The organism is Desmospora activa DSM 45169 (assembly GCF_003046315.1).
Taxonomy (GTDB): domain Bacteria; phylum Bacillota; class Bacilli; order Thermoactinomycetales; family DSM-45169; genus Desmospora; species Desmospora activa.
Genome location: NZ_PZZP01000001.1, coordinates 1842939 through 1900303, shown reverse-complemented (window position 1 = coordinate 1900303; position 57365 = coordinate 1842939). Strand labels below are relative to the sequence as shown.

Genomic DNA, 57365 nt, shown 5'->3' with positions numbered 1-57365 from the left:
AGGACTTGCGATCATTGGTTTCCGTAGCATGACGAATGGAAACGCCATAGTTTGCGGTTTTTCCACTGTACCAGTCACGGACTAGGGCGGTCAGGAAGAAATCATACCAACCGGCATCGGTTACGGTTTGGTTGGCGATGGCATCTCTCACCTGAGGTTGGTTGTTCCAAGTTGCCCCGGTTTCAGACCAATCCGTAATGATCGGGTGCAGATTTTCCCGTTGTGACACGGATGAAGCATTGGTCTGGTAGACGCTCAGTTTGGCTGAGGTGATGGTTGCATTGCTGAGGATCGGTTGTAGCTCAAACTTCAGTAAGGCACGGCTTCTCCCGTGGTCAGGATTGTTGCCAACAGTGAAATAGGTAAGGGTACCAAAGTTACGAGTGGGTTCCTTCTCCCCGACAAAGGTGTCCTTTGTTTTGTCGGAACCTTGTACGATCAGGGAGGGGTCCACCGTCACCGGATAGGAACGGTCTGGATCTTTGAGCCACTTTTCATCCAACTCCAAGTCGAGATAGGTTTGACCCTTCTCTTCCCGGAGGGTAAATTGAACATCTCCAGAGTAAAGCAGGTTTTTATCCACCATAAAGGGGCGGGAGATAGAGAAAAGGGCTTCTCCTTTCTCATTGACAAAGTCAATGGAACCGTCTTTCTGTTTTTTTGCTTCAACACTGTCGGTTTCAAAAGCCATCGTCAATTTAGACTGTCCGTGGTATTTGTCGAGAACCCATTCTTCTTTAACCCCGGTGTTATCGGTATAGTAGACGAGATGGGTATCAGGATAGACGTTGTTGTAAGCAATTTGATTCTCCTTTTTCTCTGCTTTTACCGCTTCGCCGTCGACCAGTGAAAACTGAACTGCGGCATGGTCCAGTTGAAAGCGCAGGAGGGGATCCGCTCCACTATTGGCGGCAAAGCCAGCACGGTAGCTGTTGGCTTTGTTTTCATAGATGAGACCTTCATCCATCGCGTCATTGGAGGTGACGGATTGGATTTCGTTGTCAATCTCTTGCCATTTTCCATCTTCCTTAAAATGAATTGGTTCCAGGTACTCTTCCAAAACATATGTATTATCGCCCTTGATGTAGGTTTTGGAATTTTCCGTTCGCATTCCGGCAATCTCATGCTTTTGGTTTTTTCGTTCCTCTGCGGCTTTACTTGCAGCATATGCCTTGGAATAATCCGGAAGCAGGGTAGCTCCGGCCAGTGCGATGATGACGATAATCGAAATCCAAGACAGTCGTTTCATCACAGTATTAGACAAGTATCTGTTCTCCTCTCGATTTTTTTGTGACTGATGGATGAGACTGGGTAAGATTGATTGAGATTGGTTTTTATTTTCCTTTTATCACCTCTAAATCCAACATTGTTATTTTTAATTCCAGCATCAAGAAATGAAAAATTCACCTCACATTAAGGCAAAGATTTATTTTCGACGGATTCCGACGTTTTCCTCCTACAAAAGAAATATTTTTTACTCATATTTAATCATTCTTGTAATTCTTTATGGTTACTGCTTCAACCAAAGAGGCTTCAACCAATGGCTACCCGTTGGCCCGCTAATTGGGTTTGAAGATGACGAAATGCTTCTCACAGAATGAAAAAGAGACGCGAAAACGAAGATCGCGCCTCTAACTTGCTTTGTTTAGTAATTTTTATTTAATCACCCGCACCATCTGAATCTTGGGATCTTCCGGTCCTTGAACCGGAAGGCCGGCTTCCATGTGTTCACGGATGTAATCGATGTTGTCTCGGGTGATCCGTTCACCGGGAAGTAACACCGGGATTCCGGGGGGATAGATCATGATGAATTCAGCGATAATACGTCCTTCGGACTGTGTAAAAGGAACGGCAACCGTATCGGCGTAAAACGCATCCCGGGGGGAGAGCGCCAGTTGCGGAATCTCCGGGGTCCGGACAGGGCCGCCGTTTTTTCGCGCAGGGTCGTAAAATTGTTGCGACAGCGCCGTTAGTCCCTGCAGCAAGATATTGATGCTGGATTCATCATCTCCAGGTGTGATCAAGCAGAGGATGTTGGTAAGATCGCTCAATTCCACTTCGATGTTGTGGTGGTGTCGCAACCATTTTTCCGCATCGTAGCCGGTGATTCCTAAGCCGTGAAGATGGATGATCAGTTTGGTTTCATCCATATCATAAGTGGCTTTTTCACCTAAAATTTCCCGTCCGACACAGTGGAAACCGGGGATTTGATTGATGCGGCGGCGGGCGTTTTTGGCTAAGGCTAGCGTCGCTTCCAGCCGTTCATGTCCATGGATGGCCAGATAGCGCCTGGCGGCGTCCAATGAAGCCAGCAACAAATAAGAAGTGGAGGTGGTCGTCAACATACTGATGATTGACTGCACCCGCCGGGGATTGACTCGTCCTTCTTTCAAATTGAGGACGGAGCTCTGGGTGAGCGATCCGCCCAATTTATGCATACTGGTGGCGGCCATGTCGGCTCCGGCCTGCATCGCAGAAAGAGGAAGCCCCTCATGAAAATGCGTATGCACTCCATGGGCTTCATCCACCAACACGGGGATACCGTGAGCATGGACGGTATCGACGATCTCCTTGATATGGGCCGCTACACCGTAGTAGGTGGGATTGATCAACAGGACCGCTTTGGCTTCAGGGTGGAGAGCGAGCGCTCGTTCCACCTCTGGTCGTGTGACACCGTGGGCGATCCCCAGCCTTTCATCCATTTCCGGATGGACGAAAACAGGATGCCCTCCCGCCAGGATGATGGCGGATAATACCGATTTATGAACATTACGGGGAACGATAATTTTATCCCCGGGATGGCAGACAGACAAAACCATAGTCATGATGGCGCCACTGGTTCCCTGCACAGAGAAAAAAGTGTGGTCAGCCCCGAAAGCTTGTGCCGCCAGTTCCTGTGCTTCACGGATCACTCCGTCAGGGTGGTGAAGATCATCCAACGGTTCAATATTGATCAAATCGATGGACAGAGCCCGTTCACCGATAAAGCGGCGAAATTCAGGATCCATCCCTTTTCCTTTTTTATGTCCCGGAATATGAAAAGGAGTGGGATTCTTTTGAGCATGTCGTTGTAAGTGGGTAAATAAAGGAGTTTCAAACTGATTGTACGTCAACGGCGGTCTACCTTTCTCATCAAAAATCCATCCTGACAAGTATAGCAGAGTCGCAAGGGCTGGAAAAGGGGAGATGGTGAGACAAGGCTCGTTTTCCATTAAGGGAACCGGTGGGAAACGTGGATGGAGTCGGGTGATGAATACACTGCATCGATCCAGTCTTTGTCAACTCAAAGCCCAGGAGTTATTATTACAGGAACAGCGATTTTCAGTGTTTGGACAGGATTCAAAACGGGCCACGTTCTAATCGATCAGATGGTAAGAACCCGATAAGCGGAGGACGATAAAAATGGTTTGTCGTATCATTTCCCTACTGGTTCCTGCTTTACTGGTGGGATGCACGTTTGAAACGAACCTAACATCGGATCAAGTTGCAGAAAAAGAGCAAAAACCGGCTTCACCACCTGTTGTCCGAATTGTAAATGATGAAATTCGCAAAGCCCCATTGAAGACCGATGTTCAATGTTGGAATGAGCCGTGTACAGAAAATGGCATGTGGCATGATCCCGAAAAAGCCCCTCTTATTGAAACGCGGCCTGGAAGTGATATTCGGATCTCCTTTTCCGATCCGGCTCCCTATGATATCATCTTTCTCCAGTCTGGACCGGAAAAGATGCGTATCCGAACGGCTACTGAAGCAAAGATTTTGGAATTGGCTGGACCAGAGGAAGAAGGGACATACTTTATTCAAATCCATGCAACGTGGAATAATCAGGGGAACAGCGGGCAGGTGGTGTACATGTTTCGACTGAGGGTGGAACAATAACGAGAGTAGCGAGCCTTTATCTTAAACCTTCCTGTCGCTAATATATGGATCGGTGATCTTTTTCGAGTTCGGGCGGGGAAAGGTTGCATAATCGGCGATGCGTTTTTCAATTTATTGCTATAGTATCTGTACGGAGGGGGAGGAAGCCCTTCTTTTTCTTTAGAATTCGTTGTTATAGGACAATTGTGGACATTATAAAATTGTTATTATACAATAGTGAAAAAACCGCAAAAATACCCTTCCAATCAGGAAGGGTCGATTGATCCCGCTTTAAGTGGAAAGTGGGAACGATCCGATCATGTTTTCTTATAATCGGAGCCGGCTGCACCCGCTCACGGCTGCGCCAGTCGATACAGTGGAGCAACTTGGGAAAAGGTGGTTTCCAACTTTTTTCAGCACGTCAGGCTTATGGAGTAGGGATTCATTGTGCTGGTGGAGTGATCCACACAGAAATTCCGCTTTTTTTACGCGTTGCAACCGCTCCAGGACCCGCTGCAACCCTTCCTGTCCCAATTCCTGCAGAGAGTCTGTCTCCGGTCGGGTGTGGTCTTGGGAGATGACAAAATGGCGCGGAAGGGTGGGCAAGACTTCATCCAGCTGCTCCAGCAAATCCCGTGCAAACTCCGGTTTGCGCGGATATTCATAGATGAGGGCAAACATGGCGAAGCACTCCTGCTCCCGCAGTCCAACCTGAAAGTGGGGAAGGGATTTGTATCCACGTTTTTGTGAAGACCATGCTACCCATGTTTCAGCGGGAGGATGAACACTGCGCCGGGCATGTTTGGCCACATGAACATACATGGTTTCCCCGGTCAAATCGGATAAAAACGGAGCCATCTCTTCACCCAACGCCTCCAAGTTGGGCCGAATTCGTTCTTTTAAGGCTTCCATCCGAGGCTCTAAACCGGGAATGGAAAATACATTAAAATCTGATTGTGTAAAACCATGAAAGGCCACGGAAACACCGCCTTTAATAGAAGCTGATCCTTATCTATGTTATCACAACACTCTCTCATTCAAACCTATTTTGGGCATGAAGAAGCAGAGAGAAAGGGAAGATATCCGTGACCACTTTTAGGGAGATTGCGTATCATAAATAGAAATAATATTCGTTCAATACGGGCCGAGGTTTAATTCTTGTTTAAGGGGTCAAAGATGGAGCCAGATGATCCATGGAATCCATCGTTTGACCCAATCGGTCCTCTCTCGTCCGGACGAGTGGGGGGCATATCTTCTCCCATAGGAAGGGGTGCTGCAACCATGGAAGATGTGATCAAAGCATTCCGTTGCCGGGAGCCGGAAAAGCGGATCCCTGTCCTGCGTCTGGAACTGGATTATGAGTTGGCCCTGTTGTATGAAGCGTTGCTTGAAAACAACACACATCGGGTGGATCAATGTAAGGCCCGTTTGCAGGAATTGCGCCAAGAAATGCTTCAGTTGGAAGCACTTTAAGACGAGGATGAAATTGCCTCTGATTGAATGTGGATGAAAAGAAGGAGATTCCCTACTGTTGTCGAAATAAATTGAGTGTATCTCCGCGATGCGGGATACGCTTTTTTATCATGTGCGACAGGAGGGAGTAACATGGAGTGGAGAATGACAAAGGAACCGGTGGAGAGGCTGGCAACGGATGGGATTGTCGTCGTTCATACACAGGGTGAGGAAGCGCTCAAAGGCTGCACCCGGATGTTGGATGAAGCACTGGATCATCGGCTGTCGCAACTGGTGAGCGAAGGGGAGATTACCGGTAGATATCGGGAAATCCGCTTAGTACATAACTGGGGCAAGATTCCGGCCAAACGACTTTTGATCGTCGGCTTGGGAAAAGAAAGCGATCTCGATTTGGACCGCTGGCGCAACGGAATGGCTCTCGCGGCTAAGACGGCGCGAAAGGCGGGTATCAAACAATTAGCGATCGGTTGTTCCTCTGCCCGGCTGAAAGAACGGTTCAACTCCGCCGATTGGGTACAAGCGCTGGTGGAAGGGATTGAACTGGGCACTTATCGTTATGATGGCTATAAAACGAAAGAGCAGACGGAGAAACAGGAACTGGAAACAGTCTGGTTAGCGTTGGAGGGAGTGAGTGATTCTGCGCTAAAAGCAGGGTTGGAACGGGGGATCGCCTTTGCCGCCGCTACCAAGACCGCCCGTGATCTGGTCAATGAGCCCGCCAACAAATTGACCCCTTCGACTTTGGCAGAACGTTCGCGGGAATTAGCGGATCAATACGGGTTAGAAGCGGATATTTTAACGGAAGAGCGTCTGGTTGAACTAGGGATGGATGCGTTGTTGTCCGTCGGTCGTGCCGGGGAACCGGCACAGATGATCGTTCTCACCCATCGTGGAGCGCCGGAGAGTCAGGAGATGCTGGGGTTGGTCGGTAAAGGCATTACCTTTGACTCCGGTGGGATCCAGGTGAAACCGGGACGGGGAATGGAAGAGATGAAAGGGGATATGGCCGGTGCTGCCGCCGTTTTTGGCGCGATGGAAGCGATTGGCCGTTTAAAACCCCATTGCAATGTGATGGCGGTGATTCCCGCCTGTGAAAATATGATCAACGGTGACGGTTACCGCCCTGGCGACGTTATCGGCTCCTTTAGCGGTAAAACGATTGAGATTAATCATACCGATGCCGAGGGTCGATTGGTATTGGCGGATGGCATCAGTTATGCCCGTCGATTGGGAGCGACATCGTTAGTAAATGTGGCCACCTTAACCGGAGCCGTTATTATTGCGCTCGGTCACACTACCACCGGTCTGATGACCAATCATGACGACTGGGCCGCCCAGGTGAAAGAAGCTGCTCTCTTGACCGGGGAAAAGGTATGGGAGTTGCCCTTATTTCCGGAATACGATGAATATCTGAAAAGTAATGTCGCTGATCTTAAAAATGTGAACGGCTCTGTCGCCGGTGTGATCCAGGGTGGCATGTTTCTTAAACATTTTGCAGAGGAGACGCCTTGGGTTCACTTGGATATCGCCGGCACCGCTGATACAAAAAAGGATGATGGGATCCACAACAAAGGTGCCACCGGCGTTGCCGTTAGAACCTTGACCCAATTGGCCGTTGGGTTTGGTAAATAATCAGGAGGCGCCCATCATGGGTGCCGTTTTTATAAAAAGGAGGAAAAATTGGATGAAATGGGTTCGTATTCCGTCGGGAAATGGCATCCGATGGGGTTATCGATTAGAGGATGGGCGCATCCAACTGGTTGTGGGGGAGCCGTGGGGGTCGTTTACAGCTGAAGAGGAGCCTGTGGCAGCTCCAACGGCTCTGCCTGCTCCTGTCCATCCGCGTAAACTGATCGCTATCGGGCGCAATTATGCTAAGCATGCTGCGGAAAAAGGGAATGAAGTGCCGACGGAACCGCTCTTTTTTCTGGTTTCCCCTACGGCGATTATTGCAGACGGGGAGACGATCCGCCTGCCGAACCGAGAAGATCGCATTGAGCATGAGGCGGAGTTGGCGGTGGTGATTGGAACCCCGGGCAAGAATATTCCTGAGGAACAAGCGTGGGATCATATTTGGGGCTATACCTGTGCCTTAGATATCACCAACCGCGTCCAACAAAAAAAGGATGGTCAATTTACCCGTTCCAAATCCCATGATACCTTTAAACCGGTGGGTCCCTGGATTGAAACGGACTGGGACCCCACCGACCGCACCCTTCGACTGTGGGTGAATAACGAACTGAAACAAGAGGGATCGACGGCGGAGATGGTCCATTCGATCCCGCGATTGATCGCCGCCTTGTCAGCGGTCTTTCCGCTGGAATCCGGCGATGTAATCTTGACCGGCACCCCTGCCGGAGTTGGACCGTTGGCCGCTGGTGATCAGGTAGAGATGGAGATTGAAGGCCTGGGTCGGTTGTCTCATCCTGTGGTTGGCTGAACATGATTGCGAAAAAGCTGACTCCCACTGCGGTGAGACAGGGGTGGGAGATACTCCGCCAATGGCGTCCGGCCTTGACGACGGCTGAGTGGTGGGGAGTGGAGGATTCCTTTGAGCGGGCGATTGGCGCTGTGTTGGTGCAACGGACGACATGGCGACAAGCGTTTCAAGCTTTGACTGCATTGCGAAAAGCAGGGTGGACGCAACCGGCAACCTTGGCCGCTCTGGATGAAGCGGTACTGCGCCAACAAATTCGACCTGCCGGTTTTTATCACGCCAAAGCGGCGACTCTTATTCGCTTGGCTCAGTGGTGGACAGAAGCGGGCGGGAAGGAGTTTTTTCACACAATGTCTACTCTCCATTTGCGGCAAGAGTTGCTCTCGATTCGTGGTATCGGGGCGGAAACCGCCGACCTGATTCTTTCCGATGCCCTCGCACGGTCTACTTTTGTCGTCGATGCATACAGCCGGCGCATTTGGTCGCGTTGGCTGGGGATTACTGAGCTGGAGGATGATTTTGTTAGGCGAACGGTTATCACCACATTGGAACAGAGATCGAATCTTTCGCGATTGCATGCGTTATTGGTGGAGTTGGGGAAAGATCACTGTCGTAAAGGAAAGCCCCGTTGTGTGGGATGCCCACTTCAGCAAAGTTGTGTATACTACAGAGGCAGACCACAGGAGGGGTAAAGGTGGAAGTGATCATTGAACCAAACACCCATCAACGGCTGATGGAATGCCGTCCGACAACGGATGCGGCTTTGCGGCTGGCAGCACTGCATGAAGGTTGTGGCTGTGGGGCGACGTTGTTATATGAAATGAACTGGGATCTACCACAGCCTGATGATCTCCGGCAGGAGGTAGGTAGCATTACGGTGGTGGTCGACCGTGAGAGTGCACTTTATTTTGATTCAACCTTACAGGTGGAACATCTGCCGGATGCAAATGGTTTCTCGCTAAAAAGTGCAAACCAAATCTATCTCTCCAACACGGCTCTTTAGAAAGGGATGGCACATGGGACAGACGAAAGTATTGGCACATCGCGGCTACTCTGCCAAAGCCCCTGAGAATACCATGGCTGCGTTTCGCTTGGCCGCTGAAGCGGGTGCCGACGGTTTGGAACTGGATGTTCACCTGAGCAAAGACGGCGAAGTGGTGGTCATCCATGATGAGACGGTCAAGCGGACAACAGGGAAAAAAGGAAAGGTGACAAACCTTACCTTAGAGGAAATCCGCCGCCTGGATGCGGGTTCTTGGCTTCATGATCATTTTGCCGGTGAGCCGATTCCAACCCTGGATGAAGTATTGTCCTTAACGGCAGACAAAGGTTTATGGATCAATATTGAACTTAAAAACAATAAGATTCGGTATCCGGGATTGGAACAGGCAGTTTTGGAGCGGGTGGATCGTTATGGCATGGCGGAACGGACGATCATTTCATCTTTTAACCATTATAGTTTGCGTACCATACACGAGTTGCGCCCGGAGATGGATACAGCCATCCTCTATATGGCCGATCTGTTTGAACCGTGGCAGTATGCCCGCCATGTCGGGGTTTCTTCCCTGCACCCTTACTGGCCGACAGTACGGGAAGAGACGGTGTACGGATGCCAACAAGCGGGTTTGCCAGTGCGACCATTTACCGTCAATCGTCAGCAAGAGATGCGGCGTCTGCTCCAGCTATCGGTGGAAGCGATTATTACCGACCATGTGACCGTTCTGTTGGAGGAACGAAGGGCAACGGTGCCCGATGGAGCCGCTTGCGAGTAGACTAGCCCGATGGTATGATGAAGAAGGTTGAAGCGCCCGCCCTGAGTGAGGCGCTTCTTCGTTTAGAGGAGGGGAAAGAATGAAAATCGGTTGTCACATCAGTGTAGCCAAAGGGTTCCAAAATGCATCTCGACGTGCGGAAGAGTTGGGAGCGGCATCGTTTCAGGTTTTTACCAAAAATCCCCGTGGTTTACGACCCAAAAAAATCGATTATCAGGATGCAGAGCGAGGGGTGGCCTTTTGTCGGGAAAAAAATATCACCTTAGTGGTGCATACACCTTATATTACAAATTTATCGACGCCAAAGGCGGATTTGCATGAAGTGACGATCCGTTCCATCAAAGAAGATTTGCACATTGCGGAAACCTACGGAGCGGTGGGAGCGGTGGTTCATTGCGGCAAACATGTGGGTGAAGGGGTAGAGTATGGCACCCGCCGTATGGTGGAAACCTTGAACGAAATTTTATCGGAATATCAAGGGTCCACTCGCTTATTGTTGGAAAATACAGCCGGTCAAGGTAGCGAATTAGGACTTGCAATCGAAGATTTGGTACGTGTGCGGGAAGCAACAGACTATCCGGAAAAAATCGGCTTTTGTTTTGACACCTGCCATGCTTTTGCCGCTGGCGTGTGGAATGAGGATAGTTTTGACGACCTCGTGCAAACCATGGAGGAAACCGGCTACCTGGAGCAGTTGGTAGCGATCCATTTCAATGACAGCAAAGCCCCCTATGACTCCCGCAAAGATCGGCATGAAAAAATCGGTCAAGGAGAGATCGGCGCTTCCGCTTTATCGCTGTTTTTACGTTGTGACCGGTTTGAAGGGCTTCCCGTTATTCTAGAAACCCCCGTCGAGAACGAGACGGAATATGCCGAAGAAATCACTTATCTGCATCAGTTAAAGGATGCGGAAACGACTGCGTAGAAGGGAGGATGGGAATGGAAGCGATCCACACCTTTTTGCGTCAAACTCCCTGGGCTGGATATCTGGTCATTCTGGTGCTAACGGCAATCGTATATAAAGTAGCGTTTGCGCGCAAACTTCCGATTTTAAAAGCGGCGGTCGTCTACTTGGTATTGGCGCTGGGCTGTGTCTTATTTTGGGTGATGTTTATGTTGGGTTTCCCCATCTTGGAGATCTTATTGGTCACAGTTCTGCTGATTGCAGTTGCCCGTATCCGAATGGCGACGGGAAACAGGAATGCGGAGGATGCAAAAGGAAAAAAATGAACGAATTCGGTTTTGCTCGCTGACGAGAAAGGAATCGGTTACTCTTTAGGTCCGCTCTTGTCATCGAAACTCAGCCTTCTTTTCTAATCAAGAGAGAATGGGAAGGGGAGAGGGATATGACATTAAAAGAGGCGTTGTTTAACTGGCTTCAGATTAAAGTAGTATGGGATGCCCGTCCACAGGATCGATCTGCAGAGGAAACCGCCCATTTTTTTCGCAAGATCCTAGAAGTAGATCACGGTGTAGAAGCGATCGAGGTGCAATTGCAGAAACAGGCGTATCATGTTCATTATCGACAATCCGGGAGTGAGCATGAAGTCCGATTTGAGCGGGATCATGTCAAACAATTGTTGACCAGTATTGAAACGGAGCCTAAGTACAACCAGAATTTTTCCTCCGATTCACAAGAGGACTAAAGATTACTCTTCTTTTGATTGGTGCGGCTGATTGGAGCGGAGTCGTTCTGTAATCCGGCGGTGACAGTCGGGACATAGAAAAAGTCGATGCGGATGTTTTCGCAGCTTTTTTTGTTGCTGAGGATGAGGGGTAAAGGATTGGTCGCATAAAATGCATGTTGTGTTCATGGCAACACCTTCTTTCTTTTTGCTGACACTGTGATGATATCATAAAAAGAAAGAAATGGTCGGACGGCCAAAGGGCGAACCCTTCGACCTCCGAACCGTTTTAAAAAGGTTATCGAGGGGGTAACTTCGTTTACCGTGCCGGTTTGGGATGACGGGTCTGATTTTGTCGCTCTTGATCTACACGTGAGGGGCGCTCCTCTTTGCGTGGAACTTGTTTGGTCGGTTGTGGAACAATGCGACCGGCAATATCGGCCAACTCCTCCGCCAAGCCTGCGATGGGTCGCCCTTTACGTGCATCGTCAGCCAACTCCCGCAGTCGCTGGACAAGATCAGGATCGGCGGTAACCAAGGCGTTGCTTCCATACGGATCTGCTTTAAGCGCTTCGGCAACAGAATATTTTACCGTTCCCGCCCTGCCCCGATCTAGCGTGGGGTCTAAATCAAGGCCGACGATGGTAAATCCACCGGCAGATACGGCAGCCGCATTTTGAACTTGCGGCATGCGGGTGGCGATTTGCACCAACCGATTCGCCACGGCTTGGGGTGTTTTTTTGCGGGTTGGATCTGGTGCGGTTTGGCGTACGCGCTCCACATGGCGTCCTTCATCTCTAGGAGGCGCTGATTCATTGGCAGGCGGCTTGTTGGCAGGCTGGCAGCCAAAAAGGAGGCCAACCGCGCAAATGAGGGTGAACACACGAAAAATCATGGCCTTCCTTCCTTTCCCGATTAGTTGCTCCTAGTGTTGCCTGTCACCGCCAAAACATGTACGCTGTCTCAAGATGTCCACTTAATAATGAAATGGAGGGAAAAATCTTGTTACAAGTGGAAACCTATCCCCTGGGGCCTGTTATAACCAATGCTTATCTCGTCTTTGATGAACCGACTAAAAAAGGCATCGTTATCGATCCGGGGAGCGAGCCGGAGGCGTTGTTGAAGCGAATAAAAGAAATGGAGTTAGAAGTAGAAGCGATTTTATTGACCCATGCTCATTTCGACCATATCGGTGGTTTGGAGAAGGTGCGAGCACAAACGAAAGCGCCGGTATATATCCACCAGGAAGAGAGTGAGTGGTTAGCGGATCCACAGCGAAACGGCTCCAGTTTGTTTCCGGGTGTTGCAACTGTGGTTTGTAATCCTGCTGAACATATCCTACAAGGGGGAGAGATTCTGCAACTGTTAGGAGAACAATTTGAGGTGATTCACACACCCGGCCATTCTCCCGGCAGTATCTCGTTTGTGTTGGAGGGAATGATTTTTAGCGGGGATGTTCTCTTCGCCGGTTCCATCGGCCGTACGGATTTACCAGGTGGCGATTATTCAACCTTGATGATGTCGATACATGACGTGTTGATGGAATTACCGGAGGAAACCGTTGTATATTCCGGCCACGGTCCCGTAACCACCATTGGACGTGAACAGGAGAGTAATCCTTTTGTGAATGGAATGATGGGGTGAAACTCTCCCGCTTTGGCTAATGTTGAGAAGTGGGAGATTCTTATCGACGGAATCAAGGAGTTTTTTTGCGGATGTAACGATCTCTTCCTGCTACCTTGGCTCCCATGTCTAACAATCCAACTCATCCATTTTTTGAAGGTGAAATCTTTGTAGCAAACATGTGATACCCGATCCTCTTCTCTTGAAAAAGATGCTGTAAAGAGTCGGCATCTTTTTTATGAAAAAGGGTTGACTCTCTCCTCAGATTCGGTATAATAATCTTTGTCGCCACAAATAATAAATAAAAAATAGGGGGCATTAGCTCAGCTGGGAGAGCGCTACACTGGCAGTGTAGAGGTCAGCGGTTCGAGCCCGCTATGCTCCACCACCAAAAACCTTCGAGATATCGGGGGTTTTTCTACTTTAACCACCTCCGTATTCAGTTTGAAAAGACGGGTTTGACCACATTTTGACCACATTGGTTTTATTCATTGGATTTTCTCTGGTCTTTTCCCTTCATCGCGTCTCCGAATTTTTTGGCCGCTTCAGCTTGAAGGTTGGGTATGACATGGCTGTAAATATCCAATGTGATACTGGTTCTACTGTGTCCTAACCGTTCGCTGACGATTTTCGGATGTTCGCCCAACTGTAACATAATGCTTGCATGGGTGTGACGTAAATCGTGGAAACGAATCTTGGGAACTTCAGCTTGTTGAATCATACGGTGAAAATGCCGTTGCAGGTTTCGGGGGTGAATTGGTTTCCCCTCGAGTGTACAGACCAAAAGATCATGATCTTCGTAAGCAGTGCCGAGCAGAAGCTTATGTCTGTTTTGCGTTGCTTTATACTTTTTTAAGGTGGCAACGATCTCATCCGTTAAGGCGATGACGCGTTTTGAACCTTTGGTCTTTGGTTCTTGAAAAATAAGTCCTTTGCTTGTTCGGCATAATGTTTGAATAACACTGAGTCTGTTATTATCCAGATCGCAATCTTTCCACCGGAGTCCCAGGATTTCTCCTTGCCTCATGCCGGTGTGGATCGCCAAGAGGTAGGAAATGAAAAAACGTTCGTCATTTTCTGCGACGTATCGGAGAAACTGATTCGCTTCCTCGATCGTCCAGGTAGTTTTTTCTTTCCCGGTTATTTTCGGTGGCGTCACCAACTCCGCAGGATTCTTAGATATCATTTGCCACTTAACAGCTTGACCCAATGAGTTACGGAGTATGGAGTGCATATACCGGACATACTCAGCAGACAAGTCGGCTGCTAGCTTATTGGAATAAAATTTCTGAATGTGAACAGGGGTCAAGTTGGTTAACTTGATGTTACCCAGTTCAGGGATAATGTGTTTACCGATCACGATTTGATGGGTATCCAATGTCCCGGGGCGTAAAGATGGCTTGGCGGAAGACTCAAGCCACTCGTGAAGAAACTCCTTTAAAGTGGCTTGAGTTGGTTCAAAGTATTCTCCCCGGTTGATTTGATTGATAAGTTCATTGCATGCCCGTTCTGCATCCTTCTTGGTCTTAAACCCACCCTTAGTCTTTTGTTTTCGCTTACTTTGGGCATCCTTCCCTATGTCCAGGGTAAAGGACCAAGTCTTTCCCCGCTTTCGGAAATATCCTTTCACTCAGCCATCCTCCGCTTCAGTTTTCGGATTTCAAAATCGTGCTCACCCATATCCCGAACCAATACTCGGATGTCCTCTTGTATGTCTGCTTGTCCTTTTTTAAGTTCGGAAATGTCTCCCTTTATTTGAGCAATATCCCCCTCGATCCGATCCAAACGTTCATTGATTCCCTTAATGCCGGCTCCCTGTTCGTCTAATCGACCCAGGATCGCTTGCAGTATGTCTTTAAACCACAAAGTAAGCAACCTGCGTTTCACCCAGTATTTCTACGTCCATGGAAATATCGCTCCCTTTACTGGCGGGTGGTTCCGACACTGGTATCAGGATCGATGGACGGATTGGAACAAACTTGGTAGCAGTGTGATCAACGTGCTAGACTTCGGAGCCAAAGGGGACGGCACGCGGGCGGATGAATCCCCCTACCTGCAAAAAGCCCTGGATCAAGGTGGGAAAGAAGTATACATCCCCGGCGGAACTTACCGGATTCAGAGAACCCTGCGGGTGAAGTCCGGGACTAGGATTAAGATGGATGCAAACACCACAATTCTACGGAACGACGATATTGATTGCATCTTCCTTTTAGATCCGGGGTCAAATGTGTCCGGTTATAACGGGATCAGTGATGTTTTTATCGAGGGTGGTAACCTAAATCTGAACAAGTACGTTTTCCCGAATCGATGTACTGGGATTGCTTTTTCTCACAGCCGCAGGGTGACTATTGAGAAAATAAAGATGGTGGATTGTCCGATTGGTAGTCACTTCATCAAGATTCACGGCTCACATCATGTCAGGGTCAGGGATTGTTATTTGGAAAACTCGGAAGATGAAGCTATTCAAATAGCATCGTCGGAAAATCAGGGTCAGTTTCCGTGGTATGGAAGCTATGACCAGACAGTATGCCACGATGTGGCTATAGAGGGATGTCGTTTTGATACAGTGGGTAGTGCGGTTAGAAGCGTTCGACCCACCAATAATATCGTTCATTATTCGACCAGGTTGTTGAATTGTCACATTTACGGTGTCAGGGCTGCCGCTATCCATTTTGATCAGTCAGAAAGATGTATTATAGAAAACAACTACATCGCTCAATGCTTTGCCGGCATTGTCATGGTGGACAGTGCCTTTAATTCTGTCGTATCAAACAACATCATCCGGGTTACCGATGGCGGTACAAACGGTTATGGGATATATGTGAAATCGGACAATGGCACAGCATCCACCATGGTTATTTCCGGGAATAACCTGTCCAATATGGCTGATACCGGTATCAGGATTGAGAATGCATATCGAATCACTCTCATCGGAAACTCTATCCGCACTTGTGGGTTGCATGGAATTGGTCTCTACAATACAGAAGATTCGACGGTCGCAAACAATACGGTCACATTCTGTACACAGCATGGGATCTACTTGGCTACTGCCAGCGAAAACACGATTAGTGGAAATTTGAGCAAAGACAATCAACGTACGGGTGCCAGCGCCGGACATGCCAACATTCGGGTTGTTATTAATTCGCATAACAACAATATCCAGGGGAATACGGTCCGAGCGGGTACGTACACGGACTATGGGATCAGTGTGACAAACACCTGTGTTGGGAACATGATTACCAATAATGATTGCTATAACGGTGGTAAAGTCGCCAATTTTCAGAACAACGGCCTTGGTACAATCACCACCGCCGGCAACCGGACGTAAAGAGAGCGCCATGGCGCTTTTTTTGTTGTCCCTCCATCACAGAGATGGGCAAAGGAGGTGCAAGCATGGATGCCCAGTGCTCTGGTCTTTCTGTACACAAAAGTTAATGACCAAGCTGCCCAGCTATCCCGTGAGTGGGAGGAAGAAAAGAAGGTAACTGCCCAACTGTGGCAAGCTCTCGCAAAGGCACAGAGTAATAACGAAAAACAGGCCGCAGCCCTCCATGATCTTGTCGAGGGGATGCAAGAAATCAGGAGGGTGCAAGAGGAGCAAAGGATGAGCATTCTTGAAATCCGTCAGTGGATGAAAGGCAAAAAAGAGGGGTGATACCGATGATGCCGCGTTGGTTCCCATGGCTGGCGTTCTCTGTCATGCTCATCGGAGTGTTGGGGCTGGCCTATAACCCAGGGAGGGAAGAAAATGAATCAGTTGAAAATGGTAGTAAGAGCGTTTCTGAACATGAAAAAGCCTCATCAGATGGCAGTCGTGGGGATGATTCTCCTCGCGATCCGGCAAGGGCTGGCACTGGTAGGAATAACGATCCCCGACGAGACAGCCGCAGCAATAACGACGTTCGCCGGGACCGTGTTGACCTTGTTAGCCACTTGGACGACATTCCGCAACAGCGGCGCCGATCCGAAAATGCCGGAGGAAGTGGAGGAAGTGGTAGGGACAATCCGCCGGCAGGAGATCGAGGCAATTATTCGGGCGAACCTGGAAAACAGGGACCGGGTGTGACCCCTTCCCCTACAAAACCAAGGGATACAAAGCCAAGGGAGCAAGAGAACAAACCTCCCGCTGCCGAGGATAGCCCTCAAAAAGAAAAGGAACCATCAAGGCGGCCTGTCTATGCGATCTCCGCAGATGTAGGGCCGCTTTCTGTTGGGATTTTGGAAACACCTCGTCCTATTGTGGGTGTGGAATTACTGAAACAAGAGAGAGGGGATGATAGCAATGATTAAAGTTGTCGTCGATCCGGGGCATGGGGGAAAAGATCCGGGAGCAAGCGGTAATGGCATCATTGAAAAAACATGGTGCCTGGATATAGCGAAACGCGTGGGCAAATATCTTACTCAAGGGTGGAATTGTATCGTAGAGTACACACGAACCGGTGATTCGTTAATTGAAGTCACTGAACGCGGACGGATCGCGGAACGTAAGGGGGCTAAGGCATTTCTGAGTTTTCACAACAATGCCTTTTCCAACACAAGCGCCAACGGATTCGAGACGTTCCGGTTTTCGAATGGAAAAAGCCATGACATTGCTTTGCAAAATGCCGTCCATGCTTCCGTTATGAGATTCCTTCGTGGCTATGGTATTACGGATCGTGGTAAGAAAGCGGCAAATCTGGGTGTTTTACGGACGAGCAACAACATCCCGTCCATTCTGATTGAATATCTGTTTCTCACTAATGCACGAGAGGCTAGTTTGCTCAAACAAGAATCATTTAAGGACGGTCTAGCGAGAGCCACAGCGGAAGGGGTTGCGTCTTTCCTGAAGCTGCCCAAAAAAGCGGACTCCTTTCCGAAGTGGACAAAGGAAGAATTAGACCGGTTGAACAGCGCTCCCAACGGTGCGCGGTTCACTCGAACCTTGAAACGAGTGATTCCGCAAATGGAGGGCAACGACATTTTGGCCGTCCAACTCTTTCTGGGAGTTACCCCAGTGACACGCAACGGGCGGCAAGTAGGTATCTTCGGACCCAAAACGGAAGAAACACTGAAGAAATGGCAGCAGAAAAACGGCATCAAGGTGACCGGTGAGGTTGGGATCGTAAACTGGCGGCGGATGTTTGGGGAGAAGAAGGAGGAACCGAAGCCCGCTCCCGATGATTCGAAACCGGGGGCGAAACCGTATATTCGTGTTACGATTAACGGAAAACCGCAACACGCCTTTGAGCGGAAAGACAGTGCGGTTAGGTGGTTTACTGATATGGTGAAAGCCGGGGATACGGTAAATATTCAACGATAGACACAGCGAAGCCGGGAAGGGAGTAATCCCACCCGGCTTTGTTATTTCAATCTTGTTGTTATGTGAAAGCTAGATTAGTCCACATCAATGTGCCGGTCCCCAGCATTGGTTAAATCATACAAACAAACGAATTAGATTCGCTAATGCACAAATTGATCCCGAAATTATCAAGAGCAGTGAACGTTTTTTATCGACTTTCAAATCTATTATTCCTAAAATGCAAAACATCAGTCCAAAAAGAATAACTGCAATGTCAACCCAAAGCATACTGTCAGTTACTATAGAAATAGAGGTTAATACAATAGTTGGAATTAGCCATATTATCTGGATTAATGATTTCACTTTCTCTATACTCCATTCGATTTTCCCCAAATTAACCGCCTCCTTAAAAGGCAAAGGTATGTTTTACGATATTCAATCTTCAGGCTTCATGAAAATCTATTTCGTGGCCAGTCTTATTATACATTACAATTATGCAAGTTTACTTGAAAAAATAGGCGCCAGCGCATGGCGCCCTTTTTTCCCATTATACAAATTTATTTTAGATTAACCGTTCTATACGTTGTTTTAGTTCTGATGTAACCTGTGTAGTTCGATTTTTTATAGTAACTAGCGACATACTTAGCAGTAAGTTTTTTGCCACATATCTTTTGATAAACTTTTGTCTTTACATACTGAGTACGAGGGAGAATATCGTCTAAAACAGACATTAATACTGATATTGCAAAGCCTCCTATTCCCCCACCAAAAAGCGCCCCTAAACTGACTAGAGCTACCTTTAAGAGCATTTTTTGAACTTTAGTACTTCCTTTCAGAGTCGTCACGTATTTATAGCTGCATTTTGCCATACCATTTGGGTCAATATATTTCACTGGGTTATTGTTTGCATATGCATACTTATTCAAACTCAGTGGCTCATCCTCAAACCCCTCAAACAAATCCCTTGTTAAAAACCGCCCTGTATCCGGGTTATAATATCGGCTCTGGAGATAATACAGCCCCGTTACCTCATCATACCGATACCCTGCATACCGATAAGGATTCTCCACTGTGCCCGTTTCCTTCAGCAGTTTCCCAAAGGCATCATACTCATACGTCGCCACTTCCGCTCCCGTGGAGTTGGTTATGGCAGTTACATCGCCACGGTTGTTGGTTTGGTAATAGTATGTCTTCCCGCCTCGGGTCATACTGACCAGTTCATTGTTGGCTCCATAGGTGTAGCTGGCGACGATTTGGTTATTCTGGTTGGTCTCATAGGTGACGTTGTTGTTCTCATCGTAATGGAACGTTATAGTTGTGGAACCCGTGGTCATGGTCTTGCGCATGCCGTCAGCCTGGTAAGTGTAGGAGGCAAGGGTTTTGTCGCCTTCCTTAACGGTGGTAAGACGGTTTTCCGCATCGTAAACATAGGTTCGTTTACCGTCACTGGTCAAGTTACCATTTTTGTCATAGGAGTAGGCTTGGCCATCCACTTTAGTCAACTGGTCGGCATCGTCGTAGGTATAGTTCGTAGTCGTGGTGTTGCTGCCCTTAGTTACCTTCTTAGTCAAACGGTTACCGGTAGCATCATAGGTATATTCCGTAACCGTTCCATCTGGGCGGGTTTCCTTGGTTAGCTGCTCCAGCTCGTCATACACATATGTCGTTGTACCCTTAGAATCCTTTAACCGGGTGATATTCCCCTTGTTGTCGTAGGTGTAGGTATAGGATTCTTTCTGCTCTCCGTTTTTGTCGAATACAACTTGCTCTACCAAGTCACCGTCACCGTTGTAGTAGAAGAGGCTAATAGTACCGTCTTCATTTTTGCGGCTGGCAACTTGATTATTCTCGTTGTAGGTATAGATCGCTCGGTTTTTATTGCTTTCCTTGACATGGGTCAATTGGTTATTGCCATTATACCCAAAGCCTTGGGTAACGGTCATACTACCAGCAGTCAATTTTTGTTCAGTGACGTTACCATTTTTGTCGTAGGTATAATCGGTTTGGTTGTTGTTCGGTTCCTTTACCGTCTTCAGTTTATCGTCATCATCATAGGTGAAGGTGGAGGATTGGCTCTTAGATTCATCCGTCTCTTTTGTGATGTTGCTGTTAGAGTCGTATTCAAAGGAATACTTCTTCTCTCCGTTGTAGGAGATAGCCGTTTGTCGATCGACAGCGTCATAATCGTATTCGACCGTGTTGCCATTGGGTTGGGTCATCTTCGTTAGGTTGCCGTTGATGTCGTAAGCAAAGAGAACAGACTCTCCTAGAGCATCAATGATTTTACGTACCTGATCCTGTTCGTTGTATTCATAGGTGGTCTCTTTGCCGCGAGCATTTGTTACCTTGGTTTTGTTGCCGTTGCCGTCGTAGGTGTAGCTGGTTTCATTCCTTTTGGTATCGGTTACCTTGGTAAGGCGATCAGCCCCGTCATAGGCGAAGGTGGTGGTGTCAGATCCCTTTTTCTCGCTGGTCTGGTTCCCTACGGTATCATATCCCGACTCGGTGACGCGCCCTTCCGGATCGGTGGTTTTCGTCTGATAGTTTTTGTTGCTGTCATATCCGTACTTTGTAGTAATTGATCCGGGGATCACCTTGGCAGTGTCAAACCAGGCCCTTCCGGATTGTTCGCTGAATTGGTAATGGACTCGGATGCGGTCAAAGGATTTTGTTGTTTTAATCTCACGGGCGAGATGTTGCCAGTCGTGGGATTTGGACTTATCAAAATGGTAGGTGAAGGTCTCCTGCTCCGTCGATCCCAGGTAGGTTCTGACAATGTAGCCGTAGATACCACCATTAGGATTAGGTTTCTCCACCTTGGAAAAGCCGGAGATGGTAAAGACGGCTCCCGCATTTCCTTTAACGGGAATGTCCTGGTAGATCGATTTGTATTTCCCGGCTTCTCCGACCAATCGAACAGATCGTTGACCCGTGTGGGCATCGGTGGTAACCAGAGTGTCCGAGGGACCGGTCAAGGGGGACATAAACCATCCATCGGGAATAGTGGCATTCTGGGCGTTGGGCCGTTCCATGCCGGAGTTCTCCAGGAGGTTATGCCCACCGAGGAAACCTTCCTCCAACTGAAGGCCATCGAAGCGGTAAGTGCCAGCAGTTTGACCGTTGTTGTGGAAAGTGTAGGCCCGAACCCGAAGCTTGGTGGTCTCTTTCGGAAACGCTCCCGCTTCTGCCACCGCATGCAAGCGGATGGGTCCCTGGGTGCCGCTGATTTCGTTGGACTTGATCCGACCGGTGATTTGGTTTTGGTCATTATAGCCTGTAATCTGGATTCCAGCTTTCCCCTGGGCGTTTGCCACCTGAACGATCCCACTGGCAAAGTAGGTTTGCTCAGAATCATAGGGGATGGTATAGTTGCTTCCGCTTCCGATCAGGGTATCTTCAGTCGGGTTAACAATCTCGATCCTCTTATCACCCAAGGTGATCCCGTTGGTCGTCAGCCCACCGTTGGCCCAACGGACGGCGGTTGAAGTAGACGGGAATTGGTACCATCCATCCGGCAGGCTGCCGCTTCCCTTTTCAAAGCTGCCGTTGCGGGCCAGGTTTACCCCTGGGCTTATGGCGGCAGTCTCTTCAATCACATTGCCGACATCATCCACGCGGGTGGCGGCGGATTTTTCCACAGGGTCCGTGGTGGAGGTTAAATTACCATTGTCGTCAAATTCGTTGGTAGTCGTGTTTCCTTCTGGATCTGTCACCTTGATCGGGTTGTTGTTCTCATCGTATTCTGTTGTCGATTTTTCCTTCAGCGGATTGGTAACGCTGGTTAAATTGCCGTTGTCATCGTAGGTATAGTTGTAGGTGGCATCGCTGTTGTTTGCGTTGGCATTGGCGTCCTTTTCGCTGATCAGTTCGTTTTTGTCGTTGTAGGTAAAGGTTTGCTTGATGTTTAACCCGTTGGGATCCTGGGTGATCTGGGTAACGTTGGCGTATTCGTTATGGGTGTAAACAGTCTTGGTTCCCTTAGGGTTAGTGACGGTGGTGAGTCTGTTGGTGGCGTCGTACTGGAAAGCGGTGTTAGCTTGTTTTTTCTCTCCGTCGATGGTGATGGGTTCGGAGAGTTGTTTCACCCGCTGTTCGCTGTCGTATTCCACCGTTTTATCGTTGCCGTTGGCATCCTTGATTGACGTCAGGTTGTGATCGGCGTCGTACCCGTATGTGACAGTGGACAAGGTTTTACCGGCGGCATCTTTCTTGGTTACGGTTTTGAGGTTATCGGCGCTGTCATAAGTGTATTCCGTCGTGCGACTGGCCGGATCGGTTACCTTAGTGACGCGGTTACTTGTGTTAAAAGTAAGATTGACCTTGCGTCCAGATGCATCGGTGATACTGGTGGGATTGCTTCCCGTATAGCTAATAGTCGTCTTGTTGTTGTTGGCATCGGTGATGGAGGTAAGACGACCAGCGGTATTAAACTGGTATTTCGTTTGCTCTTTATCCTCCAGGATATAGCCACTTTTTTTCGTTAACTCAAAATGAATCCCCGGTGGAGCCTGATAAGTACCGTTACCGTTAGGAATAAAGGTATGGGTCGTCCAATCCCCATCGGTATAAATCAAGGGACCATGGCCGTTATCCGTGATACGTTGCTCCAAGTTTGAGGTCCAGCCGTAGCCGAAGATTCCACTTTCCGTCGAGCGGCTGTTGTAAGCCCGTTCTACCGCTGCTGGAATGCCGCGCCCTGGGATATTGATATCCCGGGTTTCGGAACAATCGCACAGGAAGAAGTTTCCATTGTAGGTATTCACGTTGGAGGCTGCGGTAGTCCAGAACTCTTCCTTGCCCAAAGGATCAATGGTATAGGTGATGGTTAACTTAGGCTTCCTGGTTGGATCAGCGGCGTATTCGCTGGAAAAATAGGACTTGCGGTCATTGGTTTCCGTGGCATGGCGGATGGAGACACCGTGGTTGGCGGTTTTGCCGCTGTACCAGTCACGGGCCAGGGCAGTCAGGAAGAAGTCGTACCAATCGGCATCGGTCACCGTCTGATTCGAGATAGCCGCTCCCACCTGGGGCTGTCTGTTCCAGGTGGCCCCGGTTTCCGTCCAGGTTTCGGTGATCGGGTGCAGGTTCTCCCGCTCTGCTTTGGTCGAGGCGTTGGTCTGGTAGACACTCAGTTTAGCCGAGGTAATGGTTGCATTGCTGAGGATCGGTTGCAAATCGAACTTCAGCAAGGCACGGCTTCTCCCATGGTCGGGGTTGTTGCCGACAGTGAAGTAGGTGAGGGCGCCGAAGTTTCGGGTTGGCTCCTTCTCCCCGACAAAGGTGTCCCTGGTTTTGTCGGAACCTTGCACGATCAGGGAGGGGTCCACCGTCACCGGATAGGTGCGGTCCGGATCTTGTAGCCACTTTTCATCCAATTCCAGGTCGAGATAGGTTTGGCCCTTCTCTTCCCGGAGGGTAAATTGAACATCCCCGGAATAGCGCAGGTTTTTATCCACCATGAAGGGACGGGGGATGGAGAAAAGCGCTTCTCCCTTCTCATCCACGAAATCAATGGACCCGTCCTTCTGTTTTTTCGCCTCAACGCCATCGGTTTCAAAGGCCATTGTCAGCTTGGATTGCCCGTTGTATTTGTCGAGAATCCATTCCTCTTTAACCCCGGTGTTGTCCGTATAGTAGACAAGGTGAGTGTCTGGGTAGACGTCGTTGTAGGCGATTTGGTTGTCCTTTTTCTCCGCCTTCACCGCTTTACCGTCGACTAGAGAAAACTGAACTGCTGCATTGTCCAGTTGAAAGCGCAGGAGGGTATCTGCCCGACTGTCGGTGGCAAAACCGGCACGGTAACGGTTGGCTTTGTTTTCATAGATGAGTTCTTCATCCATTGCTTTATTGGCGGTGACGGATTGGATATCATTGTCGATCTCTTCCCATTCCCCACCTTCCTTAAAATGAATCGGTTCTAGGTACTCTTCCAAAACATATGTATTGTCACCCTTGATGTAGGTTTTGGAATTTTCCGTCCGCATTCCGACAATCTCTTGCTTTTGGTTTTTTCGTTCCTCCGCTGCTTTACTAGCCGCATACGCCTGGGAATAATCCGGAAGCAGGGTTGATCCAGCTAGTGCGATAATGACGATGATCGAAATCCATGAAAGACGTTTCATCACCTTCTGAGACATGTGTTTGTTCTCCTCTCATATTTTGTTGTAAGATGGGCAAGATTGGGTTTTGTTTTTCCTTTAATCACCTCTAAATCCAATATTATTGTTTTTCATTCCAGTATGAAGAAATGAAAAATTTACCTCACTTTAGACAAATATCTATAATTCGACGGACTACGACTTTTTCCTCCTAAAAGAAATATTTTTTACACACATTTAATTAATTCAGATGTTGTATATGATTGCCTCCCTATTAGCAAATTAAATCTATTCCAATATATTATTGTTCGCATTTTAGTGCCATTTTTTGTCCACTTCCCCTCATATGAATAAAATAATTTTCATAGATCAATCTGAGTGATCTGCTTTTAAGTAAAATGGGGAGAGAGCCAGGGGTCAGTTCGTATTTTGTTCCTCGACCACATTGACCACATTTTGACCACACACTACAGTAAATTAGAGTTAATTAGAGGCATTTTCAAACAAGGAAAACCCTCAATAAGTGCACAAAATAAGCCTCCATATCATGGAGGTGATCAAGAAGAAATATGATAATCTACACTGGCAGTGTAGAGGTCAGCGGTTCGAGCCCGCTATGCTCCACCACCAAAAACCTTCGAGATATCGGGGGTTTTTTGTTATATTTCGATTGTAATACACACTCAAGGCATTAATGATATTTTCGGAAACGCTGATGCGGATCAGATCATCGCGAGTATGAAAGAAGTGGTCACAAAGGTGCAGCAGCGAAACTTACGAATCTTTGTCGGTACAATTACTCCATTTGCTCATGATCCAAACGATGAAGGCTTTAAAGCATTCGCTTATGCCGTTCCGCTATCGTTAATTTTGAAGTGAAAGCTGATCAATATATTGCTGTTTTCGTGATACCATCAAATACTATTGATCCTCCGTTTTGCACCTAAATTGATCTCCTACTGCAACTTTAGTCACTTACACGCTTTGATGAATCATACGTGACTTACACTTGATCGTAAATTTTCTGATTCTTACTTTAACACAAAAAAAGAAAGAGGTTCACGACTTAGATGGCTCCCCTCTTCTCATCAAATATATGGATTGATCTCATCTAGGTGACAGTGTGTCCTTCCATGCATTCATCCTTGAATCCGGCTTATACGGTTTCGGTAAGCATAAGCAGCCCTGTGAAGACTCGTTTACCGTTTTATTGATGCGGTCGAAGTAATGAGAAGGCGGTTAAGGATTAGGAAGTGGATCTATCGACGCGCTGGCGGGATGCTCTGTGGGAATTTGAAGATGTTTTTCGGGTCGTATTTGGCCTTTACTCGTGTCAGTCGATCGAAATTGCCACCGTAGTACGCCTGAGGCCAGTTCTTAATGTAGAGATCCGGTGTATTGACGTAAACTCCATGAGTAAAGGGAAGCATCGCTCGACGAAGGTTCTCCACCCAACGGATGCCTTTCTTAGCCTCTGCCGGTGTGCCTAAAGTGGCCTGGATTGTCACGTCCGACCAAGCCCGACGCCAAAAGTAGGCAGTACTCCGACTCGGTACTTTAGCCACTACCCCATTTAAGCCATGGAAAAAAACGCCAGCCGAGGAGGTAGGGGGTTTTTCGATAAAACGCCGGATCGTGGAAATTGCAGCGCTTGGAAGCCGGTGAACGTAGGGTGCTACGCCCTTAAAGGGATAAGGATTACTTGTCTGGGCATCCGCTACCCGGCGTACGGACTCGATCCAAGTCATCTTTTCGATAGTCGCCTTCCGTGGCGAACCGGTCCGAAGTAAGGGTAGCAGTAATTTGAGCATTTCTGTGGTTGAACCGAGAAAGACAGCCTGAAAGAATACGGGGTTCTGCGATGGCCCCTGTAATCCGTTAGAAACCATAAGAAGAGGGCCCAGCCTTGGGTCTGTGCCAGGGGCTGTATACTCCTGCCAAACTCGTATTACCCGCTCCATGTCTCGTAAGTCCCAGGTTATTTCTGCGTAGGCAACTGTGTTAATGGGGTGGGTGCGATAGCGGAAGGTGGTACAGACGCCAAAGTTGCCGCCTCCACCCCCACGTAATGCCCAGAATAGATCAGGGTGTTGGTCGGCGTTGGCGTGGAGCACACGACCGTCGGCCATGACAATCTCAGCAGCTAGCAAATGATCCTGCGTGAGGCCGAATTGCCGGGACAGAATACTATGACCTCCCCCCAAGGTAACCCCACCGATACCTGTTGTGCGACAGAGACCAACTGGAACGACTCGCCGCTCAGTCCAAAGTGCTTCGTTTAAGGCACCGCCACGTATACCGGTCTGCACGGTGGCAGTGCCACGCTTGCGATTGACATCGACATCATGCATGTCACTCACATCTATCACGATTCCTCCATTGACGACTGACAATCCTTCGTAACTGTGGCGGCCGGAGCGCATTCGGATCGGAACGTTATTAAAGCGAGCCCAACGTATGGCGTTGACGACATCCTGAGTCTTCTGTGCAAATACGATCACCCGTGGAAATTTGTTGAAGAAGGTGTTGAACTCCTGTCGAGCTGAGTTGTATTGAGGATTACCTGGTACAACAATTCGTCCGGTTAGTTTAGGTTCCTTGCCACGTCTTAAAAACCGTGGTGCGCGCCCTTTGTCAAACAATGAGCCTTTTTTTGGGGCCCTTCTAATCTTTGCGTTTCGAAGTTCCGTAATGGTCGTCTTCACTTTATAAATCGATTGTTTTTTATCCAACCTTCTCACATCCATTTACTTAAAGATTTTTAAACCTTTTGCGTCAGAAGACTCCCACTTCTAAAGTGGCGAGAGGAATGGCGCTTTGCTCAATACCCCCTTTGGGGATGCTTCGATTAATGTTTCTTTCTTTTATTGAAGGACAGAAAGCCATATGAGTCGAAATGGCGATTACATATGGCGTTTGTTCAAATAACCTGTAACGCTTTCCTCACTTTTCTTGCAAAAAGTAATGGCTTTTCAACCGATTCGATATTGACATAAATTAAGCGGGGTTTCTCGAACAACCATTCGTTGTGAATAGACGAAACGATGATTCCCTGATCTCGGATGACAGCAACAAATGGCTCAACTTCTTTTTGTAAAAGTGCTACTCTTCCCAGACATAAGGCTTTGCCACTTAAATTATTTTTTGATTCAAATGAGAAAGAAGAAGTTACACTAAAGCGCACCCCTAATATAGTTGCTCTTATTTGACTTCGCGGTATAGTAGCAACACATTTCCCACCCGTAAATCCATGTTGGCCACCTATAATATTTGCGAAATTTCTGCAAATTATTTCGTTATTGTTCATGTTAAAAATGATTCCCCCCTTTTGGGTATATTTTTGCATCCCCTCTTTTTCTTCTGCAATCGACTCCGCAATGGAATGTTAAGGGTGAGATCTGCAATGATAAGACCGACTCGGGAATTTTGACTTCTTCACCGTTACCAATCATTTCGGGATATGATATTAAAACTCAACTCTGGATGTATGGGCTGGAATAGCAGGGGAATCGCACAAAAAGAAGCACCTAACAGACACGTTAGGTGGTTAAATATTGAAAAAGGGATAACTTGTCGTTGATCCTTTCCGGGAAATTATTGAAGGTCAACGACAAGTTTTTAGTTTTTTTGTCTGTTGAGTCGTTCTACGTTTGGATTTTTGTAAGCGCGCTTGCTGTGGGATGTGCTCCGGTGTAAAAGTCTTGACGTGAAGGTATGGGTAACCGTTAGAGGGGGTCCGTAATGAAAAAACTGTATATAGCGTGAGAAGAGTTAGCCGTTTCTTTCTACTCAATCATAAAAGGTGTAATAGTCATCCTGGGGATGGTGATCCAGTTTATGTTCTTATTGGTTCACTTAGTGGAGCTTCTTCATCCGTCAAAATTGTTTGGTGATTTTGGATAGATGTAGACATTAGAAACGTAGTAAGAACAATAGCTACGGCTAGTAATAGCTTAATCTTGTTCCTCAAAAATGTCACCCTCCTTGTTGATGAGTTCAATTTTTACTTCATACATATTCCGGCTACATTTTTGAAATTCCTGCTCATTCAATTGGTGCCAGCATTGCGCAAGTTTAAGCAAAAGTTTGTACTCTCTATGTTTTAAATGGTGCTTTCGTGATAGATCAAGAGATCGTTGATAATATGAAATCGCATCATGGTCTTCTTTTTTATTTTTTAGTAAATCACCCATCAGCATCAAAGCATAAGTTAAACGAGGAACATCGTTATACTTATCAGCGATACTAATTGCCTGATTGACAGTCTCTTTTGCCTCAGCTAACTTATTTTGTTGCATATAGAGAACGCCTAGTTTGGTGTAAGTAGTGGAAGTCACCTTTTGATCTGGTAATAATTCATTTACATTCAAAATGGGGGCAAAAAGGGTCATATTCAGGATCGAAATATGTCGATTTATGTCGAAGTTTTAAAACATATTGGGTGAACCGAGGTGTTTGATGCCGTAACGGTGGCTAAAATAAAAAAGCTACCTTGGTAAATGACCTTAGCTTTTGGATTTATCTTTCATTCGGTGTTCCATTCACACCGCTGGCTCGACTTTTTTTAGGCCAGAGGTTCAAGCCGTTACTGGACCAACACAAAAACCCTCGGTATCAAACGAGGGTTTTTTATTGGGGTTCCGAGTAGGACTTCGCTACTTGTATCACTTCACGGACGTATTTGTGGCTGCGGTTATATTGAAACAGTGCCCGTTCCCAATCGCCGTCTGTGGCACCATAGCGGGAGAGGAAGTTGGCGGCGGAGAAGGTGGCATCTTGTAGGTCCCAGGGGTCGGCTTTACCGTTGCCAGATGCATCGACGCCGTAACCGCCGTAGCGTTCGATCAATGCAGGATCGGTAATGTCTACTTCTTGGTCGGGAAGGCTTCCCAACCCATCACAGTGTTGATAATCCCATCCCAACCAGGTGCAATCCATAAATTGGAAATGACCTTTTGCCCCAACGGGACTAATCATGGGATCCATTGTAGAGAAACGGGTTTCAATTCGGTGAATGGATGCGAGCAATTGCCATGGCACTCCGTACTCCCGCTCGGCCGCTTGGTAGATTGGGATGTATTCCGCTGGGATTTCCTGTTTTCCCTGCTCGGAGAGAGAGCCGCCGATACGATCTTGTCCGGCTTTATCCGGAAATTTCAGCATGAGGAAAGTGAAGAGGACGAGCAGAAAGAGCAACGGAATAAGATCTTTCTTTTTCCTTTTTTTACGTTGCTGTCGCATGTCCGGCCTCCCATTCTGATCTACATACGAAACTGTCTGAAAGGGGCAAGCTAAATCCATAGGGGAATCATATCCTTTTTTTCCCGCGTGGGCAAGGAGATCAAAAAGCGATACTTAGTGGAAGGTTTAATTTTGGTCATAAAGTGAACGGATTTGTATAAATGGCGCTATTACAGCGTTAAAGCAATTTTTTTAATCAAAGATTATACCCTTTGGGCTTGACGTGGAGAGTGGATAGAGGTATAGAGGTAAGAGAGGATTTTTTAAACAGATAGTTGGAGGTTTGGTGAATGGAGACCGACGGACCTGGCAATTCCAATCCATGGCAAAATTTTTATGGTCCTAACCTGGGTTATATCCAGGAACAGTATGAACGTTATCGCGAGAACCCGAATGCAGTAGATGCTGGTATTCGAGATTTGTTTGAACGTTGGGGTCCACCTGTAGGGGCTGGAGAAGCGAAGGAACCGATGGCGGTAATGGACGGCGTCAGCATGTCTAAAGTGGTGGCAGCGGAACGTCTGGCACAAAATATCCGCACTTACGGTCACTTGGCTGCCCGCATCAACCCTTTAAAATCAGATGAGCAAGTGGACACCCGTTTGTTGCAACCAGAATCGGTAGGGCTTACTGAAGCGGATTTGAAAGCGCTCCCGTCCCAAGTTTTTGGGGAGGATGCTCCGGAAGGAGCCCGTACCGGATGGGATGTGATCCAACGGCTGAAGGAGAGCTATACACAGTCGATCGCATTCCAATTTGTCCATGTTCATAATTTGGAAGAACGAAAATGGCTGGAACGGATGGTGGAATCCCGTCAGTTCCAAAAGCCGTTGGACAAAAATAGAAAGAAAAAACTGTTGCAGCGTTTGACGCAAGTGGAGGAGTTTGAGCACTTCCTCCATAAAACCTTTGTCGGGCAGAAGCGCTTTTCCATCGAAGGTATCGATATGATGGTCCCGATGCTGGATGAGTTGATCCATTGTAGTGTCCATGGCGGGATTCAACATGTATTGCTTGGCATGGCTCATCGCGGACGTCTGAATGTGTTGGCACACGTTTTGAACAAACCGTATGAAATTATATTTTCCGAATTCCATCATGCTCCCAACAAAGATTTGGTACCATCGGAAGGCTCTGTCGGGATTAACTATGGCTGGACCGGTGATGTGAAATACCACTTGGGTGGGGAGCGAGAGGTAGACGAAGGGGATTCGCTTCATGCCCGCGTCAGCTTAGCCAACAACCCCAGCCACTTGGAATTTGTCAATCCGGTGGTAGAAGGGGCAACACGGGCAAAACAGGAAGCGCGAAACCATGCCGGCATACCGGAGCCGGATATGAATAAAGCCTTTACGGTGATAATCCACGGAGATGCGGCTTTTCCAGGGGAAGGCATTGTACCTGAGACGATGAACTTAAGCCGTCTGCCCGGATATCGGACCGGGGGTACAATCCATATTATCGCCAACAACCAGCTCGGCTTTACCACTGAAAGCGAGGATTCTCGCTCTACCACTTATGCCAGTGATATGGCTCGCGGTTTTGAGGTTCCTATCGTTCATGTCAATGCCGACGATCCGGAAGCTTGTTTGGCGGCGATGCGCTTGGCATGTGAGTACCGGGATCGTTTTCACAAGGACTTTTTGATCGATCTGATCGGCTATCGGCGTTTTGGGCACAATGAGATGGATGATCCATCTGCCACCCAACACCAATTGTATGCGTTGATTAAAAACCACCCGACTGTACGCACTCGTTTTGCTGAAGCGCTGGTTTCTCAAGCGGCCCTCTCTTCTGTGGAAGTAAAGGAGATAGAAGACGCCGTTCAAGATCGTTTAAAAGAAGCGTACAAAAAGATGAAGTCGACCAAATCGGTCAAAGTGGATGAAAAACTGCTTCCACCGGATGTTGTCGCATCCGATCGACCGCCGGTAAAGACTGGTGTATCGGTGGAGGTTTTGAAAAAGGTAAACCAGGAGCTCCTGGAGACTCCGGAAGGATTTACGGTATACCCGAAGTTGGAGCGAATTTTGTCGCGACGGGTGGATGTTTTTGATACAGAAGAGCCTCGTATCGATTGGGCCCATGCGGAGGCGTTGGCATTTGCCACTATTTTGACCGACGGCACACCGATTCGTTTAAGCGGTCAGGACTCCCAACGGGGCACCTTTGCCCATCGTCATTTGGTACTGCATGATCCCAAATCCGGAGAATCTTTCTGTCCCATGCATCACCTGTCTGATGTAAACGTGACGTTTACCGTTTACAACAGTCCGCTGTCGGAAGCAGCGGTACTAGGGTTTGAGTATGGTTATAATTTGGCGGCACCAGAGACATTGGTGTTATGGGAAGCTCAGTTTGGAGACTTCGCCAACGCCGGACAGGTGATCCTCGATCAATTCCTGGCTGCAGGCCGAGCCAAATGGGCACAAAAGTCCAGCTTGGTGCTGTTGTTGCCCCACGGCTATGAAGGTCAGGGGCCTGAGCATTCCAGTGCTCGCTTAGAACGCTTCCTGCAAATGGCGGCGGAAAACAACTGGACGGTTGCCAATCTGACCAGTGCGGCTCAGTATTTCCATCTGTTACGTCGTCAGGCCTTTTTCATGGGTAAAGAAGAAGCGCGCCCATTGGTGTTGATGACACCAAAGAGTCTGCTTCGAAACAAACGGGTTATTGTGTCCGCGTCCCAATTGCAAGAGGGTTCGTTCAACCATGTTATGGATAGCCCCAGCACAGGCGGATCACCCGATCGAGTAAAACGGTTGCTTCTGTGTAGCGGAAAAGTGGCCATCGATTTGGAGGAAGCGCTGGACGGAGTTGATCACCGTGAACATGAGCACCTTCATATTTTACGGGTAGAACAGCTATATCCTTTCCCAGGCAAAGAAATCCAGCAAACGATTAACCGCTTCGGTAACCTGGAGGAAATTATCTGGGTACAGGAAGAGCCGAAAAACATGGGTGCTTGGACTTATATGGAGCCCCGTGTGCGTGCACTGGCACCTGTTGGTGTGTCTGTGGAGTATGTCGGCCGGCGGGAGCGCTCCAGTACAGCCGAAGGTCTTCCGGATGTCCATCGTATTGAGCAGGAACGGATTGTAAATGAAGCATTGAACCTAAAAACGATCGAAGCCGCAACCAACTCGGGAGGGAATGGCCGTGATTGAAGTAAAAGTGCCGGAACTGGCGGAGTCCATTACGGAAGGAACGATCGCCAATTGGGTAAAAAGTGAAGGGGATAGCGTCGAGGAAGGCGATGTTCTACTGGAGCTGGATACGGATAAGGTGAGTCTGGAGATTCAGGCGGAGAACGCTGGTGTCCTTAAGGAGATCAAAAAACAGGAGGGCGACACGGTCGAAGTAGGGGAAGTGATCGCTCTCTTGGCTACCGGAGAAGGGACAGCAGATACCGGTAAACCCGCACCGGCAGCAAAAGCACAGCCCGACACCGATGTGAAAGCTGAGGAAGAAGAGAGCGCAGAGGTTACCGAGACCGATGGGCAAGACACCTCCTGGGCCACTCCTGCTGCGCGTAAACGGGCCCGTGAGTTGGGGATCGACCTTAACAAGGTGGGAAGACGGGATCCCATGGGTCGGATTACAACGGAAGATGTGGACGCCTATGGAAAACAGCTACAACCACAACAGTCTCCTTCTGTGGCGAAGCCAGCTTCCAAAGCGCCCAAAGCGGAAGCGAAAAAACAACCCGCCGAGGATCCGGCCAAACCGGTGGAACGGGTGCGGATGACGCGTCGCCGCCAAACGATTGCCAATCGGTTGGTACAAGCCCAGCAAAACGCCGCGATGTTGACAACCTTTAATGAGGTAGATTTGACCGCGGTGATGGAGATTCGGCGTCGGCGCAAAGAATCTTTCCGTGAGCAACATGACGTCAACCTCGGGTTTATGTCCTTTTTCACCAAAGCGGTGATCGGTGCGCTAAAAGCGTATCCGTTGGTAAACGCTGAAATCCAAGAGGATGAACTTCTGCTTAAAAAGTATTATGATATCGGGATCGCCGTTTCCACCGACGACGGTTTGGTTGTGCCGGTGGTTCGAGATGCGGATCGTAAAAGCTTTGCCGAAATTGAACGGGAAATCGGTTCTCTGGCCAAAAAAGCGCGGGATAATGCTCTCTCTCTAAGCGATCTAACCGGTGGTACCTTTACCATTACCAATGGCGGCATCTTTGGTTCGCTTCTATCGACCCCCATCCTAAACGCACCACAAGTGGGGATTCTGGGGATGCATAAGATTCAGCAACGTCCGGTTACCCTCGCTGACGGCTCCATTGAAAGCCGTCCGATGATGTATATTGCCCTTTCCTACGATCATCGCATCATCGACGGAAAAGAGGCTGTTGGCTTCCTGGTAAGGATCAAGGATATGCTAGAAGACCCAGAGGTGCTGTTGTTGGAAGGGTAAGCGATCTGAAATGGGTATCAATCACAAAAGGCGGCTACCATTCGGTAGCCGCCTTTTTCTACTGGACGTCCGGGATAGCGTCCCGTAAAACAGATCGCTATGCGGGGTAGTGAGTTCGTTGAGGCGACGTGTATCATCGACTTTTCGCACCATGGACGCGCGATCAAGGGATGCGTCATTTGAAGTGAGGTCTTTCAAATATTCCGCCTGCGGAAATCAGATTCCGTAGCCATTGGAGGAAATTTTCTGCATAGAAGATGAACGGTTGATTTTGGGTGTGCAGGGTTGTGCTTATCCAGTAAATTCCTTCGGCTCCAGTCACGCTGAACGCAAAGTCGTGCTCATACGAATCGGTGAGCTTTCCGTCATGGATGCTGCTATAGATGCACTGGGCGAAGATTAGAAATCCATGTTCGTTGACTACTGGTCCTTCCATGTCGATGATGTGTGTCGACACATTACTAAATCCTAGGATGTCAACGATCTGGGTTTGATCCTCATTTTCAATATATGCGCCCGCATATTTCTCGAGGAAATCTACGTAACCGGGGTCGTTACGAAGTGCGGGGTAAGACAAAAGAAAGTCGTCGATCGATTTTTGTATTTCGTTCGCAGGTTGGGTAGGGTGTCGAGGCCCCTTCCCTGTCTTTGCGCCCGGGATGGATCCCAGTTGGTTGAAAAGATCGTCGATTCCCACTTTGTATCCCTTTAACAAAACGTTGCCTTCATCGCCAGTTCAGTCATGACGATCATCGCCTGATACGCTTCTAAGATGTTTTTTGCCCGGTAGGTGACGATGGTTGTATCTTTTTCGATGTGCGTACCCGGTAGGAGGTTGGCCCATTCCGCCTGTCCGTAATTGGCAAACTCAATTTTTAGCACGGGGTTTTGCGGTGGGTTGAGCGGTTCTACTTGATCAATCTTTTTCAGTGCTTGCGCTGTTTTTTCCCGCAACAACTGTCCGCTTTTTTGTGGGGATAAACAGAGGGCGGCGGTACGGGACTGTTGTTCTTTTACAACGGTGGTCGTGATATTCGGAATCAATGCTCGCGCTTCTTTAGCGATCTCGTCGTCACCCGCCACCATGATAACGGGAACCCCGTAATATCCGGCTAAGTAAGCGTTAAAGCCAAACTCCCCGATCGCGACATCATCGATATACAGATGACGGACACCAAATATCATCGTATGACTGAGTACGCCTTTCATCGAGGCGCGGGAGTGATAACCGATAAAGATCGCTCCCTTGAAACTGTCATCCAGCCCTTGCATCATGGAAAAGGGCTTGACATCGCCGGAAATCAGTTTTGCCTCCGGGTGTAGCTCTTCGATGATCAGATTGTTCATCTTGGAATGGCTGTCGTTTACAATAATCTCTCGACACCCGGCATAAAAAGCGGCATCGATCACATGGTTCGCTTCAGCGGTCATCAATTGTTGACCGCGCGTATAGTGATGCTGGCCGGAATCGACAAACGTGGGATCGACCAACCCGCTAATGCCCTCCATATCGACGGATAAATATAATTTCATCTTTCTCTCCACCTCCAGTTCAATTCAGGGCATCATTCGCTGTTTCGACAGGAAGTGGTCGATTCCTTTAGCATGTTTGCATAAAAAATTTCTGCTTTAGGAGTTCACAACGGTTAAAAATTGATGTATTCTAGTAACGAACAAAAGTTCGGAAATGTGAATCAGCTTAGATTGGAACGGAGGATATCATCAATGGCGTTTACATTACCCAATGATTGGCCGCAAGTGTTGGAAGAGGAGTTAAAACAGCCGTATCTGCAAAAATTGAAGGCCTTTTTGGAGGAAGAACGAAGTCAACATACAGTGTTTCCTGCAGAGAGCGATCTGTTTTCCGCCTTAAAATTAACCTCTTATCAAGAGGTAAAAGTGTTGTTGCTGGGGCAGGATCCTTATCATAACGATGGACAAGCCCACGGACTTTCTTTTTCTGTACGTCCCGGTGTTTCTCATCCCCCGTCATTGCGCAATATGTTTAAAGAATTGCAGGAAGACTTAGGTCACACCCCACCGAAAGATGGTTATCTGGCTCCCTGGGCGCAACAGGGTGTCCTGATGCTCAACGCGGTTTTAACTGTGCGGGCACATCAAGCCAACTCCCATAAAAACAAAGGTTGGGAAAAGTTTACCGATGCGGTGATTCGTGCCGTTAACGCGAAGACGGACCCGGTCGTGTTTGTGCTGTGGGGTAACTATGCCAAAAAGAAAAAGAAGTGGATCGATACCGAACGCCACATCATTGTGGAATCGGCTCATCCTTCGCCATTATCCGCGAGAGCCGGCTTTTTTGGTAGCCGTCCTTATTCCACCATCAATCGTGCGCTACGGGAAGCGGGGCAAACGGAGATCGACTGGCGAATTGTGGACTAAGGTGGTGACTTTCACCACCTTTTTCTTATCCTTTCCTGCTCAAAGATGAGGTGGCTACTCTCTTGCTCGCCATATCCACCAACCCAACAGCAATATCAATAAAACGCTGATCAAGCGAACCGCATTTTCCTCAAAATGCATCACATCATAACTGACCATTACTTCTAATGCGACGGAGGGGATTTTTCCGATCATGGTGGCAAGAAGGAAAAATGTGAAGGGGATACGGGTAAATGCTCCTAGAAGATTGACGGCACCGGATGGTACGATAGGAGCGATCCGAGCCAGCAGTACCGATGCAAATTGACGGTGGGCCGGCCAGCGGTTGAGATTGTGAACCCATTTCCACTCCGGTTGATCCCGTTGCCGTTGCCAAAATCGGATCCCTTTGCGAAAAAGGATAAAAGCAATCCCCGCTCCCAAAACCTCCCCTGCCCAAGAAAGCCAAAACCCCCAGAGCGGTCCCCAGATCCACACATTGGCACCTGTGACAAACAGGCTGGGAATAAATCCGAGCACATTGACTGCCGCATTGACGACGATACTGATCGGCGCGGCCCAGATTCCCTGATCTTCCAACCATTGAATAAAGATTTGTGTCATCGTCTGCTCCATTCAAATGTCCTTGTTCTGAGCCATGATAACATAGGTTGTACGGTACGAGTGTAGCTACCAAATCGACGAGAACCTTTTTCCTTTCTAACTTGAGTAAAGCGTGTATAGTATCAATACAGGCTGCTATACTTAGATAAACGGAATGCGATGGAAGTGAGGGGGGAGTCCTATGGCAGAAGAAGGGAAGCAGCAAAAGACAACATTAGAATTAGAGCAGGAGTGCGATCATACGCATGAGGGCAAAATTCCAGACCCTTTAAAGGAAAATCTCATTCGGCGTATGAATCGAATCGAGGGGCAAGTAAAAGGGGTACGTAGTATGATTGAACGGGATGTTTACTGTGATGATATTTTAAATCAAATGTCCGCCGTGCAATCGGCACTCCATTCGGTTTCACGATTGCTGTTGGAGAGCCATATTCACACCTGTGTGATTGAACGGTTAAAAGAGGGAGACCAAGAAGTAACAGCCGAGTTTATGAAGACCGTTTCGAAGCTGATGAAATAAATGACTATGCCTTCTATTGTGGCGACTGTATATCAGCAGATGTGATTATCAAAACTATAAAAGACAAAAGACATTACACCCCTTGAAATACTATAGGGGGGTACCGTATAATATTGTATGAATCGGCTACAGCTTACTTAAGGAGTGATAAGGGTGGAAACAGTGACATTGACGGTAAAAGGGATGTCATGTGCCCATTGCGTTCAGGCGGTTGAAGGGAGTCTCGGCAAATTGGACGGTGTACAACAAGTTGAGGTTCATCTGGGCGCAGGTAAAGTGGAGGTTCAGTTTGATGCCGAACGTGTTTCTCTCCAACAACTTGCGGAAACGATTGAGGATCAGGGGTACGATGTGGCCTAAATTTAACCATTGATTGACTACTCCCCATGCGTAGGGATTTACCACAGGCACTTCCTACGGTCGCTCGCAAAAAATATAACGGATCGCACCGATCGGTAGGTGCGATAACTTTTTCTTTTCTATGTTGAGAGGCAGGTCAATATTTACTCATCTGAAGTGAAAGTGAAGTAAGTAGTTGTTGTAGAAGAGGACAATACTATTTTGGGTATTGTCTTTTTTTGATGCAAAATGCTCATTTATAATTGACAATCAATTGTCGTTATGGCATGATACTGTCATAATGAGCAAACAACATACCCCTCATGGAGATGCATTCACGGAAATTGTACTTGCGGTATTTCGTCTCAATGGTCTTTTGCTGGAGGCCGGAAACCGCATGACAAAACCGGTCGGTCTAAGTAGTGCTCGTTGGCAGGTACTTGGTGTGGTGGAACATGGCGCCATTCCCGTAGCCCATGTTGCTCGTGTGATGGGGTTATCCAGACAGAGTGTACAACAAACCGCCGATGCTTTAGAAAAGGATGGTTATATCGAGTATCGGGAAAACCCTCATCATCGCCGTGCCAAGCTGATGGTGTTAACGCCAAAGGGGCGTGAAGCGCTTAAATATGTGCAGCAGCAACAGTTGGATTGGGCAAACCGAGTAGGAAGGAGACATTCGTTGGAAGGCTTACAAGAGGCGGCTGTGTTATTGCGTCAGGTAAGCGAAAGCATGGAAGGAGAGTTGCAGTCGTCACCTGATGAAGAACGTTTTGAGGGGGATCAATCATGGAAAAAATAACGACCCTAAAAGAGTTTCTCCAGGAAAACAAAGAAAGCGGGATTGAGGCGATTGCGCAATACATTGAGGAACATATCAGAGCCAGTTGGCAAGGCGTGTTCCAGGAGAACCATGATCGGTTGCTGGAGGTTTACAACAAGGCTGGCGATCCGGCATATGGAACGTATTTGAACTTTTTGCTTCTCCCGATGAATAAACAGTTGAAAGATGCGGGATTGCGGCCGGAGCCCCGATTGCCGGGTGATCTTGATATCTCGCGAGAATGGGGCAACATCGAGGAGCGGCAACGATGGATGTGGAGCACCATCCATACCGAGAAAGGTGAGTCCCTGGGTACTATCGTTACCATTGTGTACCACGATCACACCCAATTTCGCATTCCGCGCCAGCCTCAAATCATCGCCTTAAACGAAACGCATAAAGAGGACATTGTAGCGGCACTTTCCCATCGTTCCTCTGACTTTAAACATGCGCGTGAATTTGCGATTGAAGTGGAAGAGTATCTGAAAAACCAACAAAGCAATAGCTGATGGGTTGGATAGCCATCCACTTTGAACGGAAAAGCGGATAAGATGGAAAACGGAGCCGAGCTTATATTGAGTTGCGACCACAATCGCAACTTTTTTTGTATTGAAACAGGTCGGAAATCGGGACCCGGGCTCACTTTGTCATCAATCTCATATAATCGTCTTTTCTCCAGCGATCACAAACGAATGTTGCCGGTTATTCACACAATCCTTTGGGCAATCCTCTATAATAGAATAGAATCCAAAATATCACACATACACATGTACAAAAAGCGGCGCTTCATCTGGGATGCTACTGCTGAAGACCATCATCCGCCGCCGAATTGCAAAAGGAGGATGATCGGATCATGAGTCAATCGATAAAAAACGGTATTGTGGTAGGGGTTGCATTGGCAGCGGTAGTGGCTGCTGTTTGGGGTGTGATCGGGAACGGTTTCGGGGGAAAAACTGAATCCAAGGGTGAACAGGGTACAGCCGCTTCCCCTGATGATACTTTGGGGCAAACGGAAACATCAAAGCAAAAGCGGCAAGAAGCGGATGATCTGCCCCCAGCATTGCCACAGGAAGGGCCGCTGCGTGGACAGGATATGCCGGAGATCACATTGGTCGATCGCGAGGGGGAGCCGGTGTCGCTCCGGGATAACGATGGAAAATCGGCCATCATCAACGTGTGGGCTTCTTGGTGCCCGCCGTGCAAAGATGAAATGCCTCACTTGCAAACGGCATATGAAAAGCATGGGGATCAAGTTCAGTTTCACATGGTAAATTTAACGAACCGGGATAGTTTGGATAAAATGGACGCCTTTTTACGAGAAGAAGCGTTTACCTTTCCCGTTTTGCTGGATGAAGAAGGGGCGACGGAAAAGGAGCTTCAGATTCTCGGCATTCCCAACACCTTTGTCTTGGATGGAGAGGGTCGAATTATCCACCATATCGCGGGCTATATGGATGAGAAGACCGTAGAGAAAATCATGGAGGAATTGACGTCCTAACGTTAGGAGGGAGGGGTATCGTGGTTGAAAATGTAACCGTATGGTTGGCGTTTGCAGCAGGGGTGCTCTCTTTTATCTCCCCCTGTTGTCTGCCACTGTATCCATCGTATCTTTCTTATATTACCGGCATGTCCGTCGGCCAGTTGCAGGATCAGGATCGATCCCGGCAAGTGCGGCGGGCGACGATGCTACATACGCTCTTTTTTGTGATCGGATTTTCGATTGTTTTTTACGCCTTGGGTTCCATGGCCAGCTGGATGGGGAATGTTTTTATCGATTACCAAGATACGATTCGTATGTTGGGCGGCGTGTTGATTGTGTTAATGGGACTTTTTTTGTTAGGAATCTTTCAACCCCGTTTTTTATTGCGGGAAAAACGACTAGATGTAGGCGGTAAACGCTGGGGCTATCTCGGTTCAACCCTGGTTGGAATCGGATTTGCCGCGGGTTGGACGCCATGCATCGGTCCAATTTTGGCGGCGGTACTCTATGCGACAGCGATGGATCCTGCCGCCAAGCTGGGATATATCACCGCTTATACCTTAGGCTTTGCCATTCCCTTTTTTGTGATGGCTTTCTTTTTAGGCAGAACCCGTTGGATCCTGCGCTATTCACAGCGGTTAATGAAAGTGGGTGGGGCGTTGATGGTGGTGTTTGGCGTGCTACTCTACTTTGATCAGATGACGGTGATGATCGCCTGGCTGAGCGGATTGTTTGGCGGCTTTACCGGGTTTTGATATTGAAGGAAGGCTTCCATCTCGCTAAGTGGTTGTTAATAAAATCGGATGAAATTGCTGGACAGGTGGGTCAATCATGAATAAACGGACGCGTTATTGGGTTCGACGCATCTTGATGGTGGTGATGGCCGGCTTGGTAGGATTTGCGCTCTACCAAGCGCTGGCTGATGAGAAGACCGGAGCGGAAGTGGGGGAGAGTGCCCCTGACTTTGAATTGGAAACCTTGGAGGGTGAGACATTAAAGCTGAGTGACCTCAAAGGAAAGGCAGTATTGATCAATTTTTGGGCCACTTGGTGCAAACCCTGCCGCGATGAAATGCCAGCGATTCAAAGTGTCTACGAACGTTATCAGGATCAGGATTTTGTAGTGGTCGGGGTAAATATCGCTGAAACTCCGGTGTCGGTAAAAGGTTTTGCCCGCCAGTTGGAACTGGATTTTCCCATCGTGTTGGATCGCAATCGCGAAGTGACAAAGCAGTACAACATCGGTCCCATCCCTTCATCGGTCTTTTTGGATAAAGAGGGAAAAGTGGTGCGCAAACAGGATGGACAGATGGTGGAGGGACAGATAGAAGGATATGTGCGTGAAGCCTTGGACCGTTAAGGAACAAGGCTTCTTTTTACTTTGAAATTCGTGATACCATAGTGGAAGAGTCAGGTTTGATATAATCGGGGAGGGTTTTTGATAGCGAAGTGCCTTTGCTGTGCTGGTTCCTACTTCTTCGAAAACAGCAAGAGCACTAAGACTCAAAAATGTCTTCCGATATAAGAAGGGAGCATCGATCAATGGAAAAGAAACCATACACCGATGTGAAAGCGGTAGAGATCAGTGAACGCTATGAGAATGAAAAAGCGAATTATGTATGGGTGGATGTGCGAACGGAGGAAGAGTATGAAGCCGGTCATGTGCCGGGATCGATCCATATTCCCTTCGATGAACTGGATGACCGGGGCGTGGAGTTAGAGCGATTTCGGGAACAGGCGTTGATGTTGGTTTGCCGCAGTGGTCGCCGTAGTGTAGTCGCTGCTCACACCTTGCATGGGCAAGGCTTCTCCCGCTTGTACAACCTCAAAGGAGGGATGTTGGAATGGAGCGGGCCGGTGGAAAAGTAACAAATTTGCGCCGGGGACATTGGGTAACGGATTTGGTGGGGTCCACCCCGGTGGTGCGAATCAATCGCCTGACCGGCCCGGAAGATGCCACCGTCTATGTAAAGCTGGAGTATTTTAATCCCGGCGGTAGTGTAAAAGACCGTACCGCCTTAAGTATGATCGAGGCGGCGGAGCAAGCCGGAAAGTTGAAACCCGGAGCCACCATCGTCGAACCTACCAGCGGAAATACTGGCATTGGTTTGGCCCTAGTGGGAAGTGCGCGCGGATATCGCACCATCCTGGTGATGCCGGATACAATGAGCGGTGAGCGCATTCAAATTCTGAAGGCTTACGGGGCTGAAGTGGTTCTCTCTCCCGGAGCGGAGCGGATGCCGGGAGCAATTCGGGTGGCGCAGGAGATTATGGAGCGCACCCCTGGCGCAGTGATGCCGTTACAGTTTGAGAATGAAGCGAACCCTGCCGTACACCGCCAGACGACAGGACCGGAAATTATTGCCCAGATGGGTGATACACTGGATGCTTTTGTAGCGACGGCGGGAACCGGGGGAACGATTACCGGCACGGGAGAAGTGTTGCGCGCCCATTATCCTGATATTCATATCAGTGTGGTAGAGCCTAAAAGTTCTCCTGTATTGGCGGGAGGCCAACCCGGTTCACATAAAATTCCTGGTACAAGTCCAGGGTTTATCCCCGCTATTCTCAATCGCGATATTTATGATGAAATCTTACATGTCAGCGATGAGGATGCTGCTCGCACCACCAGGGAGATGGCGCGCAGGGAAGGCGTTTTAGTGGGGCCTTCCTCAGGGGCGTCCATATGGGCGGCATTACAGGTGGCCCATCGCCTCGGGCCGGGCAAACGGGTGCTTTGTATCGCACCGGATACCGGGGAACGTTATTTAAGCACGGATCTGTTTGCCTGAAGGGAGGGCAAAGAGTGTCGGATGCATTGCGGGATGTGATCCGTAGGGAGATCGAACAATCTCCCCATCGGCGGATCCCTTTTCGTCGTTTTATGGAACTGGCTTTGTATCATCCCCGTTGGGGCTATTACTGCCGTGAGGGCGTAAAGATTGGACGGGAAGGGGATTTTTTTACCAGTTCATCCCTGGGAGAAGTGTTTGGCAAAACGATCGGGGCATGGCTGGGGCGACTGAGTAAACAATGGGGATCCAATCAACCGTGGTGGTTGATAGAAGCGGGCCCGGGAGACGGTCGCTTGATGCAGCATGTGCTGGCGGGTTTAGTGGAATGTGGAGAGTCTTTGCCGCAAGGCTGCGGCTTGGTGGAAATCAGCCCCTGGCACCGCCGTCTGCAAGCAGAGCGCCTACAAGCATCCCCTGTGCCGGTATACTGGCTGGAAACACCGGAGGATTTGCCAAAGGGTGGAACGATCGCCTTGTTAAGCAATGAGTTTTTTGATGCCTTTCCGGTTCATCGCCTGATCGGATCAATGGAAGGCATCCAGGAAAAGTATGTTTCCTGGAAAAGAGAACAATTGGTAGAGGTGGAGGGGCCGGTATCGGATCCAGCATGCCTTCGTTATCTGCAAACGATGGATTGGCCACCGTTGCAAGAGGGAATGGAAGCGGAGATCCCGCTTGATGCCGGTCGATGGTACCGCCGTTGGACAGCTGGGATTGATTCCGGCTGGATCATTACAATCGACTACGGAGGAACGACAACGAGGCTTGTTCATAATCAGCAAGGGACCTTGCGTGGATACCGGCGCCATCAATTGGTGAAAAACCCCTTGGAATCTCCGGGCGAGACGGATCTGACTGCAGACGTTCACTTCTCCGCTTTGCAGCAATGGGGGATGGAGGGAGGGTGGAAGACGATTTTTTTTGACAACCAGCTCTCTTTTCTCCATCAAGCCGGTATACTAGACCAAATCCAACCGGCTTTCGATGCGAATCCATTTTCTGCGGCGGCCAAACAAAATCGTGCGATTCGACAATTGGCGCTCCCTGGAGGGATGGGGGAAGCGTTCCAGGTGTTGATACAGGTGAAAGGCGCTTTAAGTGATCCGTTTGAATTCTGAGGCAATGATAGTGGGAGGAATTCCGGTGGAGTTGAAGTTTGAAAAGTGGGCGAAAGGATCATGTTTGAAAAATATCCAATTTGAACTTGCTTCGTCGTGATGGTTGTTAAAAATAAAAGCTCCCCACGTTTGGGGAGCTTCAAAAGTGTCGACAGGGTTCAGCCGACTTGGAAATAAGACCAGTATACGATGCCGATGAAGGCGACGGTCATATAGCCGCCGAAGATCAGCATATATGTCCGTTCTGTGTAACGCATGTAACCCATTACGTAGAAAAAAGCGGTTTGTAGGAAAAACAATCCGGACAGGATATACATGTTACCGGCCAGAAACATCAAAGCGATGGCCAGACACCAAAAACCCAACACGCGAAACATGCGGTCCATGTTGCACACTCCTCTATCTGCTTTTATCCATACTTGTCGGGGATGCTTGTGATTATACCGCGATCCCGATCGATCAGAGCTGGAAGACGGACGAGAGCGGTTTATCCGTAGCCGCTAACTCCCCATGGTGGTGTTTTATAATGGGAGCGCCACTTGATGGGGTGCTCGATTACTTACACCACTTCTACCCAAGAGGGTTTGTGGGTGTTTTGCTCGCCTTATTCGTATGTGCTTTCGCACTCGCATATCAAAAGTACCAAAAACACGACTCTCTTGCAAGTGGAGGCCATTTTTTGTTGGTGGCTGACTTTGGTGGTCCATTGGCTTGGTAGATCCGTTATTTTTCGAGATGAGCATCTCTAGTTTGGCACAAAAAAGGTTTAACAATTCCATGGCAAAAGGAGAATGGCGATGAACACCTTGCGCCTTACGATTAAAAACAAAGTGGGATGGATTCAATTTCACCGGCCGGAAGTGCGAAATGCAGTAAATGGAAAGATGATGGTGGAGTTAGAGCAACAGCTGGAGATGTGGAAGAATGATGATAATATTCGCGTATTGGTGTTGGCTGGGGATGAGAAGGCGTTTGTCTCAGGAGGAGATCTAACGGAACTTCACACCCTGGCAACGGCGGAGGAAGTGTATCCGGTGATGAGCCGTATGGGCCAGGTTTTAGAGAAGCTCCATCACTGGGGAAAGCCGACGATTGCTGCCGTAGAAGGGACGGCGGTGGGGGGTGGATGTGAAATTGTGGCCAGTTGCGATTTTCGCTTGGCTTCGGCGCAAGCCTCATTTGGATTTATTCAATCCCGGCTGGGGATCACATCTGGTTGGGGTGGGGGTTCCCGTTTATTGCAACAGATTCCGCGGGATCGGGCTCTTTTTTGGTTGATGAGCGGGGAACGATTTGATGCGGAAACGGCGATGCGGTGGGGCTGGGTAACACAAGTGTTTGCACCGGAAGTGTTTAAACAAGAGGTTCAATCCTTCGCTGAGAAGCTGGCTCAAACCGCTCTTCCCGTTTTGCGCGCCTACCTCCAGTTGTCCCACCTTTCTAGTGAAACGGATTATACCGATTGGGAGGCTCGCTCCTGTGCACGGCTGTGGGAGAGCGATGAACATAGGGAAGCGGTAAAACAATTTTTAAGGAGAACGGGTCAATTGGGTGGGGACGATTGAGGATCGCTTGACCGTATGAGAAGAGATTTAGAGAGGATGAGGCGAATAGACCGTCTCCCCTCCGGCCGACAGTAGAGAGAGCTTGTCGGAACGTATCGTAGGGGTCGTTTGTATGAGGGATGGGGTTCAGGTATAGGCAAGAAAGATTTCGGACATAAAAAATAATAGTTACATATACTAGGCAGCCTAGCAATCGCATACAGATAGATCAAACGAGGTTGCTTAGCGTCGGCACCATACGGAATGGAGGTTATAGCAATATGTCCTTAAAAAGACAAGACGCCTGGACCCCTGACGATGACCTGGTTTTGGCGGAAATCACTCTCCGTCATATCCGGGAAGGAAGTACACAATTAAATGCGTTTGAGGAAGTGGCCGAAAAACTAGGGCGCACACCGGCCGCTTGTGGCTTTCGTTGGAACAGTTTAGTCCGGAAAAAATATGAAGCTGCGATCCAAATCGCAAAATCACAACGACAAAAGCGAAACAAGGAGAAAAGCGTTACCCGTGGTCGCAAGACAGAAGGAGATCTTAATCTGGGACAGGATCGACTCGGTTCCCTGGATGCCATTATACGTTTTCTGCGACAGCATAAGGCAGAAGTAGCCGAGATGCGAAAACGGCAAAAAGAACTGGAAAAGGAAATGGAAGAACAAGAAGAGGAAATGAAGCGGTTGTCCAGTGAAAACGAGGAAATGCGAGGACAGCTCAATCATGTTCAGACGGATTACCGCGTGGTCAACGATGATTATAAAGCCTTGATCCAGATTATGGATCGTGCCCGTAAGTTGGCGTTGCTGGATGAAGAGGAGGAAAACGAGATGAAAGCCAAGTTTCGGATGGAATCCAACGGCAACCTGGAACGGATGGATAAGTGATGCGAGTTTAGCGCGATGAAAAACAAAGCTGGAATAGGAGAAGTAAGACCCCACCTGTTTTGTCTTGTTTTTTTGGCAGCTTTAAGAAACCCCCATTGTTGAAGAATGGGGGTTTCTCGTTTCTGCTGCAATGGTGTTATTGCAGCGAAACACCGGGCGGGGTCCAAACATAGGGATTTTCTCCTCGATCCCGGATGGGATCGTATTGAACGGGTTGGAATCCCATCTTGATCCAAAAATCGTTTGAACCGCAACGGGCATTGGTCTTGATCGGCAGTCCTAAGCTTTTGGCATGCTCCACCAAGGCTGTTCCATAATCCTGTTCCCGAAATTGTGGCAATACCTCTAGCTTCCACAACTCATAATAATCTTGAGCGGGCTGAAAATAACGATCGTACTTGCCGTCAATGCGATACAGGCTGATGCGAGCGATCAGGTTTCCATCCATGTAGATCCCATAAAAAGGGGAATTGCTGTCATTTTCAATCATATTGGCCTCTAAATCTTCCAACATGGACAGCTCCTGCAAGCCATACTCCCGGAACTTTTGAAATTCTTCTAATGTCTTGTAATTAATTTTCAAGCGCTCAACAGTGGGGGTTTCCAACTCTGCCACTCCTTTCTGGAGATGAAGAACCCGATGGTCATTTCAATTATACTGTATTCCTCCATGTTTGCCTATGCGGGCGCTTACATGAAAGATGTTTCCGGAAAGGAGGATTATTATCGAAATTCCGCGAATCATTTTCTTGGATAAAAAATGAAATCAAGCGCGAGGTGGCTGATGCGAATTCAACGCTTGCTAATTGCCAACCGAGGAGAGATTGCACGTCGAATCGCCCATACCGCCCGTCGGCGCGGGCCCAGGCGTATTTTGGTGATTCCCCCCTTTTTCTGGAGAAGTGGATCGATGCTCCACGTCATGTGAAGGTGCAGGTGGTGGCAGATGGAGTTGGTCGTGTGATTCATCTGGAGGAGCGGGAGTGTTCGATTCAACGGCGCCATCAAAAAGAAGTGGAAGTTGCTACTCCGTTTGCTGCAGCATCCGGATATTAGCGGCGGCCGTTATCATACGCTGTTATTATCCCAACGAATTCAACAACCATGACGAGGTGAGCAAACATGAAACAAGTGCAAGCAGCGATGGCTGGAACCGTTTTACGCGTATTGGTGCAGGAAGGGGAGCAGGTAGAAGCAGGTCAGGATGTGGTTGTGCTGGAATCGATGAAAATGGAGGTGCCGATGCAAGCGGAAAACGGTGGTACTGTGCAAACATTGAAAGTGGCGGTGGGTGACTTTGTCAACGAAGGCCAATCCCTGTTGGAATTAGAGGATTGATCAATCTCGTCAAGGGGAGAGGGGGTCTCGATGACGATGGTAACTATTGTAGAAGTGGGGTTGCGTGACGGTTTACAAAACGAGGAAGCTATCTTGCCCCTGGAGGTTAAACGAGAAATCGCTACCGGCTTGATGGCAGCCGGTTTAACGGAATTGGAAATCACTTCTTTTGTCCATCCGCGCTGGATTCCACAACTGGCGGATGCGGAGGAGTTCGCCAATACCCTTTCCATATCAGAAGGAGTGACCACCCGGGCGTTGGTACCCAATCGTCGAGGCTTAGAGCGAGCACTCCATACGCCTGTGGACGAGATTGCCGTCTTTTTGTCCGTCAGCGAGACGCACAATCGCCAAAATATCAATAAAAGTGTAAAGGACACTTTGCTGGCATTACGGGAAGTGACAGCGGAGGCAAAACATCGTGGAAAGCGTGTACGGGGCTACCTTTCCACTGTATTCGGCTGCCCTTTTGAAGGGGAAGTTTCCTTGACACAGACGGCATTGATTTGTACGGAGCTTTTAAAGATGGGGGTATATGAGATTTCATTGGGAGACACCATCGGAGTAGCGACGCCCCGACAAGTGCAAGAAATATTGAAATCCCTTACAAAGGAAATTCCTACTGCGCAGTTGGCGGGTCATTTCCACGATACACGCGGGACGGCTCTCACCAATGCGTATGTCGCGTTAGAAGTGGGTGTCACCACCCTGGACAGCTCCTTTGGCGGTCTGGGTGGGTGTCCCTATGCTCCCGGTGCCTCTGGCAATGTGGCGACGGAAGATCTGGTTTATATGCTGGAGGGAATGGGTGAAAAGACCGGTGTCGATCTGGATGCTTTGTGCTGGGTAAGCGACAGAGCTGGTCGATATATGGGAAAAGCGCTTCCCTCCAAGGTATTCAACGCTTGGTTGGCAACCCGTCGCTTAAAGGAGGAGAAATCCCATGAATGAGGTGGAATGGGAACGGCGGGAGGGGATTTCCATTCTTACGCTCAGCCGTCCACAGGTTTATAACGCCCTCAATCTGCCGATGTTGGAGGAATTGGGCCGGATTGTGCGGGAATTGATTCATTCCAAAGCGACACGGGTGGTGGTGATTACCGGTAGCGGAGAGAAAGCGTTTTGTTCTGGTGCCGACTTAAAAGAACGGCGTGGTATGAGCGAAGAGCAGGTGCGGCGCTACATTTATACCATTCGGGAGACGTTTCAAGCGATTGCACGCCTGCCGAAACCGGTGATCGCCGCTGTCAACGGCGTGGCCTTAGGCGGGGGGATGGAGTTGGCGCTGGCTTGCGATTTGCGCATTGCCGATGAACATGCCGTGTTCGGTTTGACGGAAACCTCCCTCGGGATCATTCCAGGAGCGGGTGGTACCCAGCGCCTGGCGCGCCTGGTGGGACAGGCAAAGGCGAAGGAGCTTATTTTTAGCGCGCGCCGGATTACGGCTGCGGAAGCGCTGGAGATGGGTATGCTCAACCGGGTGGCAAAAGAGGAAACCGTGATGAAGACAGCCCTGGAATGGGCGGAGATGATCAACCAAAACGCCCCTCTCGCTTTAGCGCAAGCCAAATTTGCCATCGATTACGGCTTGGAAGTTGATTTGGATACCGGACTTGCCCTGGAGACAAAAGCGTATGAAGGGTTGATCCCTACGAAGGATCGGTTGGAAGGGCTAGACGCATTTCGCGAGAAGCGCAAACCGATCTATCTCGGTGAATAAACGAAAGGAGGGAGATGATGGAGAAATTGACGCCATCATTGCAAGAGCGGACAGCGACGATCAAAAAAGGGGGAGCGCCCAAATATCACGAGCGCCTGGCCGCGCAAAACAAGCTGTTTGTGCGGAGGCGGCTGGAATTGTTGTTTGATGATGATTTTCAGCTGGAAGACGGATTGTTTGCCAACCACCAGGATGCGACACTGCCTGCGGATGGAGTGGTGACCGCCATCGGAAAAGTAAACGGGCAAACGGTATGCGTAATGGCCAATGATTCCACGGTAAAGGCGGGTTCTTGGGGTGCGCGCACGGTGGAGAAGATTATTCGCATCCAGGAGACAGCGGAGCGCCTGCAAGTACCGCTGATTTACTTGGTCGATTCTGCCGGGGCTCGCATTACGGATCAAGTGGAGATGTTTCCCGGACGCAGAGGGGCCGGACGGATCTTTCACAATCAGGTGAAGCTGTCGGGAATGATTCCGCAGGTGTGTGTGTTGTTTGGCCCATCTGCCGCCGGTGGGGCTTATATTCCCGCTTTTTGCGATGTGGTGATCATGGTAGAGAAAAACGCCAGCATGTATTTGGGCTCCCCACGGATGGCGGAGATGGTGATCGGCGAAAAAGTCTCCCTGGAAGAGATGGGAGGCGCACGGATGCATTGCAGCGTTAGCGGGTGTGGAGATATTCTCGCCAGCGATGAAGAGGAAGCGATCGCTTCCGCTCGCCGTTATCTCACCTATTTTCCCCCACGTTTTTCCGAGCAGCCGCCGCTAGCGACGGCACGGGCACCTCAAGCGGATGCTAAGCCTATTTCTGAGATTGTCCCCACCAATCAAAACCAACCGTTTAATATGATGGAATTGATTCAATCCTTGGTGGATGAGGAATCGTTTTATGAAATGAAAAAGCTGTTCGCCCCGGAATTGATCACCGGTTTTGCACGCCTGGATGGGCGCGTGATCGGCATCATCGCCAACCAATCCAAAGTGAAGGGTGGAGTGTTGTTTATCGATTCCGCCGATAAAGCGGCTCGTTTTATTACCTTGTGTGATGCCTTTCAGATTCCACTTCTCTTTTTGGCGGATGTGCCCGGTTTTATGATTGGAACACAGACAGAACGGGCGGGGATGATTCGTCACGGTGCTAAGATGATCGCTGCCATGTCCGAGGCGACGGTACCTAAGATTTCCATAGTAGTGCGCAAAGCATATGGTGCCGGACTGTATGCGATGGCAGGCCCCTCCTTTGAGCCGGATTGCTGCTTGGCTCTGCCGACGGCTCAGATTGCGGTGATGGGCCCGGAAGCGGCGGTCAATGCCGTTTACAGCAATAAGATCGCCGAGTTGGAAGGCGAGGAAAAAATGCGCTTTATTCAGCAGAAACGAGCAGAATATCAACAGGATATCGATATCTACCGCTTAGCGTCAGAGTTGATCATCGATGGCATCATTGCTCCTGATGATCTGCGTCTGGAACTGAGTAGACGGTTTACGACTTATGCCAGCAAACATGTCACCTTCAGCCAACGCCGCCATCCGGTTTACCCGGTTTAGCCCGGTAATCCTCCCAAATGCGGGAGGCTTTTTTTGATATGATGGAAACGGAGGGATACTGATGCGTGTCATGATCTGGGGAGGGGGAGCCCTCGGCTTATTATGGACCCACCGCTTGCGCCAATGGGGGGCGGAACCGGTTTTAGTGGTACGAAGGATGCAGCAGCGAGAGTGCATTCGACAAGAGGGAATACTTCTCACTGATCGCCAGGGTGGGGTCCATCGGGGTCGGGTGGACGTTTATACGATGGAGGAGAAGCTGCCAGCGGTGGATTGGGTATGGGTGATGGTAAAACAGACGGCATTGGATGCGGTGCTGGATCGCCTTGACTCGATCCTCAATTCCCGCACAGAAGTGTGGTTGTGGCAAAACGGCTGGCACCCCCGTTGGCCCCTGAGTGGCGGTGCGGGAGCATGGTGGAATGTTGTCACCACAGAAGGGGCATTAAAAATAAATGAAAATCAGGTCCAACACACCGGTGAGGGGTTAATCTGGGTTGGATCACTACTTGCGCAACCCAAAAAATGGCCGGAGCTGGAACGATTGCCCGGCTTGGAGCAAGCAATAGAGTACGATGACCGCATACGGGATCGGATTTGGACCAAGCTGGCGCTTAATTGTGTTATCAATCCGTTAACGGCCATTTGGCGTGTTCCCAACGGTAAATTACCGGCGCACAAGGAGTTCCCGCTGCTGGCGGAAGGGCTAATAAAAGAGGCGACAGCGGCGGCACAAATCGAAGGGGTGAAGCTCTCCGTTGCGGCGTTGTCACGGCAGGTGCGAGCGGTTTGTAAGCGGACGGCTGCTAACCGATCCTCGATGTTGCAAGATGTGGAAACGGGAAGAATAACAGAAATAGACTATATCAACGGTGCAATTGTACGAACGGGAGAAAAAGCCGGGGTAGAATTTCCATTCAATCGGGAGATGGTGAAACGGGTGCAACACTTGACGCCTTTCTAAATTCCCTGCAAAAAAATATAATCGACAATACAGGGTTTGAACGAGGCGTGAACGGGTACAACATGGGAGGTGATACCTGTGGTTTTTCGCAACAACCTGTCATTGGACACCTTTATTATCGCCATCTGGATCAGTGCATTGGATATCTGCCTAATCGCTCCCTCCTTAACGGTGATTGCGGCGGATCTGGAGCTACCCATGCGGTTTGTGATTTGGGTGATTGCACTCCATTTGGCGGTTTTTGTCCTAGCCTTGCCCTTGATGGAATCTTCCGCTGCCAAAGCGGGAAAAAGGGAGTGGATGTTTCTTTCCCTCTTTCTGTTCGCATCCGGTTCTTTTGTGGCCGCCAGTGCTAACTCCTGGTTACCGCTAATCGCCGGTCGTGTGATCCAAGCGGTAGGCGCTGGGGGAGTGGTGCCGGTTTTAGCGGTGGAAATCAGACGGATTACGAAGATCGGAAAACGATGGTGGCGGTATGCAGCCTATATGGCTTTAGCCGCGATTATGATCGTGGTGCCCATCATTTCCTCAACCATTACCTGGGCGTTCGGGTGGCGCGGGTTGTTTTGGTTGAGCATGATGGCTGCCGTGATCGTTTTTCTGTGGGGACTTCGTTTTTTTCAGGGTGGAACGGTTCGAACGCCTCCCTATCATAACGAAGGATTGATTTTTTTTGCAGGAGCTCTTTTATCAGCGATGATGGCTGTGTCGCAACTGGATCCCACCAGAGGATGGCCCGCCTTAATCGACCCTGCTTTTTTGCCCTTTGCCATTGTCGCCCTCGGGTTACTCATTCCAATGATGATGGTGGAGCGTCAGTCGGACCGTCCCTTGTTTCATCCGACCTGGTTTTTAGATTTGCGTCTGCTCAATCTGTTTTTTATAGTAGCTTTAGCCGGATGTACCTGGGTGGCGATCGTGCTGGTACCAGGCAGGATGGCGGCGGTGGCGGAGCAGTTGCCAGGCGGTGGCGGGATTTTTTTGTCCGTGGTCGCTGCGTCCGCGTGGTTGTCGATCCCCTTGGCTCGCTGGGCGTCTGACCATTGGGGCTATCCTGGGGTGTTGACCTTTGGTTTTCTCGCTACTGCTGCTGCTTATTTTACACTTGCGCTTGTACAGGATGTAACCGCTTTGACGCTGGTGTTGATGGTACTGGGGTTTGGGCTTGGATTTACATTGACAGCACCGGTGCACCAGCTTCTGTTTCAAATTGTCCCCTTTAAGCAGATGCGCAACGGACTCATGGTATTGGCGATGTTTCGCGCTGCTGGGGGCGCTTTAGGTTTGATCGCGATCGGCCTGTTCTTTTATGAGAGCGCCGTCTTCTCCGATTGGGTCACAACCACTGAGGGATTGCCGGAATTATGGGAGCGGGATTATCATGTGGGCATGCTGACGGCTGCGGGAGTTGCGGTGATTGGGTTTGTGTTGTCGTTGTTGTTGCCGTTTTCGAGAAAAAAAGAGGGAGATTTGGATACGGACTGATGTTCCCCTTCGTGATTATGCATGCTATACTGGGAAAGATGGATTGGGGAGAAAAGAGGGTACCATGAGGATCGAGGATTCATTTTTAGAACCGACTGATAAACTTAACTGGCGTTATCGCTATGATTTTAAACAAGTGTCCCACTATTATCCCTACAACCCTGGAGACGATGGCAGCTTTCAAAAACGGGCGGCCCGCCTCTCCTCGAATGAACGGGCTCCCCGGAAACGACTGGTAGACGTGCTGCGGCGATATCATGGGAAAGATCTCATCCACCCGCAGGTGGAAGCCAATCTAAAACAGTTGACCCGTGATGATAGCCTCGTGGTGATTGGGGGACAGCAGGCGGGTTGGTTGAGCGGCCCGCTGTACACACTGTATAAGGCGATGACGGTGATTCAATTGGCAAAACGGGAGCAGGAGCGATTGGGCCGACCGGTAATTCCGGTTTTTTGGATTGCGGGTGAGGATCATGATTGGGATGAAGTAAACCACATTCATCTGCCTGCATCGTCCGGGTTGCAGCGCATTCCGTTTCCGATGGCGGTTGCGGGCAGGCGCTCTGTCGGTACGATCCGGCCCGGCGAAGAGCGTCTGGCGCTGGGAGTAGAAACGGTTGTGCGTCATTTGCCGGATAGCGAACACAAACCGGCACTGTATGATGCCTTGCTGGAGTCCACCCGAGAGGTGGAGAGCTTTACCCATCACTTTGCACGCTTGCTGCATCGCTGGTTTGCTCCTTATGGTCTTTTGCTGGTGGATTCCTCCGACCCGTTGCTACGTTCGTTGGAAGCGCCCTTTTTTCGCTGGTTGTTAGAAAATGGCGAACAGGTAGGGGAAGCGGTTGGCGCTACGGCACGGAGACTGGAAAGAGAAGGAATGGCACCACAAGTGGACCTTCATCCGGAAAAAGCCCATCTCTTTTTGGAAGTAGAGGGTGAACGGCATGCCCTCTATCGGGATCGGGAAGGTTTTTATTCCCGTGAGGGAGGGCGCTGGTCCACCGATGAACTTTTACGCTTGCTGGAGGAACGACCACAAACGTTTAGCAACAATGTGATCACCCGTCCCCTGATGCAGGAGTGGTTGTTCCCGACATTGGCGACTGTGACGGGACCGGGTGAGGTAGGATATTGGGGCTTACTGCGGAAAGCTTTTACCACCGCGGGGATGGAGATGCCAATCTTATACCCACGGATGCAGGCGACGCTTATCGGTCGTCGAGAAGAAAAATGGCTACAGCGTTACCGTTTTACCTTGGATGATATTCAACATCAGTGGGAGAAAGCGAAGATCCGTTGGCTGACCAGTCGAAACGGTTGGCATCCCGATGAATCGATGGATCGTCTGCGCCGCCAATTGGAAGAGGCGTATCGTCCCTTGATCGGGGAGTTGAGCGGCTATCGTCAGGACTTGGCGCTGTTGGCTGAAAGCAATTTAAAACGGGTGCTGGCGGAAGCGGATGATCTGGACAAGGCTTTACAGCGGATATTCCGGGAACAAGAAGAAAGAGAGCTGGCCCAGCTTTCAACTTTAAGAGATGCTCTTTTTCCTGGGGGAGGACCGCAAGAACGAGTGCATAGCCCGATAGTGTATTGGAATGCTTATGGAGAAAGATGGATACATTTTTTGATGAATACTCCTCTTCTTTCCATCCGCACACAGCGAGTGGTATACTTTTAAAAAGTGGAGTATAACGTTGAGATGTTGTCTTATTTTGCAAACCGGCTTCCAGAATCCCTCACTGTTTTAATATTGGGCGGGGAGCGGATGGCCAGCCAGAGCGGAAAGCTTTTGCATGGTGACGGGGCGAACCGTCGTATTTGGATAGGAGGATGTTTATGAGTTCAATTATGGAAAGTGTAGTACGGGACAAAAGTTTGGCTCCTCATGGACGGCTGAAGATTGATTGGGCACGTCAACATATGCCGGTACTCAATCGCATCCGGCAAGAATTTATTGAAGAGCAGCCGCTGGCGGGTCATCGGGTGGCAATCTCGCTTCACTTAGAGGCGAAGACTGCATGTTTGGCCGAATTGCTACGGGATGCAGGGGCGGAAGTGGCCATTACCGGGAGCAATCCCTTATCCACCAAGGATGATGTAGCGGCGGCATTGGCGGAATCCGGTGTGACGGTATTCGCTAAATACGACCCCACACCGGAGGAATATAAACAACATCTGATGATGACGCTGGAAACACGACCGGACCTGATTATCGATGACGGTGGAGACTTAGTTAGTATTCTTCACGATGAGCGTCCCGATTTGCTGGAAGGGATCATCGGTGGCTGCGAGGAAACCACCACCGGAATTTTGCGGCTGCGGGCACTAGAGAGGGCAGGGGAATTGCGTTTTCCCATGATTGCCGTCAATGACGCTTATTCCAAATTTTTGTTTGACAATCGCTATGGTACGGGTCAATCGGTTTGGGATGGTATCAACAGAGCATCCAATCTGGTTGTTGCCGGTAAAACTGTTGTTGTGGTCGGCTACGGTTGGTGTGGCCGCGGTGTGGCGATGCGGGCCCAAGGGTTGGGTGCGAAGGTAATTGTAACGGAAGTGGATCCAATTAAGGCGACGGAAGCGCATATGGATGGTTTTTCGGTGATGCCGATGGCACAAGCTGCAGCACATGGGGATATCTTTGTCACCGTTACCGGTAACAAGCGGGTGATTGCCAGCGAGCATTTTTCGCTGATGAAGGAAGGGGCCATCATGGCCAATGCCGGTCACTTCGATATCGAAATCGATAAGGCTGCCTTAGAAGAGCAAGCGGTGCAGAAGCGGTTGGTGCGCAAAGATATTACCGAATATGAGATGGAAGATGGACGGAAGCTGTATCTCCTCTGTGAAGGGCGGTTGGTCAATCTGGTTGCGGGAGACGGTCATCCTGCGGAAATTATGGATATGACATTTGCGTTGCAAACCTTAAGCTTAATGTATGTCAATGAAAACCACCAAAAAATCGGGCCCCATGTAATGGATGTGCCGTACCATATCGATGAGCAGGTCTCTTCCTTTAAGTTGGCCTCACTGGGAATTCAGATTGACGATATGACGGAAGAACAGGAAGAATACCTTGCCAGCTGGCGTTTATAAAGGTTTCTACCAACAAAAGAATTTATTGTAAAAATCCTGCGCCTTTGGTGCAGGATTTTTCTGTTACCCTGTGGTATAATTTACAGTGTGGTGGAAAGTGGGGGGAAGTGGGGAATAAGGGGGAGTGAAGGGGGGACTGGTGGCATGTTCATGGGGGAATATCGGCATAGCGTCGATGAGAAGGGGCGCTTGATCATCCCGTCTAAATTCCGGGATGGGTTGGGTTCTTCCTTTGTTGTCACCCGTGGACTGGACCACTGTCTCTTCGTCTACCCCTTGGGAGAATGGAAGCAGCTGGAGCAAAAATTGAAGGCGTTGCCCTTCACCAAAAAGGATGCACGCGCCTTTACCCGGTTTTTCTTTTCCGGGGCGACGGTAGCGGAGCTTGACAAGCAAGGCCGGGTCAACCTGCCGGGGAATTTGCGAGATTTTGCCAAGCTGGAAAAAGAATGTGTGGTGATTGGAGTATCCAATCGCGTGGAAATCTGGAGTAAGGAAGCGTGGTCAGCGTACTACGTGGAATCCGAGGATTCGTTCAACGAGATTGCAGAGAAGTTAGTTGAGTTGGATTTGGATCTGTAGAGAGGTTGAAGACGTTGTGTTTCGTCATGAGACAGTTTTAAGACGGGAATCCGTCGAACAGTTAAACATTCGAAAAGATGGGATCTATGTGGACTGCACCCTCGGTGGTGCCGGTCACAGCTCGCTTATTGTCGAATTCCTGGGCCCGGTGGGAACCTTGGTGGGGCTGGATCAGGATGATCGCGCTCTACAAGCAGCGTCCGAGCGTTTACAAGGGGCGGCATGCCGAATCCATCTGGTCAAAAAGAATTTTCGTCACCTTGGTCGTGTGCTG

At 49.1% G+C, this 57365-nt stretch carries 60 protein-coding genes and 1 tRNA gene (2 of these 61 cut by a window edge); 43 read left to right on the top strand and 18 right to left on the bottom strand.

Going from position 1 to position 57365, the window contains the following annotated elements:
- A protein-coding gene (locus C8J48_RS09240; protein WP_107726156.1) for a DNRLRE domain-containing protein crosses the window boundary here: on the bottom strand, window positions 1–1264 show its 5' portion. The gene continues 1892 nt to the left of window position 1, outside the view; 1264 of the gene's 3156 nt are visible here — the first part of the coding sequence; its start codon is at window positions 1262–1264; its stop codon lies off the left edge, out of view.
- 391 nt (window positions 1265–1655) lie between these two features.
- On the bottom strand, window positions 1656–3113 hold the full coding sequence (locus C8J48_RS09235; RefSeq protein WP_245891107.1) for an aminotransferase class I/II-fold pyridoxal phosphate-dependent enzyme: 1458 nt from the start codon (window positions 3111–3113) through the stop codon (window positions 1656–1658).
- Between the two features lie 289 nt (window positions 3114–3402).
- Here C8J48_RS09235 and C8J48_RS09230 point away from each other — a divergent pair, with 289 nt between their 5' ends.
- Entirely contained in the window at window positions 3403–3879 is a 477-nt protein-coding gene (locus C8J48_RS09230; RefSeq protein ID WP_107726153.1) for a hypothetical protein, read from the top strand.
- 306 nt (window positions 3880–4185) lie between these two features.
- On the opposite strand, the gene C8J48_RS09225 is transcribed toward C8J48_RS09230, so the two are convergent.
- The gene (locus C8J48_RS09225; RefSeq protein WP_245891106.1) at window positions 4186–4836 is read right to left on the bottom strand and encodes a YktB family protein; all 651 of its coding nucleotides are present in this window, start codon (window positions 4834–4836) and stop codon (window positions 4186–4188) included.
- A gap of 303 nt (window positions 4837–5139) precedes the next feature.
- Here C8J48_RS09225 and C8J48_RS09220 point away from each other — a divergent pair, with 303 nt between their 5' ends.
- The 9 genes from C8J48_RS09220 (at window position 5140) to C8J48_RS09180 (ending at window position 11186) form a co-directional block, all read left to right on the top strand.
- On the top strand, window positions 5140–5331 hold the full coding sequence (locus tag C8J48_RS09220; RefSeq protein ID WP_107726150.1) for a hypothetical protein: 192 nt from the start codon (window positions 5140–5142) through the stop codon (window positions 5329–5331).
- A 132-nt stretch (window positions 5332–5463) separates the two neighbouring features.
- Window positions 5464–6963 (top strand): leucyl aminopeptidase, encoded by a 1500-nt coding sequence (locus C8J48_RS09215; RefSeq protein WP_107726148.1) that lies wholly within the window; start codon window positions 5464–5466, stop codon window positions 6961–6963.
- Between the two features lie 52 nt (window positions 6964–7015).
- Complete coding sequence (locus C8J48_RS09210) at window positions 7016–7771, top strand: fumarylacetoacetate hydrolase family protein (protein WP_107726146.1); 756 nt, start codon at window positions 7016–7018, stop codon at window positions 7769–7771.
- 2 nt (window positions 7772–7773) lie between these two features.
- Complete coding sequence (locus C8J48_RS09205) at window positions 7774–8460, top strand: endonuclease III domain-containing protein (protein WP_107726144.1); 687 nt, start codon at window positions 7774–7776, stop codon at window positions 8458–8460.
- A gap of 2 nt (window positions 8461–8462) precedes the next feature.
- Entirely contained in the window at window positions 8463–8771 is a 309-nt protein-coding gene (locus C8J48_RS09200) for an iron-sulfur cluster biosynthesis family protein (protein WP_170105329.1), read from the top strand.
- 13 nt (window positions 8772–8784) lie between these two features.
- Window positions 8785–9540 carry a glycerophosphodiester phosphodiesterase gene (locus C8J48_RS09195; protein WP_107726140.1) on the top strand — a complete coding sequence of 252 codons (756 nt, stop codon included), beginning with the start codon at window positions 8785–8787 and terminating at the stop codon, window positions 9538–9540.
- Between the two features lie 79 nt (window positions 9541–9619).
- Window positions 9620–10465, top strand: a complete 846-nt coding sequence (locus C8J48_RS09190) for a deoxyribonuclease IV (RefSeq protein ID WP_107726138.1) — start codon at window positions 9620–9622, stop codon at window positions 10463–10465.
- A 14-nt stretch (window positions 10466–10479) separates the two neighbouring features.
- Entirely contained in the window at window positions 10480–10770 is a 291-nt protein-coding gene (locus C8J48_RS09185) for a YlaH-like family protein (RefSeq protein WP_107726137.1), read from the top strand.
- A 116-nt stretch (window positions 10771–10886) separates the two neighbouring features.
- Complete coding sequence (locus C8J48_RS09180) at window positions 10887–11186, top strand: hypothetical protein (protein ID WP_107726134.1); 300 nt, start codon at window positions 10887–10889, stop codon at window positions 11184–11186.
- A 3-nt stretch (window positions 11187–11189) separates the two neighbouring features.
- Here C8J48_RS09180 and C8J48_RS19365 read toward each other — a convergent pair whose 3' ends face one another.
- Complete coding sequence (locus tag C8J48_RS19365; protein ID WP_107726133.1) at window positions 11190–11354, bottom strand: DUF2197 domain-containing protein; 165 nt, start codon at window positions 11352–11354, stop codon at window positions 11190–11192.
- A gap of 130 nt (window positions 11355–11484) precedes the next feature.
- Complete coding sequence (locus tag C8J48_RS09170) at window positions 11485–12060, bottom strand: YhcN/YlaJ family sporulation lipoprotein (protein WP_245891105.1); 576 nt, start codon at window positions 12058–12060, stop codon at window positions 11485–11487.
- 104 nt (window positions 12061–12164) lie between these two features.
- Between C8J48_RS09170 and C8J48_RS09165 the strand changes: the two genes are divergently transcribed.
- Window positions 12165–12809 carry an MBL fold metallo-hydrolase gene (locus tag C8J48_RS09165; protein ID WP_245891202.1) on the top strand — a complete coding sequence of 215 codons (645 nt, stop codon included), beginning with the start codon at window positions 12165–12167 and terminating at the stop codon, window positions 12807–12809.
- Window positions 12810–13100: 291 nt separating this feature from the next.
- Window positions 13101–13176, top strand: a tRNA-Ala gene (locus C8J48_RS09160).
- Between the two features lie 96 nt (window positions 13177–13272).
- Here C8J48_RS09160 and C8J48_RS09155 read toward each other — a convergent pair.
- Together C8J48_RS09155 and C8J48_RS18735 are read right to left on the bottom strand one after the other, a co-directional pair.
- A complete protein-coding gene (locus C8J48_RS09155) occupies window positions 13273–14418 on the bottom strand; it encodes a site-specific integrase (RefSeq protein ID WP_107726129.1) in 1146 nt (381 codons plus the stop codon).
- Window positions 14415–14663, bottom strand: a complete 249-nt coding sequence (locus C8J48_RS18735; RefSeq protein WP_170105327.1) for a hypothetical protein — start codon at window positions 14661–14663, stop codon at window positions 14415–14417. The genes C8J48_RS09155 and C8J48_RS18735 overlap by 4 nt, the downstream gene beginning before the upstream one ends.
- On the opposite strand from C8J48_RS18735, the gene C8J48_RS09150 reads away from it, so the two are divergent.
- The 4 genes from C8J48_RS09150 (at window position 14638) to C8J48_RS09135 (ending at window position 18087) form a co-directional block, all read left to right on the top strand.
- Window positions 14638–16116, top strand: coding sequence for a right-handed parallel beta-helix repeat-containing protein (locus C8J48_RS09150; protein ID WP_170105325.1), 1479 nt, complete (start codon window positions 14638–14640; stop codon window positions 16114–16116). The genes C8J48_RS18735 and C8J48_RS09150 overlap by 26 nt on opposite strands.
- Window positions 16117–16173: 57 nt before the next feature.
- Entirely contained in the window at window positions 16174–16443 is a 270-nt protein-coding gene (locus tag C8J48_RS09145; RefSeq protein WP_146160469.1) for a hypothetical protein, read from the top strand.
- 93 nt (window positions 16444–16536) lie between these two features.
- Window positions 16537–16854: a hypothetical protein gene (locus C8J48_RS09140; protein ID WP_107726123.1), complete on the top strand. Its 318-nt coding sequence runs from the start codon at window positions 16537–16539 to the stop codon at window positions 16852–16854.
- Window positions 16855–17070: 216 nt separating this feature from the next.
- On the top strand, window positions 17071–18087 hold the full coding sequence (locus C8J48_RS09135) for an N-acetylmuramoyl-L-alanine amidase (RefSeq protein WP_170105323.1): 1017 nt from the start codon (window positions 17071–17073) through the stop codon (window positions 18085–18087).
- Between the two features lie 114 nt (window positions 18088–18201).
- On the opposite strand, the gene C8J48_RS09130 is transcribed toward C8J48_RS09135, so the two are convergent.
- The 6 genes from C8J48_RS09130 to C8J48_RS09105 form a co-directional block, all read right to left on the bottom strand.
- On the bottom strand, window positions 18202–18459 hold the full coding sequence (locus C8J48_RS09130; RefSeq protein ID WP_107726119.1) for a hypothetical protein: 258 nt from the start codon (window positions 18457–18459) through the stop codon (window positions 18202–18204).
- A 164-nt stretch (window positions 18460–18623) separates the two neighbouring features.
- Window positions 18624–24203: a DNRLRE domain-containing protein gene (locus tag C8J48_RS09125; protein WP_107726117.1), complete on the bottom strand. Its 5580-nt coding sequence runs from the start codon at window positions 24201–24203 to the stop codon at window positions 18624–18626.
- A gap of 1220 nt (window positions 24204–25423) precedes the next feature.
- The gene (locus tag C8J48_RS09120; protein WP_245891104.1) at window positions 25424–26806 is read right to left on the bottom strand and encodes an FAD-binding oxidoreductase; all 1383 of its coding nucleotides are present in this window, start codon (window positions 26804–26806) and stop codon (window positions 25424–25426) included.
- Between the two features lie 278 nt (window positions 26807–27084).
- Window positions 27085–27471 carry a DUF1259 domain-containing protein gene (locus C8J48_RS09115; protein WP_107727668.1) on the bottom strand — a complete coding sequence of 129 codons (387 nt, stop codon included), beginning with the start codon at window positions 27469–27471 and terminating at the stop codon, window positions 27085–27087.
- 646 nt (window positions 27472–28117) lie between these two features.
- A complete protein-coding gene (locus C8J48_RS09110) occupies window positions 28118–28555 on the bottom strand; it encodes a tetratricopeptide repeat protein (RefSeq protein WP_107726113.1) in 438 nt (145 codons plus the stop codon).
- 238 nt (window positions 28556–28793) lie between these two features.
- Window positions 28794–29405, bottom strand: a complete 612-nt coding sequence (locus C8J48_RS09105; RefSeq protein WP_107726111.1) for a lytic transglycosylase domain-containing protein — start codon at window positions 29403–29405, stop codon at window positions 28794–28796.
- A gap of 290 nt (window positions 29406–29695) precedes the next feature.
- Here C8J48_RS09105 and C8J48_RS09100 point away from each other — a divergent pair, with 290 nt between their 5' ends.
- On the top strand, window positions 29696–32572 hold the full coding sequence (locus tag C8J48_RS09100) for a 2-oxoglutarate dehydrogenase E1 component (RefSeq protein ID WP_107726109.1): 2877 nt from the start codon (window positions 29696–29698) through the stop codon (window positions 32570–32572).
- Window positions 32565–33830 (top strand): 2-oxoglutarate dehydrogenase complex dihydrolipoyllysine-residue succinyltransferase, encoded by a 1266-nt coding sequence (odhB, locus tag C8J48_RS09095; RefSeq protein WP_107726107.1) that lies wholly within the window; start codon window positions 32565–32567, stop codon window positions 33828–33830. The genes C8J48_RS09100 and odhB overlap by 8 nt, the downstream gene beginning before the upstream one ends.
- Before the next feature lie 175 nt (window positions 33831–34005).
- Here the strand turns inward: odhB and C8J48_RS09090 are convergent, their stop codons facing one another.
- Entirely contained in the window at window positions 34006–34527 is a 522-nt protein-coding gene (locus tag C8J48_RS09090; RefSeq protein ID WP_146160468.1) for a hypothetical protein, read from the bottom strand.
- A gap of 11 nt (window positions 34528–34538) precedes the next feature.
- Window positions 34539–35363 (bottom strand): M55 family metallopeptidase, encoded by an 825-nt coding sequence (locus C8J48_RS09085; protein WP_107726103.1) that lies wholly within the window; start codon window positions 35361–35363, stop codon window positions 34539–34541.
- Between the two features lie 192 nt (window positions 35364–35555).
- On the opposite strand from C8J48_RS09085, the gene C8J48_RS09080 reads away from it, so the two are divergent.
- Window positions 35556–36230 (top strand): uracil-DNA glycosylase, encoded by a 675-nt coding sequence (locus C8J48_RS09080; RefSeq protein ID WP_107726101.1) that lies wholly within the window; start codon window positions 35556–35558, stop codon window positions 36228–36230.
- 54 nt (window positions 36231–36284) lie between these two features.
- Here the strand turns inward: C8J48_RS09080 and C8J48_RS09075 are convergent, their stop codons facing one another.
- The gene (locus C8J48_RS09075; RefSeq protein ID WP_170105321.1) at window positions 36285–36833 is read right to left on the bottom strand and encodes a TVP38/TMEM64 family protein; all 549 of its coding nucleotides are present in this window, start codon (window positions 36831–36833) and stop codon (window positions 36285–36287) included.
- 181 nt (window positions 36834–37014) lie between these two features.
- On the opposite strand from C8J48_RS09075, the gene C8J48_RS09070 reads away from it, so the two are divergent.
- The 10 genes from C8J48_RS09070 (at window position 37015) to C8J48_RS09025 (ending at window position 43907) form a co-directional block, all read left to right on the top strand.
- Window positions 37015–37353, top strand: a complete 339-nt coding sequence (locus C8J48_RS09070) for a metal-sensitive transcriptional regulator (protein ID WP_107726097.1) — start codon at window positions 37015–37017, stop codon at window positions 37351–37353.
- Window positions 37354–37506: 153 nt separating this feature from the next.
- Window positions 37507–37713, top strand: a complete 207-nt coding sequence (gene copZ / locus C8J48_RS09065; protein ID WP_107726095.1) for a copper chaperone CopZ — start codon at window positions 37507–37509, stop codon at window positions 37711–37713.
- Between the two features lie 280 nt (window positions 37714–37993).
- A complete protein-coding gene (locus C8J48_RS09060; protein WP_107726092.1) occupies window positions 37994–38494 on the top strand; it encodes a MarR family winged helix-turn-helix transcriptional regulator in 501 nt (166 codons plus the stop codon).
- A complete protein-coding gene (locus C8J48_RS09055; RefSeq protein WP_107726090.1) occupies window positions 38482–39024 on the top strand; it encodes a DUF6022 family protein in 543 nt (180 codons plus the stop codon). Before C8J48_RS09060 ends, C8J48_RS09055 begins: the two co-directional genes overlap by 13 nt.
- A 344-nt stretch (window positions 39025–39368) precedes the next feature.
- On the top strand, window positions 39369–40013 hold the full coding sequence (locus C8J48_RS09050; protein ID WP_107726088.1) for a TlpA family protein disulfide reductase: 645 nt from the start codon (window positions 39369–39371) through the stop codon (window positions 40011–40013).
- 17 nt (window positions 40014–40030) lie between these two features.
- On the top strand, window positions 40031–40750 hold the full coding sequence (locus tag C8J48_RS09045) for a cytochrome c biogenesis CcdA family protein (protein ID WP_107726086.1): 720 nt from the start codon (window positions 40031–40033) through the stop codon (window positions 40748–40750).
- Between the two features lie 76 nt (window positions 40751–40826).
- The gene (gene resA, locus C8J48_RS09040; RefSeq protein ID WP_107726084.1) at window positions 40827–41354 is read left to right on the top strand and encodes a thiol-disulfide oxidoreductase ResA; all 528 of its coding nucleotides are present in this window, start codon (window positions 40827–40829) and stop codon (window positions 41352–41354) included.
- 182 nt (window positions 41355–41536) lie between these two features.
- A complete protein-coding gene (locus C8J48_RS09035; protein WP_107726082.1) occupies window positions 41537–41863 on the top strand; it encodes a rhodanese-like domain-containing protein in 327 nt (108 codons plus the stop codon).
- The gene (cysK, locus tag C8J48_RS09030) at window positions 41839–42786 is read left to right on the top strand and encodes a cysteine synthase A (protein ID WP_107726080.1); all 948 of its coding nucleotides are present in this window, start codon (window positions 41839–41841) and stop codon (window positions 42784–42786) included. The genes C8J48_RS09035 and cysK overlap by 25 nt, the downstream gene beginning before the upstream one ends.
- A 14-nt stretch (window positions 42787–42800) precedes the next feature.
- Complete coding sequence (locus C8J48_RS09025; protein WP_170105319.1) at window positions 42801–43907, top strand: class I SAM-dependent methyltransferase; 1107 nt, start codon at window positions 42801–42803, stop codon at window positions 43905–43907.
- A 158-nt stretch (window positions 43908–44065) separates the two neighbouring features.
- On the opposite strand, the gene C8J48_RS09020 is transcribed toward C8J48_RS09025, so the two are convergent.
- On the bottom strand, window positions 44066–44293 hold the full coding sequence (locus C8J48_RS09020; protein WP_107726075.1) for a DUF2626 family protein: 228 nt from the start codon (window positions 44291–44293) through the stop codon (window positions 44066–44068).
- A 411-nt stretch (window positions 44294–44704) separates the two neighbouring features.
- Here C8J48_RS09020 and C8J48_RS09010 point away from each other — a divergent pair, with 411 nt between their 5' ends.
- Together C8J48_RS09010 and C8J48_RS09005 are read left to right on the top strand one after the other, a co-directional pair.
- Entirely contained in the window at window positions 44705–45472 is a 768-nt protein-coding gene (locus C8J48_RS09010) for an enoyl-CoA hydratase/isomerase family protein (RefSeq protein ID WP_170105317.1), read from the top strand.
- 260 nt (window positions 45473–45732) lie between these two features.
- Window positions 45733–46350 carry an RsfA family transcriptional regulator gene (locus C8J48_RS09005; RefSeq protein WP_107726068.1) on the top strand — a complete coding sequence of 206 codons (618 nt, stop codon included), beginning with the start codon at window positions 45733–45735 and terminating at the stop codon, window positions 46348–46350.
- Window positions 46351–46486: 136 nt separating this feature from the next.
- Here the strand turns inward: C8J48_RS09005 and C8J48_RS09000 are convergent, their stop codons facing one another.
- The gene (locus tag C8J48_RS09000; RefSeq protein ID WP_107726066.1) at window positions 46487–46957 is read right to left on the bottom strand and encodes an N-acetyltransferase; all 471 of its coding nucleotides are present in this window, start codon (window positions 46955–46957) and stop codon (window positions 46487–46489) included.
- A 177-nt stretch (window positions 46958–47134) separates the two neighbouring features.
- Between C8J48_RS09000 and C8J48_RS19080 the strand changes: the two genes are divergently transcribed.
- From C8J48_RS19080 to rsmH, 12 genes are all read left to right on the top strand, one after another.
- Entirely contained in the window at window positions 47135–47278 is a 144-nt protein-coding gene (locus tag C8J48_RS19080) for a biotin carboxylase N-terminal domain-containing protein (RefSeq protein WP_245891227.1), read from the top strand.
- Window positions 47245–47406, top strand: a complete 162-nt coding sequence (locus C8J48_RS19075; RefSeq protein WP_245891201.1) for an ATP-binding protein — start codon at window positions 47245–47247, stop codon at window positions 47404–47406. The genes C8J48_RS19080 and C8J48_RS19075 overlap by 34 nt, the downstream gene beginning before the upstream one ends.
- Before the next feature lie 66 nt (window positions 47407–47472).
- Entirely contained in the window at window positions 47473–47688 is a 216-nt protein-coding gene (locus tag C8J48_RS08990; RefSeq protein WP_107726062.1) for an acetyl-CoA carboxylase biotin carboxyl carrier protein subunit, read from the top strand.
- A gap of 30 nt (window positions 47689–47718) precedes the next feature.
- Entirely contained in the window at window positions 47719–48639 is a 921-nt protein-coding gene (locus C8J48_RS08985; RefSeq protein WP_107726060.1) for a hydroxymethylglutaryl-CoA lyase, read from the top strand.
- Window positions 48632–49408: an enoyl-CoA hydratase gene (locus tag C8J48_RS08980; RefSeq protein ID WP_107726057.1), complete on the top strand. Its 777-nt coding sequence runs from the start codon at window positions 48632–48634 to the stop codon at window positions 49406–49408. Before C8J48_RS08985 ends, C8J48_RS08980 begins: the two co-directional genes overlap by 8 nt.
- A gap of 17 nt (window positions 49409–49425) precedes the next feature.
- The gene (locus tag C8J48_RS08975; RefSeq protein ID WP_425430454.1) at window positions 49426–50958 is read left to right on the top strand and encodes an acyl-CoA carboxylase subunit beta; all 1533 of its coding nucleotides are present in this window, start codon (window positions 49426–49428) and stop codon (window positions 50956–50958) included.
- A gap of 61 nt (window positions 50959–51019) precedes the next feature.
- Window positions 51020–51922: a ketopantoate reductase family protein gene (locus tag C8J48_RS08970; protein WP_107726054.1), complete on the top strand. Its 903-nt coding sequence runs from the start codon at window positions 51020–51022 to the stop codon at window positions 51920–51922.
- Window positions 51923–52000: 78 nt separating this feature from the next.
- On the top strand, window positions 52001–53407 hold the full coding sequence (locus C8J48_RS08965) for an MFS transporter (protein WP_170105315.1): 1407 nt from the start codon (window positions 52001–52003) through the stop codon (window positions 53405–53407).
- Between the two features lie 64 nt (window positions 53408–53471).
- Window positions 53472–55091, top strand: a complete 1620-nt coding sequence (gene bshC / locus C8J48_RS08960) for a bacillithiol biosynthesis cysteine-adding enzyme BshC (RefSeq protein ID WP_107726050.1) — start codon at window positions 53472–53474, stop codon at window positions 55089–55091.
- Window positions 55092–55249: 158 nt separating this feature from the next.
- The gene (locus tag C8J48_RS08955; RefSeq protein ID WP_211316611.1) at window positions 55250–56509 is read left to right on the top strand and encodes an adenosylhomocysteinase; all 1260 of its coding nucleotides are present in this window, start codon (window positions 55250–55252) and stop codon (window positions 56507–56509) included.
- A gap of 144 nt (window positions 56510–56653) precedes the next feature.
- A complete protein-coding gene (gene mraZ / locus C8J48_RS08950; RefSeq protein WP_107726046.1) occupies window positions 56654–57091 on the top strand; it encodes a division/cell wall cluster transcriptional repressor MraZ in 438 nt (145 codons plus the stop codon).
- Between the two features lie 16 nt (window positions 57092–57107).
- On the top strand, window positions 57108–57365 hold the beginning of the coding sequence (gene rsmH / locus C8J48_RS08945) for a 16S rRNA (cytosine(1402)-N(4))-methyltransferase RsmH (RefSeq protein WP_107726044.1). It continues 690 nt past the right edge of the window; the window shows 258 of its 948 coding nt (coding positions 1–258); its start codon is at window positions 57108–57110; the stop codon falls past the right edge of the window.

What these genes read in the sequence shown, in the direction of transcription:
- resA (WP_107726084.1), top strand. Translation starts at nt 40,827, where the DNA reads ATGAATAAACGGACGCGTTATTGGGTTCGACGCATCTTGATGGTGGTG.
- C8J48_RS09070 (WP_107726097.1), top strand. Translation starts at nt 37,015, where the DNA reads ATGGCAGAAGAAGGGAAGCAGCAAAAGACAACATTAGAATTAGAGCAG.
- C8J48_RS09010 (WP_170105317.1), top strand. Translation starts at nt 44,705, where the DNA reads ATGAACACCTTGCGCCTTACGATTAAAAACAAAGTGGGATGGATTCAA.
- C8J48_RS08980 (WP_107726057.1), top strand. Translation starts at nt 48,632, where the DNA reads ATGAATGAGGTGGAATGGGAACGGCGGGAGGGGATTTCCATTCTTACG.
- cysK (WP_107726080.1), top strand. Translation starts at nt 41,839, where the DNA reads ATGGAGCGGGCCGGTGGAAAAGTAACAAATTTGCGCCGGGGACATTGG.
- C8J48_RS19080 (WP_245891227.1), top strand. Translation starts at nt 47,135, where the DNA reads ATGCGAATTCAACGCTTGCTAATTGCCAACCGAGGAGAGATTGCACGT.
- C8J48_RS09055 (WP_107726090.1), top strand. Translation starts at nt 38,482, where the DNA reads ATGGAAAAAATAACGACCCTAAAAGAGTTTCTCCAGGAAAACAAAGAA.
- C8J48_RS09185 (WP_107726137.1), top strand. Translation starts at nt 10,480, where the DNA reads ATGGAAGCGATCCACACCTTTTTGCGTCAAACTCCCTGGGCTGGATAT.
- C8J48_RS09190 (WP_107726138.1), top strand. Translation starts at nt 9,620, where the DNA reads ATGAAAATCGGTTGTCACATCAGTGTAGCCAAAGGGTTCCAAAATGCA.
- C8J48_RS09100 (WP_107726109.1), top strand. Translation starts at nt 29,696, where the DNA reads ATGGAGACCGACGGACCTGGCAATTCCAATCCATGGCAAAATTTTTAT.
- C8J48_RS09180 (WP_107726134.1), top strand. Translation starts at nt 10,887, where the DNA reads ATGACATTAAAAGAGGCGTTGTTTAACTGGCTTCAGATTAAAGTAGTA.
- C8J48_RS08955 (WP_211316611.1), top strand. Translation starts at nt 55,250, where the DNA reads ATGAGTTCAATTATGGAAAGTGTAGTACGGGACAAAAGTTTGGCTCCT.
- C8J48_RS08975 (WP_425430454.1), top strand. Translation starts at nt 49,426, where the DNA reads ATGGAGAAATTGACGCCATCATTGCAAGAGCGGACAGCGACGATCAAA.
- C8J48_RS09060 (WP_107726092.1), top strand. Translation starts at nt 37,994, where the DNA reads ATGAGCAAACAACATACCCCTCATGGAGATGCATTCACGGAAATTGTA.
- C8J48_RS09215 (WP_107726148.1), top strand. Translation starts at nt 5,464, where the DNA reads ATGGAGTGGAGAATGACAAAGGAACCGGTGGAGAGGCTGGCAACGGAT.
- C8J48_RS09075 (WP_170105321.1), bottom strand. Translation starts at nt 36,833, where the DNA reads ATGACACAAATCTTTATTCAATGGTTGGAAGATCAGGGAATCTGGGCC.
- C8J48_RS09110 (WP_107726113.1), bottom strand. Translation starts at nt 28,555, where the DNA reads ATGACCCTTTTTGCCCCCATTTTGAATGTAAATGAATTATTACCAGAT.
- C8J48_RS09150 (WP_170105325.1), top strand. Translation starts at nt 14,638, where the DNA reads ATGTCTTTAAACCACAAAGTAAGCAACCTGCGTTTCACCCAGTATTTC.
- C8J48_RS09205 (WP_107726144.1), top strand. Translation starts at nt 7,774, where the DNA reads ATGATTGCGAAAAAGCTGACTCCCACTGCGGTGAGACAGGGGTGGGAG.
- C8J48_RS09170 (WP_245891105.1), bottom strand. Translation starts at nt 12,060, where the DNA reads ATGATTTTTCGTGTGTTCACCCTCATTTGCGCGGTTGGCCTCCTTTTT.
- C8J48_RS09220 (WP_107726150.1), top strand. Translation starts at nt 5,140, where the DNA reads ATGGAAGATGTGATCAAAGCATTCCGTTGCCGGGAGCCGGAAAAGCGG.
- mraZ (WP_107726046.1), top strand. Translation starts at nt 56,654, where the DNA reads ATGTTCATGGGGGAATATCGGCATAGCGTCGATGAGAAGGGGCGCTTG.
- C8J48_RS19365 (WP_107726133.1), bottom strand. Translation starts at nt 11,354, where the DNA reads ATGAACACAACATGCATTTTATGCGACCAATCCTTTACCCCTCATCCT.
- C8J48_RS09140 (WP_107726123.1), top strand. Translation starts at nt 16,537, where the DNA reads ATGAATCAGTTGAAAATGGTAGTAAGAGCGTTTCTGAACATGAAAAAG.
- C8J48_RS09135 (WP_170105323.1), top strand. Translation starts at nt 17,071, where the DNA reads ATGATTAAAGTTGTCGTCGATCCGGGGCATGGGGGAAAAGATCCGGGA.
- C8J48_RS09125 (WP_107726117.1), bottom strand. Translation starts at nt 24,203, where the DNA reads ATGTCTCAGAAGGTGATGAAACGTCTTTCATGGATTTCGATCATCGTC.
- bshC (WP_107726050.1), top strand. Translation starts at nt 53,472, where the DNA reads ATGAGGATCGAGGATTCATTTTTAGAACCGACTGATAAACTTAACTGG.
- C8J48_RS09035 (WP_107726082.1), top strand. Translation starts at nt 41,537, where the DNA reads ATGGAAAAGAAACCATACACCGATGTGAAAGCGGTAGAGATCAGTGAA.
- C8J48_RS09105 (WP_107726111.1), bottom strand. Translation starts at nt 29,405, where the DNA reads ATGCGACAGCAACGTAAAAAAAGGAAAAAGAAAGATCTTATTCCGTTG.
- C8J48_RS09085 (WP_107726103.1), bottom strand. Translation starts at nt 35,363, where the DNA reads ATGAAATTATATTTATCCGTCGATATGGAGGGCATTAGCGGGTTGGTC.
- C8J48_RS09230 (WP_107726153.1), top strand. Translation starts at nt 3,403, where the DNA reads ATGGTTTGTCGTATCATTTCCCTACTGGTTCCTGCTTTACTGGTGGGA.
- C8J48_RS08990 (WP_107726062.1), top strand. Translation starts at nt 47,473, where the DNA reads ATGAAACAAGTGCAAGCAGCGATGGCTGGAACCGTTTTACGCGTATTG.
- C8J48_RS09005 (WP_107726068.1), top strand. Translation starts at nt 45,733, where the DNA reads ATGTCCTTAAAAAGACAAGACGCCTGGACCCCTGACGATGACCTGGTT.
- C8J48_RS09115 (WP_107727668.1), bottom strand. Translation starts at nt 27,471, where the DNA reads ATGAACAATAACGAAATAATTTGCAGAAATTTCGCAAATATTATAGGT.
- C8J48_RS09080 (WP_107726101.1), top strand. Translation starts at nt 35,556, where the DNA reads ATGGCGTTTACATTACCCAATGATTGGCCGCAAGTGTTGGAAGAGGAG.
- C8J48_RS09020 (WP_107726075.1), bottom strand. Translation starts at nt 44,293, where the DNA reads ATGGACCGCATGTTTCGCGTGTTGGGTTTTTGGTGTCTGGCCATCGCT.
- C8J48_RS09210 (WP_107726146.1), top strand. Translation starts at nt 7,016, where the DNA reads ATGAAATGGGTTCGTATTCCGTCGGGAAATGGCATCCGATGGGGTTAT.
- C8J48_RS08985 (WP_107726060.1), top strand. Translation starts at nt 47,719, where the DNA reads ATGACGATGGTAACTATTGTAGAAGTGGGGTTGCGTGACGGTTTACAA.
- C8J48_RS09195 (WP_107726140.1), top strand. Translation starts at nt 8,785, where the DNA reads ATGGGACAGACGAAAGTATTGGCACATCGCGGCTACTCTGCCAAAGCC.
- C8J48_RS09050 (WP_107726088.1), top strand. Translation starts at nt 39,369, where the DNA reads ATGAGTCAATCGATAAAAAACGGTATTGTGGTAGGGGTTGCATTGGCA.
- C8J48_RS08970 (WP_107726054.1), top strand. Translation starts at nt 51,020, where the DNA reads ATGCGTGTCATGATCTGGGGAGGGGGAGCCCTCGGCTTATTATGGACC.